The sequence below is a fragment of the Nosocomiicoccus sp. HMSC09A07 genome (genome assembly GCF_001808485.1).
In the GTDB taxonomy this organism is placed as follows: Bacteria; Bacillota; Bacilli; order Staphylococcales; family Salinicoccaceae; genus Nosocomiicoccus; species Nosocomiicoccus ampullae_A.
Map to the genome: position 1 here is coordinate 303,385 of NZ_KV793627.1, position 57,671 is coordinate 361,055.

General features: G+C 35.0%; 59 protein-coding genes (1 of these 59 running past the window's edge). 22 read left to right on the forward strand and 37 right to left on the reverse strand.

Annotated features, from left to right (window positions below; translation table 11 throughout):
• Nucleotides 1-165: 165 nt before the first annotated feature.
• Nucleotides 166-855 carry a metal-dependent hydrolase gene (locus HMPREF3177_RS02265; RefSeq protein WP_070456784.1) on the reverse strand — a complete coding sequence of 230 codons (690 nt, stop codon included), beginning with the start codon at nt 853-855 and terminating at the stop codon, nt 166-168.
• Nucleotides 856-944: 89 nt separating this feature from the next.
• Between HMPREF3177_RS02265 and HMPREF3177_RS02270 the strand changes: the two genes are divergently transcribed.
• Nucleotides 945-1,514: a hypothetical protein gene (locus tag HMPREF3177_RS02270; RefSeq protein ID WP_068129291.1), complete on the forward strand. Its 570-nt coding sequence runs from the start codon at nt 945-947 to the stop codon at nt 1,512-1,514.
• Here the strand turns inward: HMPREF3177_RS02270 and ald are convergent.
• Nucleotides 1,506-2,618 carry an alanine dehydrogenase gene (gene ald, locus HMPREF3177_RS02275; protein ID WP_070456787.1) on the reverse strand — a complete coding sequence of 371 codons (1,113 nt, stop codon included), beginning with the start codon at nt 2,616-2,618 and terminating at the stop codon, nt 1,506-1,508. The genes HMPREF3177_RS02270 and ald overlap by 9 nt on opposite strands.
• Nucleotides 2,619-2,817: 199 nt before the next feature.
• Here ald and HMPREF3177_RS02280 point away from each other — a divergent pair, with 199 nt between their 5' ends.
• Entirely contained in the window at nt 2,818-3,318 is a 501-nt protein-coding gene (locus HMPREF3177_RS02280; RefSeq protein WP_068129290.1) for a universal stress protein, read from the forward strand.
• Between the two features lie 51 nt (nt 3,319-3,369).
• Here HMPREF3177_RS02280 and HMPREF3177_RS02285 read toward each other — a convergent pair whose 3' ends face one another.
• From HMPREF3177_RS02285 to HMPREF3177_RS02320, 8 genes are all read right to left on the reverse strand, one after another.
• Entirely contained in the window at nt 3,370-4,785 is a 1,416-nt protein-coding gene (locus HMPREF3177_RS02285; RefSeq protein ID WP_070456790.1) for an aldehyde dehydrogenase family protein, read from the reverse strand.
• A 66-nt stretch (nt 4,786-4,851) separates the two neighbouring features.
• On the reverse strand, nt 4,852-5,736 hold the full coding sequence (locus tag HMPREF3177_RS02290; protein WP_070456793.1) for a class I SAM-dependent methyltransferase: 885 nt from the start codon (nt 5,734-5,736) through the stop codon (nt 4,852-4,854).
• 63 nt (nt 5,737-5,799) lie between these two features.
• On the reverse strand, nt 5,800-6,300 hold the full coding sequence (gene tpx, locus HMPREF3177_RS02295; RefSeq protein WP_070456796.1) for a thiol peroxidase: 501 nt from the start codon (nt 6,298-6,300) through the stop codon (nt 5,800-5,802).
• Between the two features lie 3 nt (nt 6,301-6,303).
• The gene (locus tag HMPREF3177_RS02300; RefSeq protein WP_070456800.1) at nt 6,304-6,813 is read right to left on the reverse strand and encodes an RDD family protein; all 510 of its coding nucleotides are present in this window, start codon (nt 6,811-6,813) and stop codon (nt 6,304-6,306) included.
• 11 nt (nt 6,814-6,824) lie between these two features.
• Nucleotides 6,825-7,826 carry a signal peptide peptidase SppA gene (sppA, locus tag HMPREF3177_RS02305; RefSeq protein ID WP_070456803.1) on the reverse strand — a complete coding sequence of 334 codons (1,002 nt, stop codon included), beginning with the start codon at nt 7,824-7,826 and terminating at the stop codon, nt 6,825-6,827.
• 47 nt (nt 7,827-7,873) lie between these two features.
• The gene (gene thiI, locus HMPREF3177_RS02310) at nt 7,874-9,070 is read right to left on the reverse strand and encodes a tRNA uracil 4-sulfurtransferase ThiI (protein ID WP_070456807.1); all 1,197 of its coding nucleotides are present in this window, start codon (nt 9,068-9,070) and stop codon (nt 7,874-7,876) included.
• The gene (locus HMPREF3177_RS02315; RefSeq protein ID WP_070456809.1) at nt 9,060-10,187 is read right to left on the reverse strand and encodes a cysteine desulfurase family protein; all 1,128 of its coding nucleotides are present in this window, start codon (nt 10,185-10,187) and stop codon (nt 9,060-9,062) included. Before HMPREF3177_RS02315 ends, thiI begins: the two co-directional genes overlap by 11 nt.
• 49 nt (nt 10,188-10,236) lie before the next feature.
• Nucleotides 10,237-11,931 (reverse strand): septation ring formation regulator EzrA, encoded by a 1,695-nt coding sequence (locus tag HMPREF3177_RS02320; RefSeq protein ID WP_070456811.1) that lies wholly within the window; start codon nt 11,929-11,931, stop codon nt 10,237-10,239.
• A 109-nt stretch (nt 11,932-12,040) separates the two neighbouring features.
• Between HMPREF3177_RS02320 and HMPREF3177_RS02325 the strand changes: the two genes are divergently transcribed.
• The 4 genes from HMPREF3177_RS02325 to HMPREF3177_RS02340 all read left to right on the forward strand — a co-directional run bounded on the left by HMPREF3177_RS02325 (nt 12,041) and on the right by HMPREF3177_RS02340 (nt 14,463).
• Nucleotides 12,041-12,511, forward strand: coding sequence for a GAF domain-containing protein (locus tag HMPREF3177_RS02325; RefSeq protein ID WP_070456814.1), 471 nt, complete (start codon nt 12,041-12,043; stop codon nt 12,509-12,511).
• A gap of 225 nt (nt 12,512-12,736) precedes the next feature.
• Complete coding sequence (rpsD, locus tag HMPREF3177_RS02330; RefSeq protein ID WP_068129271.1) at nt 12,737-13,339, forward strand: 30S ribosomal protein S4; 603 nt, start codon at nt 12,737-12,739, stop codon at nt 13,337-13,339.
• Between the two features lie 63 nt (nt 13,340-13,402).
• Nucleotides 13,403-13,960: a DUF5067 domain-containing protein gene (locus HMPREF3177_RS02335; protein WP_070456817.1), complete on the forward strand. Its 558-nt coding sequence runs from the start codon at nt 13,403-13,405 to the stop codon at nt 13,958-13,960.
• Between the two features lie 155 nt (nt 13,961-14,115).
• On the forward strand, nt 14,116-14,463 hold the full coding sequence (locus HMPREF3177_RS02340; protein ID WP_070456820.1) for a zinc ribbon domain-containing protein YjdM: 348 nt from the start codon (nt 14,116-14,118) through the stop codon (nt 14,461-14,463).
• A 46-nt stretch (nt 14,464-14,509) separates the two neighbouring features.
• On the opposite strand, the gene HMPREF3177_RS02345 is transcribed toward HMPREF3177_RS02340, so the two are convergent.
• Nucleotides 14,510-14,875: a DoxX family protein gene (locus HMPREF3177_RS02345; RefSeq protein ID WP_070456823.1), complete on the reverse strand. Its 366-nt coding sequence runs from the start codon at nt 14,873-14,875 to the stop codon at nt 14,510-14,512.
• A gap of 50 nt (nt 14,876-14,925) precedes the next feature.
• Between HMPREF3177_RS02345 and HMPREF3177_RS02350 the strand changes: the two genes are divergently transcribed.
• From HMPREF3177_RS02350 to HMPREF3177_RS08470, 5 genes are all read left to right on the forward strand, one after another.
• A complete protein-coding gene (locus tag HMPREF3177_RS02350) occupies nt 14,926-15,363 on the forward strand; it encodes an SACOL1771 family peroxiredoxin (protein ID WP_070456826.1) in 438 nt (145 codons plus the stop codon).
• 59 nt (nt 15,364-15,422) lie between these two features.
• Entirely contained in the window at nt 15,423-15,962 is a 540-nt protein-coding gene (locus HMPREF3177_RS02355) for a hypothetical protein (protein ID WP_070456829.1), read from the forward strand.
• 695 nt (nt 15,963-16,657) lie between these two features.
• A complete protein-coding gene (locus tag HMPREF3177_RS02365) occupies nt 16,658-17,767 on the forward strand; it encodes an ABC transporter permease (protein WP_371440530.1) in 1,110 nt (369 codons plus the stop codon).
• Entirely contained in the window at nt 17,764-18,426 is a 663-nt protein-coding gene (locus tag HMPREF3177_RS02370; protein ID WP_070456837.1) for an ABC transporter ATP-binding protein, read from the forward strand. Before HMPREF3177_RS02365 ends, HMPREF3177_RS02370 begins: the two co-directional genes overlap by 4 nt.
• 3 nt (nt 18,427-18,429) lie before the next feature.
• Nucleotides 18,430-18,600: a hypothetical protein gene (locus tag HMPREF3177_RS08470; RefSeq protein ID WP_168161300.1), complete on the forward strand. Its 171-nt coding sequence runs from the start codon at nt 18,430-18,432 to the stop codon at nt 18,598-18,600.
• Nucleotides 18,601-18,624: 24 nt separating this feature from the next.
• Here HMPREF3177_RS08470 and HMPREF3177_RS02375 read toward each other — a convergent pair whose 3' ends face one another.
• The 3 genes from HMPREF3177_RS02375 to HMPREF3177_RS02380 are packed head-to-tail and all read right to left on the reverse strand — an operon-like array spanning nt 18,625 to nt 20,688.
• The gene (locus HMPREF3177_RS02375) at nt 18,625-19,248 is read right to left on the reverse strand and encodes a hypothetical protein (RefSeq protein WP_070456839.1); all 624 of its coding nucleotides are present in this window, start codon (nt 19,246-19,248) and stop codon (nt 18,625-18,627) included.
• 11 nt (nt 19,249-19,259) lie between these two features.
• Entirely contained in the window at nt 19,260-19,547 is a 288-nt protein-coding gene (locus HMPREF3177_RS08425; RefSeq protein ID WP_148128590.1) for a hypothetical protein, read from the reverse strand.
• Nucleotide 19,548: 1 nt separating this feature from the next.
• Nucleotides 19,549-20,688 carry an MFS transporter gene (locus HMPREF3177_RS02380; protein WP_070456842.1) on the reverse strand — a complete coding sequence of 380 codons (1,140 nt, stop codon included), beginning with the start codon at nt 20,686-20,688 and terminating at the stop codon, nt 19,549-19,551.
• A 168-nt stretch (nt 20,689-20,856) separates the two neighbouring features.
• Between HMPREF3177_RS02380 and HMPREF3177_RS02385 the strand changes: the two genes are divergently transcribed.
• Nucleotides 20,857-22,197 carry a YjiH family protein gene (locus HMPREF3177_RS02385; protein WP_070456844.1) on the forward strand — a complete coding sequence of 447 codons (1,341 nt, stop codon included), beginning with the start codon at nt 20,857-20,859 and terminating at the stop codon, nt 22,195-22,197.
• A gap of 19 nt (nt 22,198-22,216) precedes the next feature.
• Here HMPREF3177_RS02385 and HMPREF3177_RS02390 read toward each other — a convergent pair whose 3' ends face one another.
• Both HMPREF3177_RS02390 and tyrS read right to left on the reverse strand, forming a co-directional pair.
• Nucleotides 22,217-23,248 carry a hypothetical protein gene (locus HMPREF3177_RS02390; protein WP_070456847.1) on the reverse strand — a complete coding sequence of 344 codons (1,032 nt, stop codon included), beginning with the start codon at nt 23,246-23,248 and terminating at the stop codon, nt 22,217-22,219.
• Nucleotide 23,249: 1 nt separating this feature from the next.
• Nucleotides 23,250-24,518 (reverse strand): tyrosine--tRNA ligase, encoded by a 1,269-nt coding sequence (gene tyrS / locus HMPREF3177_RS02395; RefSeq protein WP_070456986.1) that lies wholly within the window; start codon nt 24,516-24,518, stop codon nt 23,250-23,252.
• Between the two features lie 308 nt (nt 24,519-24,826).
• Here tyrS and HMPREF3177_RS02400 point away from each other — a divergent pair, with 308 nt between their 5' ends.
• Nucleotides 24,827-27,391 carry a transglycosylase domain-containing protein gene (locus HMPREF3177_RS02400; RefSeq protein ID WP_070456850.1) on the forward strand — a complete coding sequence of 855 codons (2,565 nt, stop codon included), beginning with the start codon at nt 24,827-24,829 and terminating at the stop codon, nt 27,389-27,391.
• Nucleotides 27,392-27,473: 82 nt separating this feature from the next.
• Here HMPREF3177_RS02400 and HMPREF3177_RS02405 read toward each other — a convergent pair whose 3' ends face one another.
• Nucleotides 27,474-29,141: a formate--tetrahydrofolate ligase gene (locus HMPREF3177_RS02405; protein WP_070456853.1), complete on the reverse strand. Its 1,668-nt coding sequence runs from the start codon at nt 29,139-29,141 to the stop codon at nt 27,474-27,476.
• A 164-nt stretch (nt 29,142-29,305) separates the two neighbouring features.
• Nucleotides 29,306-31,021 carry an acetate--CoA ligase gene (gene acsA, locus HMPREF3177_RS02410; protein ID WP_070456856.1) on the reverse strand — a complete coding sequence of 572 codons (1,716 nt, stop codon included), beginning with the start codon at nt 31,019-31,021 and terminating at the stop codon, nt 29,306-29,308.
• 181 nt (nt 31,022-31,202) lie between these two features.
• Between acsA and HMPREF3177_RS02415 the strand changes: the two genes are divergently transcribed.
• The 3 genes from HMPREF3177_RS02415 to HMPREF3177_RS02425 are packed head-to-tail and all read left to right on the forward strand — an operon-like array spanning nt 31,203 to nt 33,626.
• Complete coding sequence (locus HMPREF3177_RS02415) at nt 31,203-31,835, forward strand: GNAT family N-acetyltransferase (protein ID WP_070456858.1); 633 nt, start codon at nt 31,203-31,205, stop codon at nt 31,833-31,835.
• An 11-nt stretch (nt 31,836-31,846) separates the two neighbouring features.
• Nucleotides 31,847-32,479, forward strand: a complete 633-nt coding sequence (locus tag HMPREF3177_RS02420; RefSeq protein WP_068130884.1) for a CBS and ACT domain-containing protein — start codon at nt 31,847-31,849, stop codon at nt 32,477-32,479.
• Between the two features lie 4 nt (nt 32,480-32,483).
• Nucleotides 32,484-33,626: an acetoin utilization protein AcuC gene (locus HMPREF3177_RS02425; protein WP_070456861.1), complete on the forward strand. Its 1,143-nt coding sequence runs from the start codon at nt 32,484-32,486 to the stop codon at nt 33,624-33,626.
• On the opposite strand, the gene HMPREF3177_RS08355 is transcribed toward HMPREF3177_RS02425, so the two are convergent.
• From HMPREF3177_RS08355 to HMPREF3177_RS02470, 10 genes are all read right to left on the reverse strand, one after another.
• On the reverse strand, nt 33,548-33,787 hold the full coding sequence (locus HMPREF3177_RS08355; protein ID WP_083286827.1) for an ABC transporter permease family protein: 240 nt from the start codon (nt 33,785-33,787) through the stop codon (nt 33,548-33,550). The two genes, HMPREF3177_RS02425 and HMPREF3177_RS08355, sit on opposite strands and share 79 nt — an antisense overlap.
• 158 nt (nt 33,788-33,945) lie before the next feature.
• Nucleotides 33,946-34,932: a LacI family DNA-binding transcriptional regulator gene (locus tag HMPREF3177_RS02430; RefSeq protein ID WP_070456864.1), complete on the reverse strand. Its 987-nt coding sequence runs from the start codon at nt 34,930-34,932 to the stop codon at nt 33,946-33,948.
• 117 nt (nt 34,933-35,049) lie between these two features.
• On the reverse strand, nt 35,050-35,418 hold the full coding sequence (locus HMPREF3177_RS02435) for a YtxH domain-containing protein (protein WP_068130896.1): 369 nt from the start codon (nt 35,416-35,418) through the stop codon (nt 35,050-35,052).
• A 14-nt stretch (nt 35,419-35,432) separates the two neighbouring features.
• A complete protein-coding gene (locus HMPREF3177_RS02440; protein WP_040928491.1) occupies nt 35,433-35,879 on the reverse strand; it encodes a DUF948 domain-containing protein in 447 nt (148 codons plus the stop codon).
• Nucleotides 35,880-35,951: 72 nt separating this feature from the next.
• The gene (gene murC, locus HMPREF3177_RS02445; RefSeq protein WP_083286828.1) at nt 35,952-37,250 is read right to left on the reverse strand and encodes a UDP-N-acetylmuramate--L-alanine ligase; all 1,299 of its coding nucleotides are present in this window, start codon (nt 37,248-37,250) and stop codon (nt 35,952-35,954) included.
• 2 nt (nt 37,251-37,252) lie between these two features.
• Nucleotides 37,253-38,845 (reverse strand): DNA translocase FtsK, encoded by a 1,593-nt coding sequence (locus HMPREF3177_RS02450; protein ID WP_070456867.1) that lies wholly within the window; start codon nt 38,843-38,845, stop codon nt 37,253-37,255.
• Between the two features lie 15 nt (nt 38,846-38,860).
• Nucleotides 38,861-39,439: a YtpR family tRNA-binding protein gene (ytpR, locus tag HMPREF3177_RS02455; protein ID WP_070456870.1), complete on the reverse strand. Its 579-nt coding sequence runs from the start codon at nt 39,437-39,439 to the stop codon at nt 38,861-38,863.
• A 14-nt stretch (nt 39,440-39,453) separates the two neighbouring features.
• On the reverse strand, nt 39,454-40,263 hold the full coding sequence (locus tag HMPREF3177_RS02460) for a DUF1444 family protein (protein WP_070456873.1): 810 nt from the start codon (nt 40,261-40,263) through the stop codon (nt 39,454-39,456).
• Nucleotides 40,264-40,275: 12 nt separating this feature from the next.
• Nucleotides 40,276-41,268, reverse strand: coding sequence for a PTS sugar transporter subunit IIC (locus HMPREF3177_RS02465; RefSeq protein ID WP_070456876.1), 993 nt, complete (start codon nt 41,266-41,268; stop codon nt 40,276-40,278).
• Nucleotides 41,265-42,341: a M42 family metallopeptidase gene (locus HMPREF3177_RS02470; protein ID WP_068130924.1), complete on the reverse strand. Its 1,077-nt coding sequence runs from the start codon at nt 42,339-42,341 to the stop codon at nt 41,265-41,267. Before HMPREF3177_RS02470 ends, HMPREF3177_RS02465 begins: the two co-directional genes overlap by 4 nt.
• Before the next feature lie 74 nt (nt 42,342-42,415).
• Between HMPREF3177_RS02470 and HMPREF3177_RS02475 the strand changes: the two genes are divergently transcribed.
• Complete coding sequence (locus HMPREF3177_RS02475; RefSeq protein WP_040928499.1) at nt 42,416-42,715, forward strand: hypothetical protein; 300 nt, start codon at nt 42,416-42,418, stop codon at nt 42,713-42,715.
• Nucleotides 42,716-42,794: 79 nt separating this feature from the next.
• Here HMPREF3177_RS02475 and trmB read toward each other — a convergent pair whose 3' ends face one another.
• The 7 genes from trmB to HMPREF3177_RS02510 all read right to left on the reverse strand — a co-directional run bounded on the left by trmB (nt 42,795) and on the right by HMPREF3177_RS02510 (nt 50,338).
• Nucleotides 42,795-43,427: a tRNA (guanosine(46)-N7)-methyltransferase TrmB gene (trmB, locus tag HMPREF3177_RS02480; RefSeq protein ID WP_070456881.1), complete on the reverse strand. Its 633-nt coding sequence runs from the start codon at nt 43,425-43,427 to the stop codon at nt 42,795-42,797.
• An 11-nt stretch (nt 43,428-43,438) separates the two neighbouring features.
• A complete protein-coding gene (locus tag HMPREF3177_RS02485) occupies nt 43,439-44,230 on the reverse strand; it encodes a phosphotransferase family protein (RefSeq protein WP_040928500.1) in 792 nt (263 codons plus the stop codon).
• Nucleotides 44,231-44,540: 310 nt separating this feature from the next.
• The gene (pepV, locus tag HMPREF3177_RS02490) at nt 44,541-45,950 is read right to left on the reverse strand and encodes a dipeptidase PepV (protein WP_070456884.1); all 1,410 of its coding nucleotides are present in this window, start codon (nt 45,948-45,950) and stop codon (nt 44,541-44,543) included.
• Nucleotides 45,951-46,039: 89 nt separating this feature from the next.
• Nucleotides 46,040-46,423, reverse strand: coding sequence for a hypothetical protein (locus HMPREF3177_RS02495; protein ID WP_179853845.1), 384 nt, complete (start codon nt 46,421-46,423; stop codon nt 46,040-46,042).
• 721 nt (nt 46,424-47,144) lie between these two features.
• Nucleotides 47,145-47,930, reverse strand: coding sequence for a hypothetical protein (locus tag HMPREF3177_RS08430; protein WP_070456888.1), 786 nt, complete (start codon nt 47,928-47,930; stop codon nt 47,145-47,147).
• A 78-nt stretch (nt 47,931-48,008) separates the two neighbouring features.
• Entirely contained in the window at nt 48,009-48,704 is a 696-nt protein-coding gene (locus HMPREF3177_RS02505) for a pseudouridine synthase (RefSeq protein WP_068130765.1), read from the reverse strand.
• Nucleotides 48,701-50,338, reverse strand: coding sequence for a putative polysaccharide biosynthesis protein (locus HMPREF3177_RS02510; RefSeq protein ID WP_070456891.1), 1,638 nt, complete (start codon nt 50,336-50,338; stop codon nt 48,701-48,703). Before HMPREF3177_RS02510 ends, HMPREF3177_RS02505 begins: the two co-directional genes overlap by 4 nt.
• Nucleotides 50,339-50,418: 80 nt before the next feature.
• Here HMPREF3177_RS02510 and HMPREF3177_RS02515 point away from each other — a divergent pair, with 80 nt between their 5' ends.
• Both HMPREF3177_RS02515 and HMPREF3177_RS02520 read left to right on the forward strand, forming a co-directional pair.
• A complete protein-coding gene (locus HMPREF3177_RS02515; RefSeq protein ID WP_070456894.1) occupies nt 50,419-51,678 on the forward strand; it encodes a BaiN/RdsA family NAD(P)/FAD-dependent oxidoreductase in 1,260 nt (419 codons plus the stop codon).
• 12 nt (nt 51,679-51,690) lie between these two features.
• On the forward strand, nt 51,691-52,359 hold the full coding sequence (locus HMPREF3177_RS02520) for a hypothetical protein (protein ID WP_070456897.1): 669 nt from the start codon (nt 51,691-51,693) through the stop codon (nt 52,357-52,359).
• Between the two features lie 309 nt (nt 52,360-52,668).
• On the opposite strand, the gene leuS is transcribed toward HMPREF3177_RS02520, so the two are convergent.
• Nucleotides 52,669-55,077 carry a leucine--tRNA ligase gene (leuS, locus tag HMPREF3177_RS02525; RefSeq protein WP_070456900.1) on the reverse strand — a complete coding sequence of 803 codons (2,409 nt, stop codon included), beginning with the start codon at nt 55,075-55,077 and terminating at the stop codon, nt 52,669-52,671.
• Nucleotides 55,078-55,390: 313 nt separating this feature from the next.
• Here leuS and HMPREF3177_RS02530 point away from each other — a divergent pair, with 313 nt between their 5' ends.
• Complete coding sequence (locus tag HMPREF3177_RS02530; protein ID WP_070456903.1) at nt 55,391-55,957, forward strand: tRNA 5-(aminomethyl)-2-thiouridylate-methyltransferase MnmM; 567 nt, start codon at nt 55,391-55,393, stop codon at nt 55,955-55,957.
• Here the strand turns inward: HMPREF3177_RS02530 and HMPREF3177_RS02535 are convergent.
• Nucleotides 55,947-56,747, reverse strand: coding sequence for an alpha/beta hydrolase (locus HMPREF3177_RS02535; RefSeq protein WP_070456906.1), 801 nt, complete (start codon nt 56,745-56,747; stop codon nt 55,947-55,949). The genes HMPREF3177_RS02530 and HMPREF3177_RS02535 overlap by 11 nt on opposite strands.
• A gap of 72 nt (nt 56,748-56,819) precedes the next feature.
• Here HMPREF3177_RS02535 and HMPREF3177_RS02540 point away from each other — a divergent pair, with 72 nt between their 5' ends.
• On the forward strand, nt 56,820-57,323 hold the full coding sequence (locus tag HMPREF3177_RS02540) for a gamma carbonic anhydrase (protein WP_070456908.1): 504 nt from the start codon (nt 56,820-56,822) through the stop codon (nt 57,321-57,323).
• A gap of 43 nt (nt 57,324-57,366) precedes the next feature.
• Nucleotides 57,367-57,671, forward strand: the 5' portion of a protein-coding gene (locus HMPREF3177_RS02545; protein WP_070456911.1) for a proline dehydrogenase family protein. It continues 685 nt past the right edge of the window; only the first 305 of its 990 coding nucleotides appear in the window; the start codon lies at nt 57,367-57,369; the stop codon falls past the right edge of the window.

Consider the following 57,671-nt stretch of genomic DNA (forward strand, 5'->3'; position numbering starts at 1 on the left):
CCCATTTTTGTTAAATATAATTTTTTATCTAACAAATTTCGCCCGCCACAGCCGATTTTTGTTAATTATCCTAATATATTTAACAAATTTTCACCTACATGACTAATTTTTGTTAATTAAGATGAAAAAACACAAAGTCCACCCGACCTTAACCTCACATCGAGATTATTTAAACGTCACCGCTTCACCTGGCTTTAAAATCTGGCACTCTGTTTTGAGCGCTTGTTTAAAGTTTTCCGGATCTTGTTCAATTGGTGGGAATGTATTGTAATGTACAGGCACTACAACACGTGGCTGAATTAATTCGTCTGTTGCGTGAATCGCGTCGCTAATTCCCATTGTAAAGTGGTCACCGATTGGTACGAATGCAACATCGATCTCACCATTTAATGTATTGATGAGTTTTAAATCACTAAAGATTGCTGTATCCCCTACATGATATATCTTTTTATCGCCAAGAGTTAAAATGATTCCTGTAGGCATTCCGCCGTAATGAACGTTTCCGTCATCGTCTGTATAGCTTGATGAATGGAATGCTTGCACGAATTTTACTTTGATACTATCAAACGACTTCTCTCCTCCGATGTTCATGCCTACCGTGTTTAATCCTTGAGTTTCTAAATATCCCGCTAATTCAACTGGCGCAATAACTGTTGCATCGTTGTTTTTAGCAATTTCAACCGTGTCTCCAACGTGGTCATTATGTGCATGCGTGAGTAAAATATAATCTACCTTTACGTCTTCAACTTTTAAATCTGTTAATTCATTTCCAGTGATGAAAGGATCGAAAATCCCTTTTACACCATCGTGTTCAAACTGAACGACTGAATGTCCGTGATACGTTACTTTTGTCATTATATTTCCTCCTTTATATACTGTATTTATAACCGAATTTTTAAAAGATTAACCATATAGATGTGCTATATTATGTTAGAGGTGTTGTTATGACTACTATTTTTAAAGTTAATTCATTGACTGAATCTGAGGACTTCGTATTTTTTACAAATCACCAATTAGAATCTAATCCACTCGTTGCAAAGATGTATAAAATGATGCATCAAAATTCGACTGTTCTAATTTCACTCAACTATTTAAATGAATTAGATCCTTTTATTATTCAAAACATTCATTATGAAACGATAAAAGAAACGGATAGCATCGATGGTTACGTGACGGATCAATGTATCGTCAAGAATGAATTAGACAGTAACTTTTTAAGAGAACTGTCAACGATGGTTAAGGATAAACACCTAATTATCGGCCCGTCGTTTTCCAATATCCCATACTTTTTACAGTCTAAAAATTTAGAGTTAGCCATTCAGCATAACGCAACTGCAGTCATGTATGATGTGAGAAATATAGATTTTAAAAACTATAACGAATTAAAGCCGCTCGCAAAACTAAAGTCATTTGCGAGAAAGCGTATTGAAATTATCCCAGTCGTTGAATCCGTAGAAAAAAGAGATGAGCTACAATCACTCATCCCTTTTCAAACAGTCTGTATATTAGATTAATGAATCAATTTCAACGTATTCTAAATCTTGTGCTTCTGCAACAGCTTTATAAGTCACGTGACCTTTATACACGTTGAAGCCTTCTTTAAGTCCTGCGTTACGTTTTGCCGCTTCTTCAGCACCTAAGTTTGCGATTTGAAGACCGTATTGTAACGTAGCGTTTGTTAATGCGATTGTTGACGTTCTAGGTACTGCACCTGGCATGTTCGCAACTGTGTAGTGAATTACACCGTGTTTCACGTACGTTGGGTCGTCGTGAGTTGTAATGCGGTCAGATGTTTCAAAGTTACCGCCTTGGTCGATTGCGATGTCAACAACGACTGAACCGTCACCCATGTTTTTAATCATTTCTTCAGTCACTAATACAGGAGCTTTTGCACCTGGAATTAACACTGATCCAATGACGACGTCACTCGACTCAACTTCTTTTTTAATGTTCATCGGTGTAGACATTAACGTCTGCACTGAATCACCAAATAACTCATCTAACTCTCTTAAACGATGTGGGTTTAAATCTAAAATTGTAACTCTCGCACCGAGTCCAACCGCAATTTTCGCTGCGTTTGTACCTGCGTTACCTCCACCGATAATCGTAACTTTACCACGGTCTACTCCAGGTACACCTGCAAGTAAAATACCACGTCCACCTTTAATTGCTGATAAATTTTCTACCGCCACTTGAGTTGCCATACGTCCAGCAACTTCACTCATCGGTTGTAATAGTGGTAATCCACCAAATCTGTCGACGATTGTTTCATAAGCAATCGCTGTAACTTTTTTATCAATTAAGGCTTTCGTTAAGTCGACCTCTGGTGCTAAGTGGAAGTACGTAAAGATAATTTGGTCTTCTTTAAAGAAATCGAACTCTTCTTTAAGTGGTTCTTTAACTTTAACGACCATATCAACGTCCCATGCTTCTTTTGCTGATGAAACAATTGTTGCTCCTTTTTCTACATACTCTTCATTACTGAAGAAAGAACCAACACCAGCATCAGATTCAATACGCACTTCGTGTCCTGCTTGGACAAATGCATATGCTGCATCCGGCGTAAGCCCAACACGGTTTTCGTTGTTTTTAATTTCCTTAGGTACACCAATAATCATGAAGTATAACCCCTTTTCTTTTGTTATGAAAACTCTTTCTTTATTTTATATTAACATACTCATTCATAAAAATGTTATCGTTATCATACAAAATTTGGTAAAATAAAATTAACAGTACAAGTTAGCAAATTTTAATTACTATTTGATTATTTTTAGTCGCTAAAGGGTATAGTGTACTGAAAGTTAAGGAGGAAATGACATGTTAGATTACAAAAACATTTTAATCGCAGTCGATGGATCACACGAAGCAGAGTGGGCATTTGAAAAAGCTGTTAACTTAGCTAAGAAAACGGACGCACGTTTAATCGTCGCAAACGTTATTGATACGAGAAGTTACGCATCAGTTGAAGCGTATGATCGTACGATTTCAGCACGTGCTAAAAACTTTGCAGATAAGCTTTTACAAGGCTATAAAGAAAAAGCACTGGCTGACGGTGTATTAGATGTCGTTACACTCGTAGAATACGGTTCACCGAAATCAGTGATTCCTAAAAAAATTGTTAAAGACACAAATGCAGACTTAGTTGTCGTTGGTTCTACAGGTTTAAACGCAGTTGAACGATTCATTATTGGATCGGTCTCTGAAGCTATTGTACGTCATGCACCATGTGATGTATTAGTTGTAAGAACTGAAACTTTACCTGAAGATTTTGAACCGACAGTCGCAACAGATGAGCTCGTTCAAAATGAAGTAAATTAATTCCCATGAAAATAGCCTCTACTTTTTAAAAAGTAGAGGCTTATTTTTATATTACTCCTTAAATAACACTTTTGTTTCTGTATATTCTTCGATACCGATCCAACCGATTTCTTTACCGATACCAGACTGTTTATAACCACCGAATGGTGCGGCTGGATTTCTTGCTGCACCGTTTATAATGATACTACCTGTGCGTAATTTTTTGGCAACGTCATATGCTTCTTCGTCATTTTCACCAAATACTGCACCATATAACCCGTACGTCGTATCATTTGCGATTTCTATCGCTTCATCGACATCGTTATAAGTGATAATCGATAAAACTGGTCCAAATATTTCTTCTTGGGCGATTTTAGTCTTGTTATCGACTTTCGTAAATACCGTCGGTTCAACGTAATATCCTTTGTCTTCACTTTCTACTCTACCGCCACCGATTAGTAACGTCGCTTCTTGTTTACCGCTGTCGATATAGTCATACACGCGGTCTTGAGCTTCTTTAGAGACGACTGGTCCAATCGTATTGTTTTCATCTTCAGGATTTCCAACACGTACGTTTTCTTCGACATATTGTTTAACATATCCTTCAACTTCTTCGAGTCGAGATTCTGGGACGATTAAACGCGTAAGTGCTGAACACGCTTGTCCTGCGTTGTTAATAATCGCGTCCATCGATTGTTTTACTGCTCTTTTAGCATCACCTTTAGGAAGTAAAATGTTCGGTGATTTTCCTCCGAGTTCTAAGTGTATGTTTTTAATATTACTTTTTGCTTGTTCATAAATGCCTCGACCTACTTTAGTAGATCCAGTAAATGAAATCATATCAACTTTTTCATGTCCAGTTAACGCATCTCCAACTTCACTACCAGACCCAGGGACGATATTAAATACACCTTTTGGAAGGCTTGTTTTATCTATCACTTCAGCAAGTAAAAATGCTGAAACTGGAGTTTTCGTACTCGGTTTTAGTACGACTGTGGCACCAGCGAGTAAAAGACATGTAAGTTTTCTTTGAATCTGATTCAGTGGGAAGTTCCATGGTGTTACTGCTGCTACAACACCTACACCTTCACGCACTAAATCAAATCCATCATGATGTTCAGTAAATTTTACTTTATCCGCGTTTTCAAGTGCGAGTGTCATCTCTTTGATTACTTGTTCCACCTGAGCTGATTTCGTGTAGTTATATGAACTTCCTAATTCTTGTCGAATGACTTTCTCAAAATCTTCTTGTCTCTCTTTAATACCGTTTAAAATTTCTTCAACGTATTTTTGACGCTCTTCATAAGACGTTTCATTGAAGCTTTTAAATGCACGTGCTGCTGCTTCGACTGCTTTATCGACGTCTTCACTATTTGCTTTAGCAACCGTTGTAAAAATTTCTTCTGTCGCTGGATTCTCAACTTCAATCACGTCAGACGTTGAAGGTTTGACCCATTCTCCGTCAATATATATTTTGTCGTATTTCATTTCGTACATCCTCCTTAAAGTCTGTATTACTATTCTATCCGTTTAGTCGTTTAAACAAACATCTGATTATTTTTCGTGCCACGCTTCAACAGTTGATAGAAATTGTTTCATACTGTCTTTGTTTTTAAAATCAGGGATATCTCCAATTAAAACATCTTTATTATTTAATGCCTCGTGCCCTTTTTTCAGTACGATTAAAGACTTTTGACTTTTTTCGTCTTTAAAAATAGTCTTCGGTAAGTTTAAGAACATGAGTAACGTCACATCTTCTTTTATATACGTTTTAAACGTTTCTTGATTTTCCGTTAAGATATTAGAAGGTACTGTAAAAATACCGATACCGTCTTCTTTTGCTTTATTCATCCCCGCTTCAATCATTAAAAGATGCGCAAAACTTCTGCCCTCTTTAAACGCTGTCGTATACCCTTCAACTTCTACCGGATAAAAACCGACAGGTAAATCTCCAACGACTAAATCAACTGGATTAATAAAGTTTTGTTCGATGATATTTTGCGGATATATCTTCATATGTGTCTCTAAAAATTCACATAGATTTGCATTTAACTCAGCGAGCGTTGGATCGATTTCGACACCGTTTAACTGTAGTTCTGAATTTAACTCACTTATCGTCATCGATAAATGGCCAGATCCACTCCCGACATCTAAAACCGAACCGCTACTATTATCGTTTAGTACGTTGCCGATATAGCCGATTGTGTATCCGATGACGTCTGGAGTTAGTTGATGGTTCGGTTGAACTTGCTCTTCTTTTAACTGCTTTAAATAAGCAAATTGAAATGCTTTTCGCTTCTCTATTTTTGTACCCGTTACGTTTACTTCTAATAATGCTCGAGACAATGATTCAATTCGTGATAATCCAGTCTCTTCATGAATGTCATCTGTTTTATTTACTAATGCTTCGTATATTTTTTCTAAATTACTCAGTTCCATTAAAAAGTTCACCTCTAAAAAAATAAGGACTATTCTTTCGAATAGCCCTATTATAACAATTGATTAAATATTTTTTAAAGCGTCAATTGCTTTGTCATAATCTGGTTCATTAGTACCTTCAGGTACGTATTCTACGTAAACAACATTATCGTCTTCGTCTAATACGAATACACTTCTCGCTTGTAAACGTAAATGTGGCATTAGCGTACCGAATTGTTTCGCAAATGATAGATCTTTATGATCTGAAAAAGTCACTGCATTTTCGATACCTTCATCTGCACAAAAACGTTTTTGAGCGAATGGTAAGTCGTTTGAAATTGTAATTAACTGTGTGTTTTCAACATCTGCTGCTTTATTATAAAATGTTTTCGTTTGAACTTGGCAAACTCCTGTATCAAGAGATGGTACAACACTAATCAGCTTTTTTGTATCTGCATATTCTTTTAACGGTTCTACATCTTTTAATTCGCTATTCACGACATTAAAACTATCGATATGTTGACCAACTTCAACAGCTTTTCCGTCTAATTTAACTTCATTTCCACCAAAAGTAATTGTCGTCATAAATTAAACCAGCCCTTCTTTTCTATTAGTCTCTACATCCACAGTATATTCAACCTCTTTTGAGTTTACAACTAATGTGTCTCCGATAAAATCATGAAGTCCCATTCGATTTTCGTTAAATAAAATCATTAAGTACGGTAGGTTTAATAATGCTTGCGTAATATATCGACCGATAAGTTCTCGATATAATACTTGAGCAAATGTTAACTCGTACCCTTTACTTGAAACAACACGAATACCGAAAATCATTTTTCCTAACGTTTGGCCAAAGAAATATGTCATTAAAACGAAGTAAAGGAAAAATACGACCGCTACGACAATGCTGCGTATTGGAATTGCATCAAAAATAACATTTTGATTCATGACGCCTAGCATCGTTAAAATCGGAATAATTGCGATTTGGCGTACCGACCATAAGACGATGAGATCAACGATATATGCGAGGAGACGTATTAACGTATCTGCAACAGGGTAACCCATTTCTTTTTGCAAGAACACTGTTTCTCTTTTCATAATCTCACTCCTTACTCATCATATAAGTACATCGGTTTTGGACCTTGGCGTTTATTGATTAAGTTTTCAACGATTAACGCATCTGAATCGTTAAATAATTGTTTCACGATGCTCGGTCCGTTAAAATTGAACATTGAAAAACGACCTGAACCATAACCATACGTATAAACCTGTGGATTGTCTGAACCAATCTCTTCTTTTAAATCAGCGAGCGCGTCATCAAAGTATCCAATCTCATCTACAAGTCCGTTTTTAATGGCATCACTTCCAAGATATACACGTCCATCTGCTAATTTACGTACTTCTTCTTCACTCATGTTACGCCCTTCAGCAACAACTTTTACGAACTCATCAAACATCGTATCTACCATGTGCTGAACGTATTCTTTTTCTTCTTTAGATGGAGTTTTTGCTCCTGATAACATGTCTTTCATATCGCCTGATGTATATGTGTTAAACTTTACGCCGTATTTTTCAGCAAGCTCACTGTAATCGATACTTTGCATAATTACGCCGATAGAACCCGTAATAGTTTCGTTACTTGCGTAAATTTTATTTGCAGGTGCTGAGACATAATATCCACCACTTGCTGCCATGTTACCCATTGAGCTGTAGATAATTTTCCCTTTATCTTTTGCGATTTTTAAGTACTTGTACACTTCAGCACTTTCAAATACTCCACCACCTGGTGAATTTACGTCGAGTAAAATTGCTTTCACTGAATCATCTTCAATAATTTCTTTTAAAGCATCAACTGTTAAACGATGATTATAACCCGCTACTCCAGAAAATAATCCGCTACCTTGCGGTGTATCTTGAATGACGCCGTCTACACTAATGACCGCGATTCTATTTGACGGGTCACCTTCTTCAATAACGCTAACAGGTGAATCATCTGCAAGACTACTAAATAAGTCTTCAAATTGATCTTTTTGGAATACATTAAATACGCTCATTACAACGCCTGAAATCAGTAAGGCAATTGCTGCGACTAATGCAATCGTTCGTTTCATAAGTTCATCTCCTTTAATATCTGTATGAGTTAGTATAACACAGTGGATTACAGTAAATCCTCAAATTCTGTAGATTCTTGTTCGTTTTTTGATGTGTATGTTGTGATTTGATTTAACGCATCTTCGATGAGTGGTTCAAAGTCGACATTAGATTCATATTTTATGACCGTCTCTAGATTGGGTGATGTCTTTGGTTGTTTTGGTTTAAAAATAGTACAACAATCTTCAAACGGTAATATCGAAGTTTCGTACGTACCGTAATTCACTGCTTTTTGTATTATTTCATTCTTTTCATATGTGAGTAATGGTCGTAGTACTGGGAAATTTGTCACTGCATTAATCGTATTCATACTCGTTAATGTTTGCGATGCAACTTGTCCAATATTCTCTCCATTTACGACCGCTTCCGCACCGATTTTACGTGCGAGACGTTCTGCGATGATTAACATAATACGTCGCGTTGTCGTCATCGAATATCCATCAGGTATTTTATCGTAAATAGTCGTTTGAATATTTGTAAATGGTACGATATGCATTTTAATATCGACACCGGTTTTATCTGCCATAATATCTACAAGTGTCTTTACTTTTTCTAACGATTGTTCACTCGTATACGGTGGAGAGAAAAAGTGAATTGCTTCAATTTCAACACCTCTACGCATAATCTCAAATCCAGCGACTGGGCTATCGATTCCACCAGAAAGCATTAAAACAGTTTTACCACCTGTTCCAAGTGGTAATCCACCGACCCCGTCATACACTTCACTGTACATATAAATTCCGTCATAACGAATTTCTATCATAATCGTATGATCTGGATGATTTATATTCACTGGTCGATTTGTTTCTTTTACGACGTGACCACCGATTAACTGCTGAATTTCATGTGTCTTTAAATGGTACGCTTTGTCGATACGTTTTACTTCAACTTTAAATGTATCGCCCTCTTTAAATGTTGACTCTAATAGTAATGCATTTTCTTTCATCGCTTCATCCGTTTTTTCAAGACGAATAATTGGCGACATGCTTAATATTCCGTTCACATGTTTTAATCGATTGATGACTTCATATGCATCTTCATTTTCTAGATCGATGTACATTCTATCTCTATTCGCACGGATAACGATGTCAAGTCCTTCTAAAGCACGTTCGATTTGCGACACTAATTTACCGATAAACATCTTTCTATTTTTCTTTTTTAACGTAAGTTCGCCGTAACGAACAAGTAGTAAATCATATTTCAACGATGACATCTCCTAATTCTTTATATATTTCATCAAATACTTTTATAAACGTATCTATTTCACTTTCAGTCGTATACTGTCCCATCGTAAGACGGATACTTCCTTCAATCACACGTAACGGATTTCCCATCGCGATGAGTGTTTCGTTCGGTGCGTTACGTTGTGACGCACATGCACTCGTTGTAGATACATAAATATCACGTTTACTTAGTGCGTTCACAATGACTTCACCTTTAGCACCTGTAATCGACAGGTTAATATAATGTGGTACATGTTTAGGCTGGATATATACCCCTTCATATTGTCGAAGCGCCTCACGTATTTTATCGTTAAACGAATTCAACTTATTATACGTATCTTCCATCGTTTCAAAAGATAAACGTAGTGCTTTCGCAGTAGACGCGATACCAGGTAAGTTTACCGTACCACTTCTCACGTTATATTCATGTCCGCCACCGTACATCACTGGATTTAACTGCGCAATATTTTTAACAAATAATCCACCTACACCTTTAACGCCATAAAACTTATGCGCTGAAAACGACACAGCATCCACCCCGCGATAATCGATATTTACCTTACCGACAGCTTGGGTTGCATCGACATGTAAAAATGCTCTGTTATATTGCTTGATGACGTCAACAATTTTCTCGATCGGTTGAATACTCCCGATAATATTGTTAACTGCAATAACCGATACAAAGATTACATCATCCGACATCTTTTCTTGTAAATCTTTGATATCAATGATTCCCTCCGGTGTCGTATCAATAAATACTAATTCGATCCCATCAATATGTCTCAGTACTTCGATAACACTCGGATGTTCAAGTTCTGAAACGAGCACCGTTCGACCGAATTGTTTTTTCTTTTTAATGACGCTTTGAATCACGATGTTATTACTTTCTGTGGCTCCAGAAGTAAATAGTAAGTCGTAATCATTTAATTTAAATAGTTGCTTGATCTGTGTTCTAGAAGCTTCAAGAAGCTTTCTCGCTTCTTGTCCACCTTTACTTAAACTTGCTGTATTATAAAAATATTTTCGATTTACCGTGTCATACGTCTGTAAGACGTCGTCTAATGGACATGTCGTTGCTGCGTTGTCAAAATAAATCATTGTTTCCTTCACCTACCATAAAAAAGACTTAGGAATGCTCCTAAGTCTCTCATCTGTTTTCATATGAGTCGATGATACGCTTTACTGCATCTTCATCAACTTCTCGTAATGCATGTTCTGCAATTTGAAGTGCACGTTTATATCTATTTTCATTGAATAAACGCGTCGCTTCTTCAATTTCACCATCTAATGTACTGTTATCTTTACGATAACGGTTTGCGTATTGAATAATTAACTCAGACAGTTCAGAGTCGTGAATGACTTCATACGCTTCTTGCTCGAAGTTGTTTAATAAAATGACTGCTTTATCGACTTTTTCTTTAATATAACGTACATTTAACGGACGACGTTCAAGATATCTATCGATTTCTTTCACTTCGTTATCGAGTTCATGCTTCATAACGATAAACTGCTCTGGAATTCTCACAAGGTTTGACGTCGTTAATCTATGCATGACTTCTTCTTTTTTGTCATCGATTAAGTTCGTATTATCGATTGCTTCCTCTTCATCGTATTTTAACGACTGTAAGTAATCTAGTACATCTTCTTGCTTTTCATTAATATCTTCAATCGTATGATCGATGTGTTCTAAGTTATCGATAATCTGACTATAGCGCGTCGTATTTTTATTAACTTCAGACTCAATATCTGCATACATCGTAACGAGATCTTCGATTTCGTATTCATATTTATGAATTGTTTGAATTTCTCTATCGTTAATATAATATGCATCTTTAATAAAGTTAATTTCAGTACGTAATGACATGTTTGTGTCTTTCGCTTTAAACAGCATATCACTCACTTTGTCACGTAAATCATCGAACTTAATTTTCGCTTCGACTTCGTGTTCAATTAAGTCATACATATCATCGAGTTCGCTGTGAATACGTTCTAAATCTTCTTCTGCTTCTTCTAATTCTAATTTTGCAATTTTAGGCTCGATTAAATTTAATTCTGTACGTAAGCGTGATAGCGTCGTATCGACTTTGATATGCTCTAAATCATATCCGTCTAATCTTAACTCTCTACAACCATAACGGACTTCTTGAAATTGTGTTGGTAAGTCTTTTTGAACTTCTTTAATAAGCGCAGGGATTTTCTCCATACTCTCTTTTAAATTCGTAAGTTCTTCGTGAATTTCTACGATATGATCGTGTGCGTTATTGTAATTCCCCTCATCGATGAGTGTGTTGTACTTCTCTAGTTCTGGTTCATATGAGTTGATTAACGATTCTAATGGTTTTCTCGAGTCACCGAATTTATGGCCATCTGCTAAAACGTCACGGTTTGCTTCTCTTTGAAGCGTAACCGACTCTTCATATAACTCTTTGCTCTCAGCATTTTGTTTCATAAAGTCGTTAATTTCAACTGTTAACGCATCATATGTAGTCTCGATATTACCGATATGTTGAACGGCATTATCTTCGTTCTTTTTACTATCACTAAATTTAAATTTCTTTAAATTTTCATTTGCAGCTTTAAAATTGCTTTCTGCATGCGTCTTATTGTTGGATAACGCATCTTTCCATCTCTCATCCAAGTGTTCGTATAATTCTTTTGCCTCTCCATGTAGATTGTATGTTTTTAATTTTTCTAAATCTAAATGAAATGGTAATTGAATTACATCTTGTAATCGTGCTTCTTTTTTCTGTACTTCTTCAAGTTTTGATTTTCTTAAAAACAACAGTAATCCGATTACTATAATAACAAGGATAATCAGTCCAATTAAAATGTAAACCCACATACAATTACCCTCCTCAACTTATTATCAATTATAGACTAATTCTTTGAAAGAAAAAACAATAAACAGTATAATTTTTAAAAATGTAACAGTTACTTTAGGAGGATATATAATGTTTGATGATATTCAGCTTAAAAACTATTCAGAACTACACGGAGCACTCGATGCATTACTTGAGGAAAACTTAAACATAACTGCTAATTTGGCAAATGCTTCTGCACTACTTAACCACTTTCTAAAAGATATTAACTGGGTCGGGTTTTATTTATACGATGAAGAACTAGAAAAACTCGTCCTTGGTCCGTTCCAAGGAAAACCTGCATGTACGACTATTGAAGTTGGTAAAGGTGTTTGTGGAACTGCTTATAGAGGTAACGACGTATTTATCGTTGATAACGTCGAAGAATTCCCAGGCCATATCGCGTGTGACGCAACTAGTAAATCAGAAATCGTATTACCGATCTATAAAGACGATAAAGGAATCGGAGTGTTAGATATCGATGCACCGATTTATGAACGATTCGATGAAGAAGACCGCGTTGGTTTAATCGAAGTCGTAGAGATAATTAAAAAGTATTTATAATCGATAAACTGTTGACAAAACGTAGAGATTCAAGTAATATAATAAATTGTGTAAATGAACAATATAAGTAGCAGGTATTTATTCTATGACCTTATGTGATTAGCGGTTGCGATGTGTTGTGTAACCAATGCTATGAGGCGAAGACACTTTGAATCACATATCCATAGAAGTAACTACCCCTTATGATGTTATTTGCATAAATATATCATTAAGGAGGAGTCAATAATGGCTCGTTATACAGGATCGACTTGGAAGAAGTCACGTCGCCTAGGTATTTCATTATCAGGCACAGGTAAAGAATTAGAAAAGCGTCCATACGCTCCAGGTCAACATGGACCAAACCAAAGAGTTAAACTCTCAGAATACGGTTTACAATTAAAAGAGAAGCAAAAGCTTCGTTACATGCATGGAATTAACGAACGTCAATTCCGTACATTATTCGATCGTGCAGGTAAAATGCCTGGAATTCACGGTGAAAACTTCATGATCTTACTTGCTTCACGTTTAGACAACGTAGTATTACGTTTAGGTTTAGCTAAAACACAACGTCAAGCACGTCAATTAGTAAACCACGGACACATCACTGTTAACGGTAAAGTATTAGACATCCCGTCTTACCAACTTTCACCAGGTGAAACAGTTGCTGTACGTGAAAAATCACAAAAATTAAACATCATCGAAGAAGCTATCGAATTCAACAACTTTGTTCCTGAATATCTAAACTTTGACGCTGATAAATTAGAAGGTACATTCGTACGTCAACCAGAACGTAGCGAATTATCAGCTGAAATCAACGAACAATTAATCGTTGAGTACTATTCAAGATAATAATTACCAGCCTCCAAAACGTCTGTTTTTGGAGGCTTTTTTACAACTTTATTAGGAGAAACTATGAAGAAAGTATATTTTACAATTGCGTTGCCTGTTCTATTTTTACTTACGGGTTGTTCAAATGAACCAGTAGAACATTCTCAGAATTCCGATGTTAGTGAAATGAGATCTTCTGTTGCCAGAGAGGAAGTCACAGATGGAAAACAATATTTGGAGAATAAGACTGCATATTTAAGAGATGTTAATGTAACAATTCTTGAATCCGAAGTAATTCCAATGGGCACATATGAATATCAAGAAAATGCTCAACTTGTTATTACATACGAAGTAAAAAATAAAACAAATGAAGATATTAATCCTCTATATGGATATATGATCGCTTTTGATGCTTTTCAAGAAGAGGAAAATGCATTAAAGCGCTTATATGTCGGCCCTACTCCATATATGAATAAATATGACTGGGCACTAGAAACTCAGTTAGACATTATTAAAAAAGATGGTTCTTTAAAAAACATAATTGCGTATGACTTAAGAGACACAGAGACACCGGTTACTTTAATTGCTTCTGACGATGTTTCAGGAGATTATCTCGGTGAAATAATCATACATGTAAAATAAAATTTTAGGTTCTAAACTATATCTCTATCTAATGAGATCAATGTGCATTTCTTGTCATCCTACTCGTCACAACTATGTAAAATAAATAAATATTAAGTATAATAAAAAGGAATAGATATTATATTTAGAGAAAATATTATTTAGGAGGCTTTTTAATGAGTACAACATTACCTGCTTGTCCAAGTTGTAATCAGGAGTATACATATGAGGATGGTCAATTGTATATTTGTCCAATGTGTGGTCATGAATGGACGAAGGATTCTCAACTTGAGTTTGAGGAATCTCAACTCGTTCGTGATGCTCATGGCACGATTTTAAACGATGGTGATTCAATCACTGTGATTAAAGATCTAAAAGTTAAAGGTTCTTCTGATTCGATTAAAAAAGGAACTAATATTAAGAGTATTAGACTAATAGAACCTGAGGACGGACATGATATTGAATGTAAGATTCCTGGTTTTGGCCAGATGAAGTTAAAATCAGAATTTGTAAAGAAGATATAGTATAAAAGCCACCAAGATAGTCAATACTATCTTAGTGGTCTTATTCTTATCTTCTACCTAATTTTAATGCTCCGATGATTAGTGGGATTTGAAGTGGAAGGCGTCCGTATAATACGTATGGATTTGCTTCAGTGCCTGGTTTAAATGGAATTTTCTTTAAAGCCATGTATACATTCGCTGGAAATACTGCAATCATAAATAATGCGATAAGCTTTCCGTATATGTTATTTTTACTTTTAACCCATAATAAAACCGAAAATAGTATTTCTAATACACCAGTAAATTTTACGATAAACGTCTTACAAGGTAATACTGATGGGACGATTCTTCTAAATCCTTCTAAATTAATAAAGTGTAATACTCCTGCACCCATTAATAAAATTGAGTATAATATTCTAAACGTTACTTTCATATAAAAACTTCCTTTCACTAATATAATAAAATAAATTTAAAGGTGATTCTATGATTATGCATGATTTTACAGTTCAAACACTTTGGAATAATGGAAGAAATTCTACAGGAGAATTTAAAGCGGATCATTTAAATGGAAATATTTCAATACCAAGTTCACTTGGTGGGCCCGGTAATGCTTCAAATCCAGATGAGTTGTTAGTTGCGGCCGCTTCAAGTTGCTATATTATTAGTCTGTCTGCAGCGTTAGAGCGTGCGAGATTTACTGACGTTACGATTGAACTAACATCTATCGGCACCGCTTCTTTAAGTGATGATGAACAATTTAAAATGGAAAAAATTACGCATCGCCCTACTATTTCAGTGAATGAAACTGATAAACTTCATAAACGCATCGATCGTTTAATTGAAATCGCAGATCGAAATTGTATGGTGTCTAAAGCAATACGAGGTAATGTTGAAATTATTATTGAACCAATCATTAATTAACGTTGCGGTTTCTAAATACTTCAACTAAAATTTAACTAATACTCTTTTTAGGTGATGTTATGAACACGTACTTAATATTATCGATTATATTTGCTTTAATCACGCTGTACTTTTTTACGGTAACTGTAAAAAAATCACTCCACGAACGTACTGCGATGTGGGCAGGATTTACAGTAGTTAGTTTAGTCATTACAACAATCATTATCGGGTTATATCAACAAGATCGGTTATATTATAACCCAAAAGAAATTCCAGATAATGTGATGAGTCAACAAATACAAGACGTTGTACATGCGTATAATTTACAAGATGACTATTATGAAGCGGATATTCCGAAGTTTAAAAAAGGAGAATATCGTCCAAATACACCTTTGAAGTTCTCTAACTACAAAGTGACGAACATTGTGAAAAAACCAAGAGGACAATATATTACGATTGAAAAGGACAATAATTCCGTCGTTATTTATGACCCAGTAGGAAAAAGAAACATTAAACTCGAACAACAATACACTTTTATTGGATCACCAAGTTTGTCGTATCCATTCGTAGTAAAACTACATTACAATAAAGAAGAAAATTCAAAGTTTAAACTTTTTTAACACTCTCAAAATGCTATGAGAGTGTTTTTTTATAATTTATTTATATTTTATTAGCTTTTCTAAAGGAAACTAATTATAATCTAATTAATATATATAAGTTATATTGTATATATTAATTAGAAAGGAGGAATTTATCAAATGAATTTGAGCCTATTTCGTAAAAATGAAATGATTTATTTTTTTATAATGTATCTAATATGTTACATCATAAATATTTCTCTTTTAAAAATTGATTATATATTAATTGATGAAAATGAAATATTTCGTGGTTTCGCTGATCTATTTATAATATTAAGAATACCAATATCAATAATTTTTTCTTTCGTGATAGTGCTATTACATTATCAATTTTTTGTAAAAAAGAAAGTGGAAATAGTCTCAAGATTTATAGTCGGTGACACGATGCAAAATATAAGGAAAAGATTTTTATACTGCCACTCAATATTGTTACTGACAAGTACAGTAATATCTTTTACGATTAGCTTAGTGATTGGTATCAACATCTTAGAATCGTTATTTTTATTCTTACTATTTAGTATATACATATTAATCTCTTTACAAGGGGTGAAGTTTAAGTGAAAAGGTTTATTTTCTTTGTGGATGAAATATTTATCAAGCGTCCCCTACTATTTTCGGTAATCTTTATGTTGTTCCTACTTTTGAATTCGTTTACATACTTTAGTATCAGTACTTTGATGCATGCGGAACGCGGTTCAGAAGTTTTAAATAGACTTTCGAACAACGATGTATACATAAGTAATATGAAAGTTAAAGATTTCCATAATATGGCTCCTATTTCTGAAGAAAGCGCGCAAGATTTTTATAAATATCTTATAGAAAATTATAAATTCGGAGTTAAACATGAAGGCTCCTCTGTCCTAGGTATCAAGAATGATCATAATCTTCATAATGTTCATGTGATGTATTACGATGAAAATTACTATAACACTTATCAATTTAAAATACAAAAAGGTGACGATTTATATTTTGACTTTAAACCAAATGTAGATCCTATTCCTATATTAATTGGAGAAGGATTATCTAAAACATATAATATTGGGGATATTATAGAGATACCGGAGACATACGGTGGGAATGATTTCAATGAATATGTAGTAACTGGTATTTTAGAGCGCGACAGTAGAATTTCCAATATGTATTTACCAATCACTCGTCAATATCTTAACTACTCAATTATCATGCCATTAAATGAAGATATATTGACGAGTGCAAATAGAGAGATAACGATGAACGGTATTCATGATTTACTTATATTTACGGATTCTGAAGAAGATATAAAAGCTGTTCAAGAAAAAATGAAAAATAGATTTGGAGTCCCCTTTAATTTTTATACACCTGAAGAAAACATTGATGAAGTTAATCAATATTTAAAAATCGGATTCACAATACAATTAGTTATATTCGCAATATTATTCATATTACTCACAGTATTAATATACTGGAACGCATCTATCGCAAGTCGCTTACTGAAAAAGATATTCGCTGTTAACTTTATCGTTGGACTAAGTTATAAAGAACTGAGAATCATTTTAAATACGTTCTTTATTGTGTTACTTAGTCTGAATACTATCGCATTAATTGTCGCATTAAAGCTAGTAAGCTATGAGTCATATGTCATGAAAATAGATAGCAGTATGGTTTTTGGATATTTTGGTATCTTGCCTGAGAGTTGGTTAATCATTGGTGGGATATTTATATCGAACATACTTATATCATTTGTGTTAACAGAAATTATGGTTTATAAATTCAAAAAAATTCCATTTACTTTGGGGGTGTTCGAATGAGTCAAGTGATTGATTTAAGTTTAAAAAGAAAGATGTTTAAAAACAAAAAGACATCTATACTAAATGACTTTTCTCTTACAGTGAATGAAGGCGAAAAGGTCGCAATTATGGGTAAATCTGGTGTCGGTAAAACTTCCCTCTTAAATATTTTAGGGCTAGTAGATAACGAGTATGAAGGTTCTTTAAAACTGTTCAATGAAACAGTCGATAGTTTTTCAGAATCTAAAAAAGCAGCGTTGAGAAATGAAAATATCGGCTTTGTACTCCAAGAGTCATCGTTAATCGAATCGTTAAAAGTTGAAAAAAATATTAAACTCCCCCTACTATATGCGTCTAAAGAGAGACGTGTTAAAGCGGAACAATATTTCGACAAGATTTCTGATGAAATTGGTATTACGAGTGTACTCGATCACCTACCTTCTGAGTGTTCAGGTGGACAAAAAGCACGTGTCGCATTTTTACGTGGAATTATTATGAAGCCTGATATTATTTTATCCGATGAACCGACTGCATTTTTAGATGAAAAAAATAAAAATATTATATTAGATGTATTATTTGATTTAAATAAGCAGTATAACACGACACTGATCACAGTTACACACGATGAAGAAGTCGCTCTTCGTCACGACAGAGTGATATATATAGAAAATGAGGTGTAGATTATGTTTCTACCTATGGTTTTTGCTTTCCTATTTGGTATATTTTTAATCGTGTATGGCTTAGCAATGTTACGAAAAAACAAACTCGGATTCGTCATTTTGTTTATAGGATTAGTACTATTCATATGTGCACTGTATCTTTTCTGGCCAAAGCCAGTCGATGTTATAATGTAAAATGAGAGTCACTCAACGTGACTCTCATTTTTTGTAATACGTAATATATTCGTCTTCAAATTTTACACCGATATAATCTTTACCATATAGTAACATCCAATCGATATCGTCGTATTTTATTTTAATTGGTTCACCATGATATGTTAGTTCCTTTTCTAAATCTAGAAAAAGGATATGTCTTCGTTTATTACCATATTTGATTTTCGTATTCACGATTTTTAACCCTAAATTTAACGTGTTTTTTAAACTCGCTATGTTCTTTGGCATCACTGTACCGATTAAATATTTAAACCGTTTATCTTCTCTTAACTGCTCTAACAAAACGCGTCCCATTTTTAGCTGTAAATTATAACCTCGTAACGATTCATCGATGAATGTTATTTCTGAATATATCGTATCTTCTTGACTAACACCAGCGTCGTCAGCTAAATGATCCGCTTCACCTACTTTAGGTATGTAAAATGCACGGAGTGCTTTTAGTTCATCATTTATAAATACTCCAACGCTGTAATCATTGCTTAGAATTTCTAACATTAAATCTCGTGGTATCGTTTCAAGCATTTCTTTATCTTCTAAATTATCGTACACTTCTTGCTGAAGTTTTAAGACGTCATCGATATGATGCTCTGTTACTTTAACTATTTCCATATGATTCACCTTCAGTTATTAAATAAATAGTTGTTTAAAAATTCGAGTGATTCGATTGGTTGACCTGTAATATATACGTAAATGTAATACAAAATGAATCCGCAGATGATCAATATAAAGAGTACTGCAAAGGTTTTTATAAATCTAAATATAATTTTATAGATAACCATTAGAATCACTAAAAATATAAATATATAAATGAGGTTTGTAATTGTAAAATCAATATGATATATGTCTGTCGCATTGAGTACGAAAGTCAGTAATAACGACAATATGATGAGTACAAATATACGCTTCAAATTATTCACTTCTTTCAACTAATGTCAGCTGTGATGCAATGAATATGCCGACAACTAAAAATATTGCACTTATATATGGTAAATGTAACGGAGCGATTCGGTCAATAAATATCCCACCGATGACCGCACCAAGTCCTATTCCTAAGTTTAAACTCGACATATTCCAACTAAAGACTTTGGCTGCACTTCCTTTTACACTACTTACTAGTCCAGATTGAATCATTGGAGATGTACTCCATTCAAATACGTTAAATAAGTAAAACACGATATAAAATAAAACAGGAATATTAAAAGTAAATGGAATCGCAATTGTCATCATTAAAAATAATACGATCATCGCCATCATCGCATATTTAATTGGAAATTTATCGACTAACATTCCTCCGAGATATGTCCCAGACATACCGCCTAACCCTGCTATAAATAAGGCTAGTGATACTTGATTCAGCGTGAATCCGTTACTCGTTAATAACGGAGAAATATATCCAATAATAATAAAGTTCGCAGTGAGTATAAGTAGCGTAATCGTAATGTATAATACGACGTTCTTTTTATGCGTGATGATGTTTTTATCTTCTGTCGTAGTCGTATACGTAATATTCGGTGTTTTCGTTAATACGAGAATTGCTGTAATAATCGTGAGTACAATGATGATGAAAAACACTTCTCGCCAACCAAATATATTTCCTATTAAAGTACTTATTGGAATTCCAAATACATTTGCTGCGCTAAACCCCATATATACAAATGCGATCGTCTTTCCTCTTTTATGTGCTTCAGATAATAATGACGTTAAGTCTAAGATCTTAACGATTAAAACCGATGCCCCCATCGCCGTCACTACACGTCCGATTGCGAGCATCGTAAACGAATAACTGAGCATAAATATCACATTTCCGAATAGGAATATTAAAAATGCATAAATAAGCGTCTTCTTCTGACTGAATTTGTCTGTCAGTTGTATTAATACGGGTCCAAAAATCGCAAAAGATACAGCATACACTGTAATCAACTGTCCAGTTAAACCATAACTTATATGTAGCTCGGTACTAATCATTTCAGTAAGTCCTGAAATAATGAGTTCCATTATTCCGAGTAAAAATATCGTAAACATAAATATAGCGATGAGTAATCTATTCATTAAATCACCATTTCTAAAAATCTTATATCAATATAACACGAATTACTATTCTATATAAGCGAAGAATCGTATATAATAATGTAAGCGATTTAAAAATAAAAATATATGATATGAACTTTATTTTTAGTTAATATTGTGTATAATTATGAGAGTAAAGAGGTGTTTTATATGTATTCAGTTAAGAACAATTTAAAATTCATTCTCCCATCTTTAATTGGTATTTTTATATTCATCTTTCCAATTAAAAATGAGGCTGGGGAAATTACCGTACCCGTTGCATATATTGCAAACAAAATTTTAGAATTCATCGGATTATTCGGTGAGAATGCGATCAGTTATATCGTCGCATCGATTATGGTAATATCCGCCCTACTTTCTTTATTATTTACATACGTCGTTAAATCTGACAATGCATTGTTAAACCAATTGTTTAAGCAATCAATTGGTTGGATCATCGTCCGTGTATTAGGTGCTGTATTTGGTGTATTCGTACTTTTTAACATTGGACCGATTCAAATCACGTCTGAAGATACAGGTGGAACTGTATTTTATGACTTATTACCGACATTATTTGCGGTATTTTTAATCGCTGGATTTTTACTTCCGTTACTTTTAAACTACGGTTTACTAGAGTTTGTCGGAACATTATTTAGAAAGTTTATGCGCCCTGTATTCACTTTACCTGGACGCTCTACAGTTGATAACCTAGCATCTTGGGTTGGAGACGGTACAATCGGGGTTTTATTAACGAGTAAACAATATGAAGCAGGATTTTATACGAAACGTGAAGCAACAGTCATTGCGACGATGTTCTCTGTCGTATCGATTACGTTTACGATCGTTATATTAGATTATCTAAACATGCTGAACTATTTCGTTCCGTTTTATGCGACTGTAATATTCTCAGGAATCGTATGTGCGGTTGTATTACCACGTATCCCGCCTCTATCTAAAATTGATGATACGTATTATGTAGAAAACAATGAGTATAGTGAACATATACCTGAAGGTGAAACGAGTTTTTCTTGGGGATATAAACAAGCATTAGAAAAAGCAGAAGGTGCAGATGGAGCATTAGGCGTCGTAAAAGATGGCTATAAAACAGTTCTCGATATGTGGATCGCTGTATTACCTGTAGTGATGGCGGTCGGTACACTCGGTACAGTACTTGCGGAATTTACACCTATATTTAGTATTATCGGTGCACCGTTCGTACCGATTTTAGAAACGATTGGTATTCCAGATGCAAAAGCTGTATCTGAAACGCTATTTATCGGATTTACAGATATGTTTTTACCAACATTAGTAATCGGTAGTGAAGTTTCAGAAATGGCAAGATTTATTGTCGGTGCGTTAAGTATTACGCAGCTTCTATACTTATCAGAAGTTGGTGGAGTTATTTTAGGATCTAAAATTCCACTTGGCGTTGGAAAAATGTTTGTCATTTTCTTAATGCGTACTGCAATTTCACTTCCAATCATCATCGCAGTTGCATTACTTTTATTCTAAACATAAAGAGACTTCCAAACTATGGAAGTCTCTTTTCTATATCTAAAATTGTAAGTTCATTAAAACTAAACGTTCTCGACCATTTATATTCTTTAATTGTATAGTCCTTCAAAACGTCTAACTGTTTATAAAGTCTTTCTAAACCGAGCGTCACAATTACTACACCAAGACAATAATGAATCCCGTGACCAAATGTCAGACCATAACGATTCATATCTGTATTTATGTTTTGAATCATCAGTAATACGTGCTGGTCTTCTTTTATTATGACATCGTGATACTTCGTATCGTTTACACACACTCTACGAATGTACGGAAACGGTGGATATTCTCTTAATACGTCTTTTACTTTAAAGGTCATGTCTTTATTATTTAACGTATGATATATAAGTGCATTCACACTACTTAAAAACGGTCGATGTCCGTCGATAATCATATTTAATAATATATCTATGACTTCCATTGTTTGTCCCGCTTCTTCAAGCAATTTCCATACAAAACCATTTGGATCGAGTTTCTTTTTATTTATAAGATCGATTAAGTAGTTACGTGTTTTATGAATCGATTTTACAATCTCGTCCCCATCTTGATTATCCAACATAATATAATCGATTAACGGAACGCCTATATCGAGTAGATTTTTATAATCCATTTTTGATATGCCGTAAAACCTTGGTAAATAACTATATAAAAATGGAACGGATATATCAATAACTACATTAATCTGTTCTTTTGTTAAAGATAAATGACTCGCGTCGACACTTGATTTTGATAGTAGAGCGATCGACTGATTTAACGCACGTTGTACCGAACGCTTCATATTTGTGTGATCGATACCTTCTTTTTGATACATCAGCCAGTGATTATAAAATTCTTTCATAACATCTTTATTATATTGTGATGTATGAATCGATTCTATTTGCTTACTTTTTCTAAACGCAGTAAATGACGGATTTTTTAAAATATCTTTGGCAATTACTGCATCGTTTATAATCCATGCGTTTAACTCATGATCAAAATATATGTCTTCTTTTCGATGATTATGTTTCATATTACTCAAAGTATACGACTGTATACTTTTTCTTACCGCGTCTAAATACGATTAAATCCCCTTCTAAAAAGTCTTTAGAAGTCACTGTGTAATCCACGTCTTGTTCACGCTCACCATTTATATAAATTGCACCGTTTTTAATATCCTCACGTGCCTGACGACGGCTCGGTGAAATTTTAGCGTCGACGAGTAAATTCACAAGTGGATGTTCCGTGTTTTCTACTGTCGCTTGCGGTGCGTTTTTCATCGCGTCTTTTAGTTCTTTACCAGATAACTCTTTAATGTTTCCACTAAATAACGCTTCAGTGATACGTAACGCTTCTTCTAATGCTGCTTCATCGTGAATAATTTTGATCATCTCTTCAGCGAGTGCACGCTGTGCTTTACGTAAATGAGGTTCAGTTTTAACACTCTCTTCAAGCGCTTCGATTTCTTCTTTTGATAAGAATGTAAATACTTTTAAGAAATGAATGACATCTTCATCATTTTGGTTAAACCAGAACTGATAAAATTCATAAGGTGACGTTTTTTCAGCATCTAGCCAGATGTTTCCACCTTCAGATTTACCGAACTTAGAACCATCAGATTTTGTCACTAATGGGATCGTTAAACCTTCAGCATCCGTAATGCCTTCAATACGACGCATTAAGTCAATACCTGAAACGATATTCCCCCACTGGTCAGAGCCACCGACTTGGATTTTAACGTTATACGTTTGTCTTAAATGTAAAAAGTCGATTGCTTGAATTATGTTGTACGTAAACTCCGTAAAAGAAATTCCCGTTTCTAAACGTGACTGAATCGCATCTTTAGCGAGTAAGTAGTTGACACCAACGTGCTTACCGTAATCTCTTAAGAAAGAAATTAAACTAATATCCTTTAACCAGTCGTAGTTGTTTACTAAAATTGCATCTGTTTCTTTACCACTATCAAAATTAAAAATACGACGCAGTTGCGCTTCAATACCTGCGATGTTTTTGTTTAAATCATCTTCAGAAATTAAATCACGTTCTGATGCTTTAAAAGATGGGTCTCCAACGCGACCTGTTCCTCCACCGACGAGTACGACTGGGCGATGTCCATATTGCTGAAATCTTTTTAATACTAAAAATGGTACTAAATGCCCAATGTGTAAACTATCTGCTGTTGGATCCGTTCCACAGTATAATGAAACTGTTTCGTTTTCTACTAACTTTTCAATGTTTTCTTCATTTGTCACTTGGTATAATAACCCACGCCATTTTAAATCTTGAATTAATTCACTCATTATATTCTCTCCTTTGTATATAAAAAACACCCATACATCACTGTATGGGTGCTGAACACGGTACCACCATAAATTTTACTCTAATAGATGAAGCTCTCGCTTTGAAATATTTACGTAAGTGTATTCGTTTTAAGTCACTGATGTGTTCTCACCACCCACACATTCTCTGAACAGTTAGCTTAAAATTACTTCTCTTACATTTCAATATATTAAGTTTTGTTACTAAATATTATAATATCAATGATTAAATAATACAATCCTTGTTAAGTATATGTCAAATTATGATATAATTCTGTCAACAGGAGGTCGTAATGAAAAAGAATAATTTTGTTAATCGCTTTAAGCAATTATTTACACGTCAAGATAAAACACACAATAAAATACAAGGTGATTCATTTAAATCACGTATTAAAAATATATCACGTCGCTTTAAAGAAACTAAACATCCGCTTAGTTTCTTGTTTAATACGACATACGATACAGTGTGGAATGTTTTACTATTTACGATACTCTCATTATCACTACTTGGAATCTTGTTATTTAGTGTAGGGCTTGGATATTTTGCAGCTCTTGTAAATAATGGTGATGATTATACGAATGAAGAAATCGAAGTTAAACTAAAAGACGTTACTGAAAGTACAAATGTATCATTTGCATCTGGTGAAAACCTCGGTACGTTAAAATCCGATTTAATTAGAGAGTCGATTAAATTTGAAGACATTCCTGAAAATGTCATCGATGCGTTAATCGTAACAGAAGACGAGAACTTCTATGAGCATAACGGTGTCGTACCGAAAGCCTTCATTCGTGCTTCTTTACAAGAAGTTATTTCGAGTGGTGAAGGTACAGGTGGTAGTACACTCACTCAGCAGCTCGTTAAAAACCAATTACTGACTAATGATCCGACGTTTAAACGTAAAGCATCTGAGTTACTGCTCGCATTTAAAGTTGAAGATTTACTCACTAAAGATGAGATCTTAACTTCATATTTAAATGCCGTTTCATTTGGCCGTAACGCAAATGGTCAAAACATCGCTGGTTTAAAAAGTGCAGCAGAAGGGATTTTTGGTAAACATCCTGAAGATTTAAACTTAGCTGAAGCTGCTTTTATTGCTGGTTTACCACAAAACCCTTATGCATACACACCGTTTAATGTGGACGGTTCGTTAAAACCAGAAGATGAACGTGAACTTGGTAAAAATCGTCAAGAGCATGTTTTAAATCGTATGTTTACTGAAGGAAAAATAACTGAAGAAGAATATAACGAAGCAATTGAATATGACTTATATGAAAATATGACAAGTTCAGTTGAAATTCCAAACCAAAAATATCCATTCTTAACTGAAGAGATTGAGCGCCGTGCAGTCGGTGTATTAAAATACATCCTAGCAGAAGCGGATGGTATTTCAAAAGAAGACTTAAATATCACACCACTCTTAAATCAAGAGTATACGCAAAAAGCAAACGATGCGTTAAGAAATAACGGATATCACATCGAAACGACAATCGACAAAAAAATATACGACACGATGCAAGATGTTAAAAACAATCAATTCTACTACTACGGTGACCGTAGTTCGTTAGATGCTATCGATATTAGTAACAACGATAAAGAAAAGATATTAAAACATGAAGTCGGTGCGATGCTTAAAAATAATAAAACTGGTGCAATTTTAGGTTTTATCGGTGGACGTGATTTTAAATCATCTGAAAACAACCACGCGACACAAACATCACGTATGTCAGGGTCTACGATGAAACCACTCGCAGTATATGGCCCAGGGGTCGATAAAGGACTTATTGCACCGGATACAGTCATTCTCGATAAATCGTTCTCGATTTATAACCCTGAAGCAGGCACAAGCTATTCTCCACAAAACTATGACCAAAAAGACTTTGGTTTACTATCAGTGAAAAATGCACTTGCGAACTCGTACAACTTATCAACATTACGTCTATGGGCGGAAGTTCGTAAACATAACCCGAGAGAATATCTTGAAAAAATGGGATTAAATATGCCAGACTCACTATTTGATGCCAATAACATCGGTATCCCTTCTCTACCTCTTGGAGTGAACAACATGACTGTAGAAGATGGAGTAAATGCATTTTCTAGTTTTGGTAATAACGGAGTGATGACGGATAGTTATATGATCGAAAAAATTACAGATCCAACTGGAAAAGTGATTTACGAACATGAAACAGTCAGTCACGACGTATGGAAAGAGTCTACTGCGTACTTAGTCACAGACATGTTAAAAGAAGTATTTAGAACAGGTTCTGCGTATCATATTAGTAGTTATTATAATCAGATTTCATCGACATATGATTGGGCAACAAAAACAGGAACATCTGAGCAATTTATCGATACGTGGATGATTGCTTACAATCCAGAAGTTACACTCGGTATATGGATGGGTTACGACAGTAATATCCCACAAGTTTACAGTACAGCAGATGATGGACACCTACCAGTTTATAATTGGCAAATGTTATCAAGTGCTCTACAAAATGTAGACAGTGAAAAAATGGGTGCTGGGAAAAAATTCAGTCGACCAAGTTCTGTTTATGAAGACACGTTTTGTGGAATGCTTATGCAAAAAGGAAACTGCGGTGAGGATAAACAAGTCACAGGGCTCGTTGCTGATCATACACAGTTTTCTACGAAATCTGGCTTAAATGATCAAAGTGTTTTAAACCGTAACGGTGCAGACTTCGATTACCAATTATCAGCTAGCGATTTACGCGGCACAGTAAGAGGAACAAACGACAATTATTACCGTATTGGCTCTGCGCCTAAAAGAATTAAAGAGGCACTTAAAAAAGGAAAAGACGATAAAGAAGACGACGAAGATGATGACAACGATGATGAATAAATAACTTATCCTCCAAGAATAATCTTGGAGGATTTTTTTGATTCAAAAAAAGACGTGTACATTAGTACACGTCTTAGATTTATTAGAATAATCCTGTTGAGTTACCTTCTGCATCAACATCCATATGGTTAGCTGATGGTACTTTTGGTAATCCTGGCATTGTCATAACGTTACCTGTTAACGCAACGACAAATCCTGCACCAGTTTTAGCAATTAACTCACGTACTGTAATTGTAAACCCTGTTGGACGACCGAGTTTTTTCTCATCGTCTGATAATGAGTACTGAGTTTTCGCCATACATACTGGGAAGTTACCCCAGCCATTTTCTTCGATTTCTTTGATTTGACGTTTTGCTTTATCTGTAAAGTTAACGCCGTCTCCACCGTATACTTCTGTAACGATTTTTTCAATCTTTTCAGGGATTGAAAGTTCAAGATCATATAGGTAGTCAAAGTTGTTTGGTGTTTCGAGTGCTTCTTTTACTTGTTTCGCTAACTCAATACCACCTTCTCCACCTTTTTCCCAAACTTGTGTAAGTGCAACTTTAACGTCACGATCTTTACACCAGTTAAGTACGAATTCACGTTCAGCATCTGTATCTGTAACGAAGTCGTTTAATGCAACGATTGGTTCAACACCGAATTTACGTGCGTTTTCAATGTGTTTCTCTAAGTTTACGATACCTGATTTTAATGCTCCAAGATTTTCTGCACCTAAATCAGTTTTCGCAACGCCACCGTTCATCTTAAGTGCGCGAATTGTTGCAACTAAAACAATTGCATCTGGTTTAAAGTTACCAAAGCGTGCTTTAATATCCATAAACTTCTCAGCACCTAAGTCAGAACCGAATCCTGCTTCTGTTACTACGATGTCTGATAATTTTCTTGCAGTGTTTGTAGCGATTAATGAGTTACAACCGTGTGCAATGTTCGCAAATGGACCACCGTGAATTAACGCAGGTGTACCTTCCATCGTTTGAACAAGGTTTGGTTTAATCGCTTCTTTAAGTAGTAGTGTTAATGCACCCTCTACTTTTAAGTCTTTAACTGTAACTGGTTTTTTATCTTTCGTATAGCCAAATACGATACGGCCAAGTCTTTCTTTAAGATCCATTAAATCTGTCGCTAAGCAAAGTACTGCCATAATTTCACTTGCTACAGTAATATCAAATCCATCTTCACGTGGAACACCTGAAGTTGGTCCTCCTAAACCGATAACGACGTTACGAAGTTCACGGTCGTTAATGTCTACGACACGTTTCCACGTAATTCTTCTTTGGTCGATATTTAACTCGTTACCTTGGTGAATGTGGTTGTCGATTAACGCTGAAAGCGTATTGTTTGCTGACGTAATCGCGTGTAAGTCACCGTTAAAGTGAAGGTTGATTTCTTCCATCGGTAACACTTGAGCGTGTCCACCACCAGTAGCTCCACCTTTAATACCCATTACTGGCCCAAGTGATGGTTCACGTAATGCAACCATAACCTTTTCACCTAGTTTATTGAATGCATCTGCTAGCCCAACAGTAACAGTTGATTTACCTTCACCAGCTGGTGTAGGGTTCATAGCTGTTACGAGTACTAGTTTTGAATCCTCTTCATTTCCAACGAGATTTTTGATGTCTACTTTTGCTTTATACTTACCATGAAGTTCTATTGCATCTTCAGGAATACCTGCTTTTTGAGCAATTTCTTCAATTGGTTGTAATGTTGCTTTAGCAGCAATCTCTTGGTCTGTTAAATGTGCCATTCTTTTACATCTCCCAACAAGAATATTTTTTTTAAGATTTAACTCAATCTTTCTAATGATTATTATTACATAAAATTCACTTATGTGCCATCACTAACATTTCTCTAAAAATCATTAGCGGAATCCACATAACAAAAGCAGCAGAATTTGCTGCTGCTTTAATGTTAATCATCATCCATACTTGATAAGTCACCAGCATCTAAGTTTAACTCCCAAGCTTTTAATACACGTCTCATAATTTTACCACTACGTGTTTTTGGTAATTTATCTTTAAATTCAATTTCACGTGGTGCTGCATGTGCTGCGAGACCAAGTTTTACGAAGTTACGAATTTCCTCTTTTAACTCGTCCGTCGGTTCATAACCTTCACGTAATGCGATAAATGCTTTAACGATTTCACCACGTACTGGATCTGGTTTACCGATAACTCCAGCCTCTTCTACCGCTTCATGCTCAACAAGCTTAGATTCAATTTCAAACGGTCCAACTCTTTCCCCAGCTGTCATAATGACGTCGTCTACACGTCCTTGGAAGAAGAAGTACCCGTCCTCATCTATAAATGCTGAGTCACCTGAAACGTACCAATCACCAATAAAGTACGATTTATACTTCTCGTGGTTGTTCCATATATCGCGCATCATAGATGGCCAAGGTGCTTTCATTGCTAAGTTACCCATACGGTTTGGCGGTAAGACTTCACCGTTGTCGTCAATGATTGCCGCTTCTACACCTGGTAATGGTTTACCCATAGATCCAGCTTTTATATCCATTGAGGGGAAGTTAACGATCATATGTGCTCCTGTTTCAGTCATCCACCACGTATCGTGAATTCTTAAGTTGAATACTTTATCTCCCCATTTAATGACTTCTGGATTCAGTGGTTCACCAACAGATAGTAAATGTCTTAAATGGCTAAGGTCGTAATTTTTTATAACTTCGTCTCCAGCTCCCATTAACATACGGAATGCTGTCGGTGCTGAATACCAAATTGTCACTTTTAACTCTTCAAGTGCTGAATACCATGCATCTGGTGAGAAACGTCCTCCGACGATAACGTTTGTCGCGCGGTTTAACCACGGTCCAAAAATACCATAACTCGTTCCAGTTACCCATCCTGGGTCAGCTGTACACCAGTATACATCGTCTTCTTTAATATCCGTCACATATTTCGCTGAAATATATTGTTGAACCATCACATTATGAACGTGGTATACACCTTTTGGTGAGCCAGTTGAACCACTCGTATAATGTAAAATCAATCCGTCCTCTAAATCTACCCATTCGATGTCACATTCATCTGATGCTTCGTCAAATAACTGTTTAAAATCTAAGAGTTTTTCATCTTCACTAACGTCTTCTCCGACGACAAATACGTGTTTTAGTGTATCGATCTCTTTATAAGGTACTCGCTCTAATAAATCAGAAGTCGTAATTAAATAATTCGCTTCTGAGTCTTCTAATCGGTCAACGACAGCCTTCTCCATAAATGCTTCAAATAATGGTCCAACAATCGCACCAAGTTTCACTGCACCGAGTAATACAAAATATAATTCAGGCGATCTTGGCATAAAGATAAATACACGGTCTCCTTTTTGAACACCTTTACTCTTAAGCATATTTGCAGCTTTATTAGATTTTTCTTTCATCTCTTTAAAAGTAAATGATGAAACGCCAGAATCGTCTTTATAGTGTAATGCTACTTTGTCACCATATCCTTCGTTAACGTGACGATCAATTGCTTCATATGCGATGTTTACTTTGTTAGTTTCATACCATGTAAAATGTTTTTTTACTTCTTCCCACGAAAAGTTTTTAACTGTTTCTTCGTAAGGTCCCATATTCGAACTTTTATCTACAGATTTATAGATTTCGTAATTCATTACATTCACTCCTAAAATTTAAGTAAAACGCTTTCTTTTGACGTTACTTATAATCTTATCTGTTATTTTTAGGAATTTCAACGGTTTCGTTCGAATTTTCAATCGCATTTAGACATAAATATAAAAATTATTCATGTATAATATAAATAACTAGACATATATTGTGATTTGAGGTGATATGTTGGAGCATATAAAAAATTATTTTAAAATGGAATACGAAAAAAATAGCCAAACGATTATAATCGAAGGTCCTGTGAGTGAAGAAGCGCTAAATACGTATACTTTTGACGAACATTTAAATGCATTTAGAAGACCAAACGATCAATTTGAAGCAATAAAAGAAATCGCAAGTTTAGAAGAAGGTCGTATCATCGTTGCGCGTGTAGATAATAATATTATCGGTTACGTTACGTTTCATAGACCTGATGAGTTTGAAAGATGGAGTGAAGGTAACCACCCTTTTATATTAGAACTCGGTGCAGTTGAAGTGTCTGATTCATACCGAAATTTAAGAATTGGCCAAAACATGCTGAAATTGTCGATGATGGATGAGTATATGGAAAATTATATCGTTTTAACGACTGAGTATTATTGGCACTGGGATTTAAAAGGAACAGGATTAGACGTTTACGACTATAAACAATTAATGATTAATTTAATGGCCGTTGCAGGATTTGAAGTATATATGACAAACGACCCTGAAATTACAAGTCATCCTGCGAATACTTTAATGGCAAGAGTTGGAAAACATATTACGACCGAGCAACAACTTATATTTGATGAGATTCGATTTAAACACCGATACTTTTTTTAAGGAGGATATGTATGTTAGTTAGCCGAATTATGACGAGAGATGTGAAAACGCTCTCTCCGAAGGATACGATCAATGATGCTTTAAATTTAATAAACGAACACCACATTCGACATATTCCAATCGTTGAAAATGAAGAAGTCGTCGGATTAGTGACGGATAAAGATATCAATCTCGCACTACCTTCGATTTTAAATACTCATAGTGAAACGACTATCCACCATCCACTAGAAGATATTATGAAAACACGTGTCATGTTTACGAGTCCAAGAGATTTCGTAGAAGAACTCGCAGTCGACTTTTTAGAATTCGACGTCGGTGCGATTTGTGTGATCCAATCAAAAAAACTCGTTGGAATTATTACACAAACAGATATTATGGAAGCATTTATCGAAATCACTGGTATGAAAATACCTGGCTCAATTATCGAAATTGATGTACTCGACCGTCCAGGAATCGTCTATGATATCGGTAAAATACTATATGATTTAAATATTGTTGCTGTATCCATCACAATATTTGATAATACTGAAAAAGAAGGCCATAAATTTGTCGTCATAAAAATTAACGCTATGAATCCGATGTTTGTTATAAACAAACTCGAAGAAATGGGATATGACGTCGTCGACCCATTAAATAGAGGTTAAAAAGATGCGTGCACTTTATGTGTATGATGATGAGTTACTTAAATATCGCTTTAATGATACACACCCATTTAATCAGATGCGATTAAAGATGACGACAGATTTATTAAAAGCGGCTCACTTTTTAAGCGATGAAGAAATTGTAACTCCGCGCGTCGCTACTGAAGAAGAAATTTTACTCGTTCACACAAAAGACTATGTCGACGCTGTTAAACGTGCAGGCCATAATAACATTACAAAAAGAGAACTTGCAAACTATGGTTTAAATACAGAAGACACCCCTCAATTTGAAAATATGCATGAGAAATGTAGCATGCTCGTCGGTGCGAGTTTGACTGGCGCAGATTTGATTATGCAAGGTAAAGCGGATAAAGTTGCTTCTCTCGGAGGAGGACTTCACCACGGATTTACTGGTAAAGCGAGTGGATTTTGTGTCTATAATGATGCAGCGATTGTATGCCAATATTTAAAAGAAAAATATAATGAGCGTGTCCTTTATATAGATACCGATGCGCATCATGGAGACGGTGTACAATTCACGTTTTATGACTCAAATGAGATTATGACATACTCTATTCATGAAACGGGACGTTATTTATTCCCTGGTACTGGTTTAGTAACTGAACGCGGTACAGGACAAGGCTTCGGGTTTAGCGTGAATTTACCTGTTGATGCCTTTACCGAAGACGATTCATTTTTAGACGTTTTTAAACAGAGTATCGAAATTGCCGCTAGATCATTTAAACCGACGATTATCGTACATGTGAACGGTGTAGATGCGCATTATCGAGACCCGATGACACATTTATCTTTAACGTCTAAATCTTACGAAGAGATTCCTAAAATCGTTAATGAAATTGCTGATAAATATGCAAATGGTAAACTACTCGCTCTAGGAGGCGGTGGTTATAACATTTGGCAAGTCGTCCCTAGAATGTGGGCGTATGTTTGGCTTGCTATTAAAAATATCACCCCACCAAAAGGTAGACTTCCGGAAGATTTTATTGAACAGTATAAACCACTCGCTCAATTAGAATTTCCTGAAGAATGGGAAGATGATTTAAAGGATTATCAAGAAATTCCAAGACGCGCGGAAATTACTGAAAGAAATTCAATGGTACTCGATAGAATTAAAATGTACTTAGAATAACAAAATTGCCCTGCACCTGCGTAGTTTAAACCACTCATTAATGTTGTAGACAGTAAATCAATGAGTGGTTTTGCTGTAATACCAAAAGCCATCGCAACTGGTAAATATCCAAAACCAATTGCTATACCGTCAGAAAAAGAGCGCTTATATACTTCACTCAAAAACCACCACTCCTTTTAAAAACAATTAGTAACATTGTATCATAAATTTTCTGAAAATTGTGAAATATACTTGTGTTTATTCTACAAATAAAAGTTATAATTAAACATAAAAAAACTTGAGTTTAATATAAAACTCAAGTTTAAAAATATAAATCGCTTTATACACGCGTTGTTTTTGCGTAGTTAATTTTCAATGGTAACATCGTTACTTTTTCATCGACTTCTTCGTTGTTCATAATTTTTGTAAGTAATCTCATTCCAACTGCACCAATATCATATAGAGGTACTGCGATCGTTGATAATTTCGGACGCATCATATATGCAATGCGCGTATTAGAACAACTTATAATTTCTAATTCTTCAGGTACTTTTACGTTCATATCTAACGTTCCATGAAGGATTCCACCTGCAACCTCATCTGATATTGCAATGACAGCATCTGCTTTAATTTCATGAATTTTATTAAATAGCTCAATACCCTCTTCATAAGTGTTTGCTGAAAACTCAAACATATTATCTTTACTTATGTTGTGCTCTTCTAATACTTCACAAATTTTATCTGCGAGTAAAGTCTCCAACACACTATGGTAACCGCTTTGTACATATGCAATTTTTTTGTTGCCGCGCTCAAAAAACCCTTCTACAATACGAGCAATTGCATCACGATAATTTGCATTTACTCTGTTTATTGACATTTCTTTAGAATATCCACAGACTACGACTGGCGTATTTGAACGCTGAATATTATCGATTATTTTTTGGTCATCCGTTCCACCTAAAAAGATGATACCGTCCACTTGATTACTTAATAACGTTTCAAACGCATTCTTTTCTTTTTTAGCATCATTATCAGTATTTGTAATAATGATTTGATATTGATACATTTCAGCAATGTCTTCTAACCCTCTTAACACTGCTGAATAATATAAATCTGAAATGTCAGGAATAATTACCCCAACCGTCTTTGTTTTTTTACTAGCGAGACCTCTAGCCACCGCGTTCGGTTTGTAGTTTAATCGTTCTATGACGTCTTTTACTTTACGACGTGTTTCTGGCTTAACGTTTGGGTTACCATTAAGTACGCGTGAAACAGTAGCCATTGACACATTCGCTTCTCTTGCAACATCATAAATCGTAATTGCCATGATTTATTTTCCTCCTATGAAAACGTTTTTGTTTATTGATAATCATAACAGAAAATGAATGAGAATGTAAATAATTTAACAATAAACATCAAAAAAGTTCAGCATAAAAGCTGAACTTTATAAATTAGATAAATCAACACTGTCTTTGTTTACATATCCATCTTTAACATCTTCTCGAATTGCTCGTTTTTGAGCGGCCATTAAGTCCTGATCCGAGTCCTTAATACGTTTAACTTCTTCGAGTTCTGCTTTTTTCACTTTGACTTTGTCGACAATTTTATCTTTTTGATCTTCAAATACACCTTTTGGATCTTTTAAATCTTCACGAAGTGATTGTCCAGATTTTGGTGCTAAGAATAGACCTAAAATAGATCCGACAATCATACCGAAAATTAGTCCGAGTGGTAATCCTTTTTTACTCTTTTGTTTTGGTGGACTATACGGTTTAATTCCATGTGTATGTCGATCTCTATCATATTTTTCCATATAACATCCCTCGCTTAGTAGCGACCTTTTATCGCATTGTTACGACGCTGACGTTGCTGCCATTTATCAGCAAGTTCCATTGCAACGTTTGACCATTGTACAACTTGTGCAATTTGCTCTTCGTTCTCTGAGATGTTTGTCGTAATTGAATTTGTCACTCTATCGACTGATGTGTTAAGGTTTTGAACTGAATATCCAACACCTTGAACTGCATCAACGACTGAGTTTAATTTTTCAACTTTACCTTGTACGTCTTCAACTAGACGATTACTTTTGTGTAATAAGTCGGTTGACTCACGTGTAATTCCTTGAATTTGTCCATCTAATCCATCGAGTGTTTCTGCAACGTAATCTAAGTTCTTCTTAACACTAAGTAAAACGACAGCTACTGCAATACATGCTACTAAAAATCCAACTGCAGCAACTACGAGTGCAATCCACCCTAAAATACTCCAATCCATAAATAACGCCTCCGTAAATGTTCTTATGTGTATAACTTATTAATAGCCGAATTCAATTCATTGTAAACATGTTTAAGAGATAAGTTCTGTAAATCTTTTTTCGTACTTTTGAATATCTCCTGCACCCATAAAGATAATGACACTATCTTCATATTGATCGAGCTCTTTAATTTTTGCTTCTGTTAACAGTTTTGAACCCGGTATTAAATTCACCAAATCTTCACTCGATAAATTACCACTTTGTTCTCTCGCAGAACCAAAAATATCTACGATATAAACTTTGTCTGCCTCTTTTAAACTGTCTGCAAATTCATTTAAAAACTTTTCTGTTCTAGAGAAAGTATGTGGTTGGAATACCGCAACGACCTGGTGATTCTTATATTTTTTTCGTGCTGTTTCAAGCGTTGCCTCAATTTCTTTCGGGTGGTGCGCATAGTCATCCACGACGATATAACTTTTATATTTCGTCTCTGAAAAACGTCGTTTAACGCCACCATATGTTAAAAAAGCACTTTTAATATTATCGAAATCAAAACCTTCTAAATAACAAATTGTAATGACAGCAAGTGAATTTAAAATTAAATGATCACCATATAACGGAATAATAAAATTATCTTTATATTCGCCTTCAATGTATAAATCAAATGAAGTGCCGTTATCTACCACTTCTACATTTCTAGCTTCGACTGTATAATCCCCATCGATACCATACGTATACATCGGAACATCGACTTTTATTTCATTGATATATGGATCATTTCCATACGCAACTACTGCTTTTGTCACGTGGTTTGCCATCGACTGAAACGCACTGACGACGTCTTCAACATCTTTAAAATAATCTGGGTGGTCAAAATCGATATTCGTTATAATTGCATAGTCCGGATGATACGCTAAAAAGTGACGACGATATTCGCACGATTCAAATGCAAAGTAATCCGCTTCTTTTTTACCAACACCTGTACCGTCTCCAATTAAATACGTCGTTTCTTTATCGCCATTCATAACGTGACTGAGTAAACCGGTTGTCGAGGTTTTTCCATGAGATCCTGTGACCCCAATTGACGTATAGTCTTTCATAAATTCAGATAAGAATTTATGATAGCGGATGACCGGATATCCACTTTCAAGTGCTTTTTTAATCTCTACATGGTCATCGTTAAACGCATTACCTGCAATATACGTAAAATCTTCGACTATATTATCTTCAGAAAATGGTAATATTTTAATTCCTTTTTTCTTTAATTGATACTCCGTGAAAACTTCACTTGTTATGTCTGAACCTTGTACTTCATGACCTAAATCAAAAAGAACTTGTGCAAGTGCACTCATCCCTGCACCTTTAATTCCAATGAAGTGATATTTCTTCACAATTACACCTTACTTTCATCGCTTCTATCTGATAAGTAGTTGATGATGTTGCTTAAAACTTCCGCTTTTACTGTACTCATATTCAGGCGTACTGGTCGGTTTGAAGTACTAATTGTGACGAGACAATCATTGCCCTCAAATAACTTATCCGCACCATCAATAACACTACTTTTCTCATCGTAATAAGAAATTTTAGTTTGCATTAAACTCAGAAGTTGGTATCTAATTCCAACGTCAGTTTTCGTGTGATTCATGACTAAATGTATGCCTAATGCTTTACCTTGCTTTAGAATTTGCAAAATATGACGAATCACTTCGGGATTATTTCGCTCGAGTATTCTATCAAAGTCGTCAATATATATAACTATCGTACTCTTTCTCGATTCTTGCTTCACACGTGTGTTAAAACTTTGAATGTTACGTACGTGTGCCCTTCTAAACTGAATGTTTCTGCTGTTTAACTCATCTATTATATCATTAAATGCATCAGTATCGTATACTGATTTTCTTTCACTAAACGAATGAGGGAGCGAATTGAAAGTATCGAATTCTTTCGAATCAGAAATTACTTTAAATTGAAATGAATCACTACTATGATTCATTAATAACGAGACGAGCATACTGTCAATAATTTCCGTTCTTTTTTCTTCATTACCATATATTAATGTATGGCCTGCTTTTCTTAACTCATACGTAAAAATACGATTATCCACTGTTTTGCCAAGTGCAAATCTATAGTCATTTTTTCTTAATTTTAAACTACTATTTAAAAATAGAGATTTAAAATAAATTTCACTTGGTTTTTCCAGTGGAAATTCAATTTGAATGTTATTATTTCCGAGCACTTCAGTAATGATACGCACCTTTTTATTTAAGGCACCCTCTAACTGCGCTTTCACATCTTCAATTTTGGACAATTTAAAATGTCTATCGAGTTGAATCGAATAAGAACCGACGATACCGTTTGAAAAGTATTCAACTACTTTTCCTTCTATACCCACCTGTTTAATAATTGCATTTATAGACTCAAGGTTTTCGTCATCATGCTTAACGAAGTTTTGATCTTGTTCTATTCCTAATATACTTATCGGTGGTAACGTCTTACTTGGCCCGAGTTTACGTTCAGCTTGAACAGGTAATGCTTTTTCTTTGTTTGTTGTTTCAGGTTGCTTCATTTCGATTGGACGCTTCTTCTCTTCAACTTTACGTTCTTGTTTTAATCGTTCTTTACGCAGACGTTCTTTCTCTTCTTTTTCTTTACGCTTTTTAACGATATCTCGAATAATTGGAGATTGATGATGTTCAAATTTTCGTCTATATTCTGCAGTTTCATCATATTCACGGCGATACGGGTTCTTCGTTCCATGAATTGCTGAAGGTACGACGCGTGCTTTCGTAATCGTTTGACTCGAAGGACGCTTTACCGTACGTCTTTCAGTATAACGAGACTCTTGTTTCTTCTCTTGTTTCGGAATGTCTTGTTCTTCTTCAGATAACTCAAATGGAAAAGGAAAACGTTTATTAAGTTTCATATCATCGATCGTCTGATTGCTAAATGTTCGATCTTGAAATCTATTCCTTGATCTTCTACGCATCCTAATCCCCTCCTATTATTTAAAAAACGATTGACCAACTTCGTAATTATCATCTAATACGTAAATACCTCTTACTCCGTCATCTTCTAGGTTTAACTCTTTTTTAGAGCAAATCATCCCATTAGATTTCACACCTCGAAGTTCAGATGGTTTAATATATAATCCATTCGGCATAAAAGCACCGACTTTAGCCACGACAACTTTTTGTCCTTTGTCGACGTTTGGTGCACCACAGACGATTTGTAGTTCTTCATCTCCTACGTCTACAGTCGTTACGTTTAATCGATCTGCATCTTCATGTGGTTTACATTCTTTTACAAATCCAACAACGAATTTTGGTGATAAATCTGGATTGATTTCACCAAGATCATCTTTGATAATTTCATTAATTTTTTCTACGATTGACTCTTCGTTTAACTCTGTAAGTTCTTCTTCAGTAAATGTTTCACTTGCATTAAATATGTTTAAGCCGAGTAACTCATCGTTATCGACAATCGTTGTATACCCGTCGAAATCTTTCGTTTCGAAATTATCGCTTCCCTTTAATGATACGAGAAGGACATCTCCAATGTTTTTGTTGTATGTTAACTTCATTTAAATTCACCTTGTTACTTTTTGTTTTTATTATAATTCTTTGCTTTACCGAGAATAAATACCGGTTCTAATTTTTTATGACGATAGCTAAAGCTTAAGCTCGTAATTGGCGTTAAACCTTCTGCAAAATACTGCATCATCATTTGAGCCATAATATCATAGCCGACTTCATTTTTAACGTCGACGATAATTAACACGTCTTGATGTGGTAAACCAATCATCATTTCGCCTTCTAGTTTGCTATGAAAATCGTTTAAAAATTCTTCGTTTAAAATTCTCGATGCATCATAACCGTCTCTATGGCTTATGAAATAAAAGTCATTTTCTTGAACTGTTTCTTTCTTATACTTAATGTCAAGTGTCTTTAAATTATTAAATGCTTTTTCTTTTAGCGCTTCTTTTTTAAGACCTAATGTTTCAAGTAATGATTCATCGATTAACTCGTATGAACGTCCATGGTCGAGTGCGTAAAAAATAACAGTTTCTGCAGTATGCTCATCGAATATGAATTTCTTACCATCTTTTGCTTCTTTTGGAAAGCTTGTACTACGTACAACTGGATAAATCATTCCTTCATTTGTCACTTCTTTCGTATCTGCCATACGCGTTAAAGTTTCAGATACGTAGTAGACAATTTCATCGATGATTTCTTCAGATTTCGTTGCTTTTTGGAGTAATTTGTTTAGTTGAACGTCCACTCCTTTATGGTTATCTTGGCGTTCAATTCTTAAAATTTCTTCTTTTCGATTGAAACGACTATCGTATTGTAGATCCGTTTCATCGAGTTTTTTTAATACTTTATCTTTTAATTCAGTAACATTCATGAAATGCCTCCGTTATTGATTCCCTAAATTAAGTACTTGATCTCCAGGTTTAATAAGTTTCATACTCATGAGTAACTTATAAAATGCATACGTTACTGCTCCTGGAAGTAGGATGTGGAATATGATTATCATTATATATGTTGTCATACTTGGCCCCATTGTTTCAATTGCCATTATTTGACCAACGAGTCCACTCGTCCCCATACCTGCACCTGCACTATTGTTTTGCATCGGGAAAAACACTGTCATAATCGGTGCGATAATCACACTTGCGATTGACGGTGGTAATATAATCCACGGATTTTTAATGATATTCGCTACTTGTAACATTGAAGTTCCAAGCCCAATCGATAACACCCCTGATGATCCATTATCTTTATAACTCATCAGTGCTAAACCGACCATATGACAACAACATCCAACTGCTGCTGCAGCTGCTGCAAGCCCGTTAATATCGATCATTACCGCTAATGCTGCACTAGAAATTGGTGCTGTTAATGTAATTCCGAATACTAATGCGACGAGCATCCCCATAATAAATGGGTTTTGTTCAACCGCAAAGTTCACAAACGAACCGAGCGATAACATTAATTTTGATATAAATGGACCAACAAATTTACCGACTAAAAATCCGATAACAATCGTGAAAATTGGAGAAATTAATATATCTAATTTCGTACGACCGGCATATAGTCTTGATAGTTCAGTTGCGACTAAAACAGCAATAAAACTTCCAGCTACGCCTCCGAATTCATAAGCACTATAACCGACTGTCACTGCTGAAAATACGACGAGTGGATGTGCTTTTAACCCGTATGCAATACTCGCACCAATTGCTGCACCAGTTAAACTCATCGCAAGTTCTCCAACAGGAATTAAACCACTGAATGCTGGGATATACGTCCCAATCGTCTTAATAATAAGACCAATAAGTAAAGAAGAAAATAGACCGAGCGCCATAAAGCTCATCCCGTCGATGAACCAGCGCTTTAATAACCCCTTCACCCTCTTAACTCCTTAACTTTTTCGCTATTAATACCTTTAACAAGTTCGATTAAAAACTTTTTCGCTTCTAAGTAGTCATTTTTATGAATAATCGAATGGTTCGTATGAATATATCTTGAGCAAATTCCAACGACCGCGCTTGGCACTCCGTCATTAGACACGTGAATGCTTCCAGCGTCTGTTCCACCTGGAGATAAATAATATTGATATTTCACATCGTGCTTATCTGCAGTTTGAAGTAAATAATCTCTCATTGGTTTGCCAAGGATCATCGTACCGTCTTTAATTCTAAGTAATGTACCTTCTCCAAGTTTACCGAGATCATCTTTTTTACCGAGCATATCGTTTGCTGGTGAACAGTCAACGACAAATGCAACGTCTGGTTGAATTAAATTTGCGCTCGCTTTAGCTCCTCTTAAGCCTACTTCTTCTTGAACGTTCGCACCGATATATAAGTTACAATCAAGTTCAACATCTTTTAAAGCTTCAAGCACTTCTAAAGCGATTAAACAACCGTATCGGTTATCCCATGCTTTTGCTAACAATTTGTTTTCAGTAAGTTGTTCAAATTGAACATTTGGCACGATTGAATCCCCGATATTTACACCCATCTCAAGTGCTTCTTCTTTAGAGTCTGCACCAATATCTAATAACATGTCTTTAATTTTTGTACCTGAGTCTTTCGATTCACCACGTCTAAAGTGAATTGGCACACTACCAATTACACCTGTTAACTCTTTATTATCATTCGTTCTCACTGACATCTTTTGGCTGAGTAATACGTCTTCTGACCACCCACCGAGTGGTGTGAACTTTAAAAATCCATTGTCTGTAATTTCAGTAACCATAAATCCTACTTCATCCATATGACCAGCAACTAAAACGTTAGGAGCGTTTTCATTTTTTGATTTTTTAACAGCAAAAATGCCACCTAAACCGTCATTAATATATTCGACGCCAAACGCTTCAAAATTCTCACGCAAATAATTGCGCACTAAATCTTCAAAGCCAGGAGCGCCGTGAAGTTCCGTTAACTCTTTCATTCGTTGTAGTGTTTTTTGACTGATTTCCATCTGAAAAAAACTTCCCTTCTAAATTTATATTTATTGTTGATTATGGTAGACTAACAGAAAGGGAGGCTACCATAATGTCAAAACGAACTTTTTGGACAATTGTCTTAAGCGTTGTAACAATTGTACCTGTTGTACTATATGTCATCGCTAGACGTACGATCAATGTTGACAAGGTCTTAGATAATCTTTACTTACAATTTGACGGCATTTCTTTTGTATCTGTTGACTATAACAATTCTAACAATGAAAGCTTTGGTCAAGATAAGAAAGTACTAAATGGTGTCGTTCACGTTGAACAAGGCGACAAACTTCAAAAGTACAACTTCACAGCGAATAAGTACACTGGTGAAATCATGGAGATTACTGTTCAGTAATCTTCATGTTTTATTATTATCCATTTTATCAAACAATTGTAATTACCGGAACTATCAAAAAAGCACCTTTTTAAAGGTGCTAAAATTTTACAACTATTTTATATATATTAAATCCTTTTTGACTGAATTTCTCTTCATACTCAGTTCGAATGTTATCTTCATCTTCATCTGCATGTAAATCTAAGTTCACTTCTAAAAATTCCGTTTTAAAATTATTTAATGAAACTAAACTATATTCAAATAAACCTCTATTATCCGTTTTAAATTGCAATACTCCATCATCTTTTAATATAGATTTATATTGTTTTAAAAATGATTTATACGTGAGACGTCTCTTTTCGTGACGGTTTTTAGGCCACGGATCAGAGAAGTTTAAATATATTTTAGACACTTCATCTTTATTAAAATACTCGTCTAATAGATTCGCATCATATAAAAGCAGACGAACGTTTGTCAGCCCCTCTTCTAACACTTTCTCTAAAACACGAATGAGTACGTTTTTCTCAATTTCAATTCCGACATAGTTAATATGTGGATTTTGTTTTGCAAGAGTCGTTATAAACTGACCCATTCCAGTACCAACTTCGATATGAATGTCGTTATCATTACCAAAGTACTCTTTAATTTTTGTTTTATATGTACCATCTACGTCGACAATATGACTATTTTCAGTTAAATAGTCCATTGCCCATGGCTTGTTTCGCATTCTCAATGTACTTACCTCTATACCATCATATCTTTCTCTAAAATATCATTTAAAAAAATAATCCAATGGTTCATTTCTTTATATCTTTTACGGTCTTCGTACCACTGAATCATCGTTAAACATTGAATGAGTGTATACCACTTCATACGCTGTCTAAAATCATGATCGAGTGATTTTCCGTATTTAGATAACCAATTTTTCCAATCTTTAAAATCGACATACGTATATAGAATCATTCCGATATCGATTGCAGGGTCGGCGATCATCGCACCTTCCCAGTCTACTAAAAATAGTTCGTCTTCATCAGATAACAACCAGTTTTGATTATTGACATCTCCGTGACATACTCTACAAAATTCAGAATCGATATGTGGAATTTTATTATTTAAATATTTGATCGCTTTTCTTACTGTTTTATGCGCGTTAATTTTTGGTGAAAGTGAGGATTCGATTCTGTTTAATAATAATTCTGGTAACATCGGTTGCATCCCGAGACGCTCTAGCGTGTTAAGTAATTTATCCGATGAATGAATTTTACGCATAAGTGAAGCGACACGGTCAGAGTTCATTTCTTCATCGGTTAAACATCTACCGTTTTTCCAATGTTGAGCGGTAACAACTTCGCCTGTTTCGATACGTTTTGTCCAAACGAGTTTAGGTACGATTCCTTCTACTGATAGCATCGTAATAAACGGGCTTGTATTACGTTTTAAAAAGAATTTGTCGCCATTAATCTCTGCCTTATACGCATCGCTAGACGAGCCACCAATAGGGTCTAACGTCCACCCTAGCTGATAAAAATGCTCCACCGTGTTCACCTCACTTTCTCTTCATAAACGTTTCATTAAAAAAAGCGCTAAGTAAATTTTTTAATTAGCGCACGATTAGTTGTATTTAAAATACTATCCACTTTTATAACTAAATTCAAGGTAAAAATGACGCTATATTTTGCCAACTGCTGTTATATCTTAATTAATAAGTGCTTAAGCGACCAATGTTATAAATGTTATTTTTTTGTTAATTAAAGTTAAGTTTTGTTAAACGAATGTACGTTCTGATTTAACACATTTTAAAAAATTAATAAAAATAGACAGACCGATCGTCTGTCTATCATAAATATTATTTTTCTAATTTACCGTTTACAAGAATTTCATATAGTGCTTCTAAATAGATCGTTGTCGCTAATAAAAGTTCTTCTACTTTCATTTGCTCATTCGCTTGGTGCATTGTATCTTTTGTATCTTTAAACATCGCACCGTACGCTACACCATTTTTTAGTACACGCGCATACGTTCCACCACCGATTGTGAATGGTTCAGTGTCATCATCGACATGTTTACGATATGTTTCAGTTAATACTTTAACGAGCGGAGAATCTTTTTCGACATAATGCGGCACTTGATCATTTACGTTTTCGATTGAAACACCGTATACTTCTACATCGTTTTTAAGTGCATTTAGTGACGCTTTAAAGTCCATTCCCATTGGATAACGTAAGTTCACACCGAAATAACTTTTATCGTTTAAATCATAACGAATGATTCCTGTATTGACTGACGTTTCACCCATTTCGTCATGGTTAAAGTCCATATCAAATAATTTACCGTCATAATTGTCTTCAATATATCTGTCGTAAAATGACACGAACTTATGTGCACGTGCATCGATTGGAATAACTTTTAAGAATCGTAGTAATTCAATTCCTGCATTTTTACCTTCAAGAGGTGTTGAACCGTGTGCACTTTTTCCGAACACAGTAATACTTACTGTATTACCATCTTCAGAGAATTCACCTTTTAGACGCATTTCATCTAAAAACGATTCAAATGACTGTTTTAATTTTTCAACATCTTTTACAGTTAAATTCGCCGTCGCTGATTCAGGTACCATATTGTATCGATCACCTGACGTGAATGTATTTAGTACAATATCCCCATACGCATCTTCATCGCTTTTAAACACGATGTCAAACGTCGTAATACCCTTTTCACCATGAATGACTGGAAACTCAGCATCTGGTGCAAATCCTGAATCTGGCATTTCTTCATTTTTAAAATATGCATCTGTACATAACCAATCAGACTCTTCGTCCGTACCTATGATTAAACGCACACGCTGATTTAATGGTACTTCAAGATCTTTTAAAATCTTCATTGCGTAATAAGCTGCGATAGTTGGTCCTTTATCGTCTTGGACACCGCGCGCATAAATAATATCATCTTTAATCACCGGTTCAAACGGATTAGAGTCCCAACCTGTTCCAGCGGGAACGACGTCAACATGTCCGAGAATACCGAATAGCTTTTCACCGCTACCGAGTTCAATATGGCCTGCTAAATTATCGACAACTTTCGTATCCATTCCGTCACGGTCACCTAAAGAGAGCATATACATTAATGCTTCTTTCGGTCCTTCACCGACAGGTGCATCTGGCTTAGCTTCTGTACGAACACTTTCAATCGAAAGAAGACCGTTTAAATCCTCCAGTATTTTATCTTTATACTGATTTACAATTTCATTGAAATTCATACAACTACTCCTTTCTATTTGTCATTATTATACTAAATAAAAGTTCTCACACAATAAAAAATCCTTTAGCACATGCTAAAGGATAAGAATTATTCTTTATTCATTAACGTTAAAACAAAAAATAGTATATAGCTAATCAATAAAACTGATCCACCGATAATATAAATAATGAGTGATACAGTATCCGGGAAACTAAATGGATTCACAAACTGGAACCACATGCCGAGTGTTAACAAAACAGTCCCAATAATTGCCGTCCATACATGTAACTTCGCAAGGAAACTTTCTTTTTGATGAAATACTCTATAATACATCGCGAAAGAAAATAAACTTAGCCAACCGACGACTAAAATATGTGCGTGGATCGGTCGAAGTTCATAACCACCAGAGCCCGCCATATGTGCACCCATAAATGCACCCATCAGTCCAAAAGCTGCAGAAAATCTTAATAACGTTTTACTATAACTCTTCATAATTGCCTCCAAATGTTGTTTTACCTTTAATTCAAACTATACATAGTGAATATGAACACAATATGAATTGGATTTTTGTAAATTCGATGAGGTGCGTGTTAGATTGGCGTTGGATCGTTGAGTTATAACCTTTAAAGTGTATTAGTTCATCTTCTTATGGATATAATTAACAAAAAAATTTGGATTTTGTTAGATATATCGATTTATCTAACAAATTTAGGTCCTGCGCCTCAATTTTTGTTAATTATAATTTTTTATCTAACATATTTCGCGCATGTGATTCGATTTTTGTTAAATATCCTAATATATTTAACACTTTTTCATTTTCAAAGTCTATTTTTGTAAATAAGGATGAAGAGCCAGCTATTTAGTTATTATTACGGTTATCATTAAAAGCAATTTTACTCTTAAACAGATATAAAATACTTTCTCCAAAATATAATTAACAAAAATATCGTGATTCTGTTAATTATCCGGATTTATCTAACAAATTTAGATCCTGTGCCTCAATTTTTGTTAATTATAATTTTTTATCTAACATATTTCGGGTCTTCGATCCGATTTTTGTTAAATATCCTATTATATCTAACAGATTTCAACCATAGTCATTCATTTTTGTAAAATACAACATCATTCTAGCTCAATTTATCGACTTTCCTCATAACACAATGCATTTTAAGATAAAAAACACCCTAAAACATTTGTTTTAGGGTGTGTCTGATTACTTATCTTCTTTTACGATGTGCACGTTGTGGTTGCTATCGAATTTACCTTCTTCATCCACAACTTCATAGTCCTTTTTGTTGCCTTGCTTCTTGTCGTATTTATCAAATTGTTTTTCAGTATTCTTTACTGAGTTTTCATTTTTGGCTTTTTGTTGCTCTTTCTTAACTTCATTTGCAGCTAATCCGCCTTCGTCTGCAAGAACTGCTTTAGAACCTTTCGTGCTCTTTTCAGCTGTAGAATCCGGAGTTGTGTACACTTCGTCCTTTTTATCTTCTACTTTTTCTTTAACTTCCTTTTTTTTTGATTCGACGTCTTCTTTCACGTCTTCTGCTTTATCTTTAGCTTCATCGACTTTATCTTCAGCTTTAGATTTCACTTCTTCAGCTTTATCTTGAGCTTTGTCTTTCGCGTCTTCAGCTTTAACTTTCACATCTTCAACTTTTTCGTTGACTTGTGATTTTACGTCTTCTACTTTATCTGCCACTTGATTTTTAACATCTTTCGCGTTGTCTTTTAACTCATTTAAGTCTTTTGAAGCTTTGTTTTGGAAGTCTACTGTTTCATTTTTAACTTTGTCGACAGTGCCTTTTGCCTTTTCAGCAAGTTCATCGACTTTGCCACTCGCCGAATCTTGAACGTTTTTAGCATATCCTTTTGGATCTTCTTTTGCTTTTTCTATTTCACGTTTTACCGCTTCTTCGTTATCTGCTAATTTTTTAACTGCGTAACCTACACCAACAACTGCTGCTAACTGTAACACTCTCTTTAATAATTTCTTCATAATAAAAAACACCTCTTCGTTGTAATTAGTTTCTCAACTATCTATTACATACCCGATGGTGTTTTTTATAAACGTTTTTTAAATTAATTTTTTTAAATCTGTTAATTCATCTTCTGTTAAGCGTCGATATTCGCCCGCTTCAAGTGTCTCATCTAATACTAGATTTCCAAACTTGACTCGTTTTAACTCGAGTACTTCGTTATTTAAATATTTAAACATTCGCTTCACTTGGTGAAATTTACCTTCTGAAATTGATAAAAGAACTTCATCCTCTTCGATGACTTCAACTTTGGCAGGTTTTGTCGTGAAGTCTTTTAACGGTATACCTGTTTCTAAAAAAGTAATATCTGACTTCGATACATCATGTTTAAGTTTACAATAGTATGTCTTAAATACTTCTTTTTTCGGACTCAGCAATTGATGACTTAACTTACCATCGTTTGTGATGATGAGTAGTCCTGTCGTATCGATATCGAGACGACCAACTGGAAATAATTCACGATACTGAGAATGATCGATTAAATCAATAACAGTCTCATGCTCAAAGCTTTCAGTCGCTGAAATCACATTTTGTGGCTTGTTTAACATAAAGTACATATATTCTTCTAATACAACTGTAAAGCCATCGACTCTAACTTCATCTTCGACTTTTACTTTTAATTTTCTGTCTTTAACGGTTTTTCCCCTTACAGTTACACGACCACTTTTGATCAATTCTCCGACTTCTTTTCTAGAACCAAAATTTGCATGCGCTAAATACTTATCGAGTCTCATAAGAATCTCACCTTACTTCGAATCTTATTTGCACGTTCACCAAGTACTCTGTCCGCTAGACCGGATTTAAATATGACCACTAAATAAATGAACGATCCGACAATGACACACGTCGCGAGAGTTATAATCGCATTTCTTCTTATTGTAATATCTAATGATAAAACAAATAATCCATAAACGATTTCTACAGCTAGAAGCATAATTAAACTGTATAGAACGATTTCTAACATCGGTGTTAATATTTTTCTAAAACTAAATTTTCCATACTTTTTAATGATAAAGAAATTGAACATCACTCCACAAAATAGCGCAATGAGTGTTGAAATAACTGCACCAACAGTGTGGAAGTACATAATTAATGGGAAGTTTAGCGCTGCTTTAATGACTAAGACGAGTAACACTACAAGCACATTAAACTTTTGCTTCTCTATTCCCTGGACGATAGATGCTGTCATACTAAATACAGAAATCACAATACAAACTGGCGCATAAATCGTTAAAATTTTAATACCCATTTCACTAAAACTATAAAATGATGTATATAACGGCACTGCCATAATCATCATACCGACTGCTGCGGGTACGACTAATGTCAGTTGAAGTAACAACATCGTACTTACTTGATGCTCGAGTTCGTTAAACTTCTTTTGTTGAAAACTTTTCGTTATAAACGGCAAGATCGTAATTGAAAACGACACAGCTAAACTGACTGGAATCATAACGAGTTTTTGAGTCGTAATATTTAACATTCCAAACCATGCATCTTGCACGTTTGACGGTACCCCTACAATTGCCAGTGCGTTATTATGTGTCAATTGGTCAATAAACATCATCATTGGAAATGTAATACCGATAACTACAAATGGAATACCAGATAAAATAATCTCTTTATACATTTCTTTATAAGATAATGTAATACCAGTCTTATCTTCTTTAAGAGAAGCTTCAATCAATTTTTTACGTTTAAACCAAAATACTGCTAGTGTAATTATCGCACCTATTGCTGCGACAAAAGCTGCAAATACAGCGATTTGGTTCCCCTGTTGAATCGTTCCACCCATCATACGAATCACAACGTATGATCCGACTAAAACGATTGTGATACGTACAACTTGTTCTACAACTGATGAAACACTTGTTGGACCAAATGATTCAAACCCTTGGAAGACACCGCGCCACGTCGCCATAAATGGAACGACGATTACTGCAAATGCGACGACACGAATAATATTTGTAATTTCATCGTGTCCCCATACGTGCTCACCATCTGAAGATGCCGCGAGCTGAATATCAGCAATGACAGGTGCGAGTAAATACAGTACCATAAAGCAAATCAACCCGGATACTAACATAACAACAAGACTCGAACGATAGAGTTTTTGCGTCGTTTGAAATGCACCGAGAGAATTATACTTTGCAACGAATTTTGAAACAGCACCTGGCACACCTGCGGATGCGATTGAAAGCATGATAGTATAAGGTGTATAAGCATATCCGTATAGTGCTAGATTTTCTTCTCCACCCATGATGCTATAAAATGGAATGATATAAATCATTCCTAAAAATTGTGTAATTAGACTCGCTGAAGACAAGAACAGCGTACTTCTAAACATTTTTTGATTTGAATTTGACATTTAAAAACCTTCTTACATAATCATTAAGCTATATTATAATAGATTCATTCGTTTTTTTAAATCAATTGAGGTGAAACACGATGTACGATACGATAATTATCGGTGGCGGAGTATCCGGTATAATGGCCGCTGTCGCTGCAAGTCAGAACAATCAAAAAGTCTTACTCATCGAAAAAAATAAGCAGCTCGGTAAAAAACTTCTGATTTCTGGTGGCGGTAGATGCAACGTGACGAATAACCTACCGTACGAAGAGATCATTCAAAACATACCAGGTAACGGTAAGTTTTTATACGGGCCGTTTTCTATATTTGATAACCAATCAATCATACAATTTATAGAGTCGCACGGCGTCAAATTAAAAGAAGAAGACTATGGTAGAATGTTTCCTGTTTCAAATAAAGCTAAAGATGTCTTACAAGTGTTTTTAAATTGTTTAGACAATCAACACGTCGAAATATTATTAAATACCGAAGTGAAGGAGATTCTTCATGATAATGCTTCAATCACAGGTGTTAAATTAACAGACGGCAAGACAATTAAAAGTCATAATATTATCATTACAACTGGCGGTAAAAGTGTACCGCACACTGGATCTACCGGAGATGGATTTAAATTCGCTAAAAATCTTGGGCACTCAGTGACAAACCTATTTCCAACAGAAGTGCCAATTTTAAGTAACGAACCTTTTATAAAATCTGGAGACTTAAAAGGTTTAAGTTTAAAAAACGTTAAACTATCAGTTTTAAAGAAAAACGGGAAACCAAGAATTTCTCATCAAATGGATATGTTATTTGCTCATTTTGGAATTACTGGACCTGCAGCGTTACGTTGTAGTCAGTTTGTAATTAAAGAACTTGAAAAACAGAAGACAGAAACTGTTATGATGGAACTAGATTATTTTCCAGAGTTTTCGAGTCATGACTTACGACAAAAAATTGAAATTGATGTCAAAGCAAATAAAGATAAAGCCGTTCATAACGTATTAAAACAATTTATCGAAAATAGATATGTCGATTTTATGTTTAATCATTTAAAGTTAGATAAAACGATGACTGGACATAATTTTGATAACGAATCTAAAAACAAAATTTTAAATTTTTTAAAATCATTTCAATTTAAAGTTACCGGTACACAACCGATAGAAAAGTCGTTTGTCACAGGTGGCGGTGTCCACTTAAAAGAGATTGACCCAAAAACAATGGAAAGTAAAATAATAAAAGGTTTACACTTTGCTGGCGAAGTATTAGATATCCATGGATATACTGGAGGGTATAACATCACAAGTGCATTAGTTACTGGATACGTCGCAGGACAGCACGCTGGGCAAAACACAAATTAAGGAAGGTATACAATGAAAGAATTAAAAAAATCACCAAATTATTCATCTCTTGAATATAGAGAACAACATATATTACCACTCATGAAAGAAACGATGGGACGTTTAAAGTTTCTGGAATCTTCAATCGTTAAAAATAAAACGATTCAACCAGAGCATTTAAATAAACTCATTCAAAACCATGTGGAACATATGCTTCTTGCAATGAGTTACGAACAAGTCGTTTCATATCGCATCAATGAAGATAATGAAGAGATACCGTTAGATGACTATTACGCAATGCATGCTTTATTCAGATCAACACCAGATAAATTTGGCACATATAACTACACAGAAGCACAAAAAGATACCCACGAAAAAGTACTACGCTCATTAGATGAGTATGTTGAAAGAGAAACACATATCATTAAAGCATTACCTTTTGATCATAATGAGTATTACGATGGTCTAGTGAAAGTGCTTGATCATCTCATAAAAAGCAACATTTTAATTTTATCTAAAGTGTTAAATAAACAATTCCGTACCGAAGCACTAAATCATTTAACAACGAGCGTCATCGAACAGCTTTTTGTGTATACAGAACTCGAAAATCCATTCATTACAAGTTATGCTCAATACAGTCTCGCTTTTTATGACCAATCATTAAAACAACAAATGCTTGATGCTGAAATCAAAGAAGATTAACTTTAGGAAAACCTCATCATATTGTATGAGGTTTTTTAGCTTACACTAAATAATTATTTTATTTTACTTAACAATACAGTATAATGAAAGTGATTACATAATTATTAGGAGTGATACTATGTTAACAACACTACTGCCCTTTCTCATGATGACTGCATTGTTTATCGGTATCGTATATTTTAAAAGGTTTTTAGTTAGAAAAATTTAGCCCTGCCTTCATAATTATTTTGGAGAATAAAATTTAAAAAGAAAAAAACTGCGTCACGATAAAAATCGTAGACGCAGTTTATATTTTAATAACGAACTATTTTAATTCGCCACTATATTTACAAGTTTTCCAGGTACGACGATCACTTTTCGAACCGTTTTACCTTCAATTGCTTCTTTTACCTTTTCATCGTTTAATGCAATCTCTTCTACTTGTTCTTTACTTAATGTTGGATCCATCATAATACGTGCTTTTGGTTTTCCGAGTACTTGTACGAGTACTTCGACTTCATCTTCGACAAGCTTTGACTCGTCAAATGTTGGCCACTCTGCGTACGTAATTGTATCTGTTTCACCAAGTTTTTCCCATAACTCTTCAGAGATGTGTGGTGCGATTGGTGATAATAGTTTTACGAGACCTTTCATATAATCTAGTGACACTTCATCGACTTTATACGCTTCATTTACGAATACCATCATTTGAGATATTGCCGTATTAAAATGCATATTATCATAGTCTTCTGTCACTTTTTTAACTGTTTCGTTGTACACTTTATCGAGTTTAGGCGTTTCTTTATCGACAACCGTTTCTTTTACATTGTTGTCCTCGTCAATTAATAATCTCCATACGCGGTCTAAAAATCGTCTCGCGCCGTCTACACCTGTCGTTGTCCATTCTACTGAGGCGTCTAACGGCCCCATAAACATTTCATATAGACGTAAAGTGTCTGCTCCGTGGCTTCTTGTAATGTCATCTGGGTTTACGACGTTACCTTTTGATTTAGACATTTTTTCGTTACCTTCACCGAGGATCATTCCTTGGTTAAATAATTGTTGGAATGGTTCTTTTGTTGGAACAACACCAATGTCATATAAAAACTTATGCCAGAATCTTGCATATAGTAAGTGAAGCACAGCGTGTTCAGCTCCACCAACGTATAAGTCAACAGAGAGCCAATGTTTTAATTTTTCTGGATCTGCAATTAACTCATCGTTCGTTGGATCAATGTAACGAATGTAATACCAGCAAGACCCTGCCCACTGTGGCATCGTGTTCGTTTCACGACGACCTTTAACACCATCTTCACGAACTACAGTTAGCCACTCTTCATTGTTAGCAAGTGGTGATTCACCTGTACCTGAAGGCTTGATTTCGTCCATTTTTGGAAGCTCTAATGGTAATTCACTTTCTGGTACTGCAGTTGAAGTTCCATCTTCCCAGTGGATAATAGGAATTGGCTCTCCCCAGTAACGTTGTCTAGAGAATAGCCAGTCACGTAATTTGTACGTTACTTTTGCTTCCCCTACTTTTAATTCTTCTAACTGTTCGATTGCTTTTTGAATCGCGTCTTCATTATTTAATCCGTCTAAAAATTGAGAGTTTACGTGTTTTCCGTCACCAGTAAACGGGAGTTCTTCGTCACTATCTACAACACGTTTAATATCTAAGTCAAACTTTTTAGCAAATTCATAGTCTCTTTCGTCATGTCCAGGAACCGCCATAATCGCACCTGTTCCGTACGACGCAAGTACATAATCTGCTATGAAAATTGGCATCGATTCGCCACTAAATGGATTCACAGCATAGCTTCCAGTAAATACACCTGTTTTATCTTTTTGAAGTTCTGTACGTTCTAGATCTGATTTATGAGATGCTTTTTCAACATACTCTTCGACAACAGATTTTTGATCATCTGTCGTAATTTTTTGAACTAAATCATGCTCTGGTGCAAGCACTGCATACGTCGAACCAAATAACGTATCTGGACGTGTCGTAAATACTGTAAATGTTTCTTCAGTGTCTTTAACATTAAACGTCACGTGTGCACCTTCAGAACGGCCAATCCAGTTTCGTTGCATATCTTTTAATGATTCAGGCCAATCTAAATCGTCTAAATCTTCGAGTAAGCGATCTGCATACTCTGTAATTTTTAATACCCATTGACGCATCGGTTTACGAATGACTGGGTGTCCACCACGTTCGGATAATCCGTCGATGACTTCTTCGTTCGCAAGTACTGTACCAAGTGCTGGACACCAGTTTACAGGCACTTCATCGACATACGCGAGTCCTTTTTCGTAAAGTTTGATGAAAATCCACTGTGTCCATTTGTAATAATGCGGATCTGTCGTGTTTACTTCACGGTCCCAGTCATATGAGAAACCGAGCTCTTGAATTTGACGACGGAAGTTATCGATATTCTTATTGTTAAACTCATGAATATCGTTTCCTGTATCAATTGCGTACTGTTCAGCTGGTAAACCGAACGCATCCCACCCCATCGGATGAAGAACGTTATATCCATTCATACGCTTATAGCGCGCTAAAATATCAGTCGCTGTATACCCTTTTGGGTGACCGACGTGAAGCCCAGAACCTGAAGGGTACGGGAACATATCTAGCACATAATATTTCTCTTTACTAAAATCGCTCGTGTCCGTTTTAAACGTTTTGTTTTCTAGCCAATAATCTTGCCACTTTTTTTCAATTTTACGATGATTAAATGACATTTTCTTCCTCCTATATAAAAATCCCAATGTCAAAAGACATTGGGACGATCTATTAGACCGCGGTACCACCCGCATTCACATCATTGTGCAGCTTCATTTAGAATTTTAATTGTAATTAATGGACGAGTTCGTAAATTTTTGACGTTAGTTTCCACCAACCACTAACTCTCTAAAAGTCATACGTTTACTACTATTTCCTAAAATTATTATAATTCGTTTAATTATTTTTTGCAAACTTCTTTTCTAAATAAAACGACATCTTAAAATTTATATATTAGGCTATAATATATTAAGTAATATTTTGGAGGCCGTTATGCTAAATAGAGTTTTAGATCAAAGTAAACAGTTCGCTTATGATATACTTCACCCTCACTCGATCGCGGTAGATGCGACATGTGGCAATGGAAATGACACTTCATTTTTACTAGACCATATTTCAAAAGGTAAAGTATACGCATTCGATATACAAAGTGAAGCGATTAAATCGACGAAAGAAAAAATCGCCCATCATAAAAATCTAGAACAGCTCACTCTCATTCATGATAGCCATGAGAATGTTTTACAGTATGTCGACAAACATATCGACGTCGCCATGTTTAACTTAGGTTTTTTACCGAAAGCTAACAAAACAATTACGACACTTTCTCATTCAACAATCACTGCTATCGAAGCAATACTATCTCAGTTATCCGTCGGCGGTCGTATTATTATTACGATTTACCATGGCCATGAAAATGGAAAAGATGAAAAACGCGCAGTCTTATCATATGCAGAAAAACTCGACCAACACTTTTTTAACGTTTTAATGTATCGTTTCACCAATCAAATAAATGATGCACCTTTTATTTTAGTCATTGAAAGAAGACGATCTAGCCCATGAATCCGATGCGATGTTGAATATCATCTAAAAATCGTTCGAGATGATAAAACGGCACGCTTATATTTTCTCTTTGGAAAATACCGTATTCTATATTATTCAGTCGGACGATTTTTAAATAATCATTGTCCACTTTTTTTATGATATGTACATTTCGGTCCACATCAATGATGTCATTCTCATTTGAATGGATACATAGTACATCTACATGAATTAAATCCATATCATTTTCTATATTATTCATACGTTCGTTGATTAAGCTATACCAATGATAACTCACTTCTTCAGTAAGTAGTTCGTCTTTAGAATAACGCTCTAACCATTTGTTATCTGATGTAAAACTCGACAAATCGACACCAAGTTTAAATTTCGATTCGTCTCTCGATAAGCGAATTGAGGATTTTAGTAGATTTTTACGGTTTATAAACGATTGTTTAAACGTAAATAATGGGTTTAAAAATATAGCACCGTCAATTTGAAGCGTCTCTTCTTTTAATGCTTCAGCTAATATGAGTCCACCTAAACCTTGTCCGACAACGATTACTGGTAGTTCATATCGATTGGCTACATCTACCCATTCTGTGAGACGTTCGATATATTGCTTAAAATCTTCAACATGCCCTTTATTCATACGTGTCGTTTGTCCTTGGCCTGGTAAATCACCCATTAAAACATGGTAACCAATACTATTAAATTTTGAAATTAAGTCGATGTAATACTCATGGTGTTCAATCATGTCGTGTAATATTACAATAGTACCTTTTGCTTTATTTTCAATTTCCCATTTCCACATAATTTTCCTCCTTACATATTGTAAAATATTTGATATTATATAATTATAACAAAGTTAAAGGACGCGTTTATAATGATATTAAACTATAAAGAACACGTTCCAAAAATTCATGATAGCACTTTTATTGCTCAGAATGCTACAATAATCGGTGATGTTCAAATTGGTGCACACTGTTCTGTTTGGTTTGGTGCGGTTATACGAGGTGACGTTGCGCCGGTTAGAATTGGTGATTATACAAATATCCAAGATCAATCGGTCCTTCATCAGTCTCCTAATATGCCACTCACTTTAGAAGACCATGTCACAATTGGGCATAGAGTGACGTTACACAGTTGTACGGTGAGAAGTGGTGCGTTAGTCGGAATGGACTCAACGATATTAGACGGTGCAGTAATTGGTGAGAACGCATTTGTTGGCGCAGGTTCACTCGTTACCTCAAATACTGAAATACCACCGAATAGCTTAGCATTCGGCCGACCAGCAAAAGTGATTCGACAATTAACAGATGAAGACATACAAGAAATGATACGAATTAACGAAACGTATGTCAATCATATTCCACATTACAAAGGGTAGTTCTTATTATTTTTATATTTTATACATTTTGGAGGAATTTTTAATGGCAGTTTTACGCGACTTTTTTATTGGTTTATCTCAAATTAAACCAGTAAACGATGCAACGAAGAAAATGGGATTACGTTTTGGTGCTCAACACGTTGTCGGAGGAACAAAAACAGACGACACTGTTGAAAAAATCCGTCAACTCAACCAAAAGGGCTTATCTATTACAGTTGATAACCTTGGTGAATTTATTGAAGACCGTGCTCAAGCAGAAGTAGAAAAAAATCTAATTCTCGATATGATTGATGCGATTCATAAAAATCACTTAGATGCACATTTTTCAGTTAAATTAACACAACTTGG

What these genes read in the sequence shown, in the direction of transcription:
- HMPREF3177_RS02475 (WP_040928499.1), top strand. Translation starts at nt 42,416, where the DNA reads ATGTCAAAACGAACTTTTTGGACAATTGTCTTAAGCGTTGTAACAATT.
- ytpR (WP_070456870.1), bottom strand. Translation starts at nt 39,439, where the DNA reads ATGAAGTTAACATACAACAAAAACATTGGAGATGTCCTTCTCGTATCA.
- HMPREF3177_RS02400 (WP_070456850.1), top strand. Translation starts at nt 24,827, where the DNA reads ATGAAAAAGAATAATTTTGTTAATCGCTTTAAGCAATTATTTACACGT.
- HMPREF3177_RS02430 (WP_070456864.1), bottom strand. Translation starts at nt 34,932, where the DNA reads ATGGCAATTACGATTTATGATGTTGCAAGAGAAGCGAATGTGTCAATG.
- rpsD (WP_068129271.1), top strand. Translation starts at nt 12,737, where the DNA reads ATGGCTCGTTATACAGGATCGACTTGGAAGAAGTCACGTCGCCTAGGT.
- HMPREF3177_RS02450 (WP_070456867.1), bottom strand. Translation starts at nt 38,845, where the DNA reads ATGCGTAGAAGATCAAGGAATAGATTTCAAGATCGAACATTTAGCAAT.
- HMPREF3177_RS02435 (WP_068130896.1), bottom strand. Translation starts at nt 35,418, where the DNA reads ATGGAAAAATATGATAGAGATCGACATACACATGGAATTAAACCGTAT.
- HMPREF3177_RS02375 (WP_070456839.1), bottom strand. Translation starts at nt 19,248, where the DNA reads ATGGAAATAGTTAAAGTAACAGAGCATCATATCGATGACGTCTTAAAA.
- HMPREF3177_RS08430 (WP_070456888.1), bottom strand. Translation starts at nt 47,930, where the DNA reads ATGAAGAAATTATTAAAGAGAGTGTTACAGTTAGCAGCAGTTGTTGGT.
- HMPREF3177_RS02315 (WP_070456809.1), bottom strand. Translation starts at nt 10,187, where the DNA reads ATGATTTATTTTGACAACGCAGCAACGACATGTCCATTAGACGACGTC.
- HMPREF3177_RS02520 (WP_070456897.1), top strand. Translation starts at nt 51,691, where the DNA reads ATGAAAGAATTAAAAAAATCACCAAATTATTCATCTCTTGAATATAGA.
- HMPREF3177_RS02350 (WP_070456826.1), top strand. Translation starts at nt 14,926, where the DNA reads ATGATTATGCATGATTTTACAGTTCAAACACTTTGGAATAATGGAAGA.
- HMPREF3177_RS02495 (WP_179853845.1), bottom strand. Translation starts at nt 46,423, where the DNA reads ATGAAGAGTTATAGTAAAACGTTATTAAGATTTTCTGCAGCTTTTGGA.
- acsA (WP_070456856.1), bottom strand. Translation starts at nt 31,021, where the DNA reads ATGAATTACGAAATCTATAAATCTGTAGATAAAAGTTCGAATATGGGA.
- HMPREF3177_RS02340 (WP_070456820.1), top strand. Translation starts at nt 14,116, where the DNA reads ATGAGTACAACATTACCTGCTTGTCCAAGTTGTAATCAGGAGTATACA.
- HMPREF3177_RS02390 (WP_070456847.1), bottom strand. Translation starts at nt 23,248, where the DNA reads ATGAAACATAATCATCGAAAAGAAGACATATATTTTGATCATGAGTTA.
- HMPREF3177_RS02285 (WP_070456790.1), bottom strand. Translation starts at nt 4,785, where the DNA reads ATGAAATACGACAAAATATATATTGACGGAGAATGGGTCAAACCTTCA.
- HMPREF3177_RS02405 (WP_070456853.1), bottom strand. Translation starts at nt 29,141, where the DNA reads ATGGCACATTTAACAGACCAAGAGATTGCTGCTAAAGCAACATTACAA.
- pepV (WP_070456884.1), bottom strand. Translation starts at nt 45,950, where the DNA reads ATGAATTTCAATGAAATTGTAAATCAGTATAAAGATAAAATACTGGAG.
- sppA (WP_070456803.1), bottom strand. Translation starts at nt 7,826, where the DNA reads ATGAAACGAACGATTGCATTAGTCGCAGCAATTGCCTTACTGATTTCA.
- HMPREF3177_RS02470 (WP_068130924.1), bottom strand. Translation starts at nt 42,341, where the DNA reads ATGGAAATCAGTCAAAAAACACTACAACGAATGAAAGAGTTAACGGAA.
- HMPREF3177_RS02300 (WP_070456800.1), bottom strand. Translation starts at nt 6,813, where the DNA reads ATGAAAAGAGAAACAGTGTTCTTGCAAAAAGAAATGGGTTACCCTGTT.
- HMPREF3177_RS08470 (WP_168161300.1), top strand. Translation starts at nt 18,430, where the DNA reads ATGTTTCTACCTATGGTTTTTGCTTTCCTATTTGGTATATTTTTAATC.
- HMPREF3177_RS02355 (WP_070456829.1), top strand. Translation starts at nt 15,423, where the DNA reads ATGAACACGTACTTAATATTATCGATTATATTTGCTTTAATCACGCTG.
- HMPREF3177_RS02460 (WP_070456873.1), bottom strand. Translation starts at nt 40,263, where the DNA reads ATGAATGTTACTGAATTAAAAGATAAAGTATTAAAAAAACTCGATGAA.
- HMPREF3177_RS02320 (WP_070456811.1), bottom strand. Translation starts at nt 11,931, where the DNA reads ATGTGGGTTTACATTTTAATTGGACTGATTATCCTTGTTATTATAGTA.
- HMPREF3177_RS02540 (WP_070456908.1), top strand. Translation starts at nt 56,820, where the DNA reads ATGATATTAAACTATAAAGAACACGTTCCAAAAATTCATGATAGCACT.
- HMPREF3177_RS02325 (WP_070456814.1), top strand. Translation starts at nt 12,041, where the DNA reads ATGTTTGATGATATTCAGCTTAAAAACTATTCAGAACTACACGGAGCA.
- HMPREF3177_RS02440 (WP_040928491.1), bottom strand. Translation starts at nt 35,879, where the DNA reads ATGGATTGGAGTATTTTAGGGTGGATTGCACTCGTAGTTGCTGCAGTT.
- HMPREF3177_RS02370 (WP_070456837.1), top strand. Translation starts at nt 17,764, where the DNA reads ATGAGTCAAGTGATTGATTTAAGTTTAAAAAGAAAGATGTTTAAAAAC.
- HMPREF3177_RS02335 (WP_070456817.1), top strand. Translation starts at nt 13,403, where the DNA reads ATGAAGAAAGTATATTTTACAATTGCGTTGCCTGTTCTATTTTTACTT.
- tpx (WP_070456796.1), bottom strand. Translation starts at nt 6,300, where the DNA reads ATGACGACAATTACTTTTGGTGGAAATGAAGTTAAATTAGACGGAAAA.
- HMPREF3177_RS02280 (WP_068129290.1), top strand. Translation starts at nt 2,818, where the DNA reads ATGTTAGATTACAAAAACATTTTAATCGCAGTCGATGGATCACACGAA.
- HMPREF3177_RS02380 (WP_070456842.1), bottom strand. Translation starts at nt 20,688, where the DNA reads ATGAATAGATTACTCATCGCTATATTTATGTTTACGATATTTTTACTC.
- ald (WP_070456787.1), bottom strand. Translation starts at nt 2,618, where the DNA reads ATGATTATTGGTGTACCTAAGGAAATTAAAAACAACGAAAACCGTGTT.
- HMPREF3177_RS02530 (WP_070456903.1), top strand. Translation starts at nt 55,391, where the DNA reads ATGCTAAATAGAGTTTTAGATCAAAGTAAACAGTTCGCTTATGATATA.
- leuS (WP_070456900.1), bottom strand. Translation starts at nt 55,077, where the DNA reads ATGTCATTTAATCATCGTAAAATTGAAAAAAAGTGGCAAGATTATTGG.
- HMPREF3177_RS02345 (WP_070456823.1), bottom strand. Translation starts at nt 14,875, where the DNA reads ATGAAAGTAACGTTTAGAATATTATACTCAATTTTATTAATGGGTGCA.
- HMPREF3177_RS02425 (WP_070456861.1), top strand. Translation starts at nt 32,484, where the DNA reads ATGCGTGCACTTTATGTGTATGATGATGAGTTACTTAAATATCGCTTT.
- HMPREF3177_RS02265 (WP_070456784.1), bottom strand. Translation starts at nt 855, where the DNA reads ATGACAAAAGTAACGTATCACGGACATTCAGTCGTTCAGTTTGAACAC.
- HMPREF3177_RS02365 (WP_371440530.1), top strand. Translation starts at nt 16,658, where the DNA reads ATGCATGCGGAACGCGGTTCAGAAGTTTTAAATAGACTTTCGAACAAC.
- HMPREF3177_RS02510 (WP_070456891.1), bottom strand. Translation starts at nt 50,338, where the DNA reads ATGTCAAATTCAAATCAAAAAATGTTTAGAAGTACGCTGTTCTTGTCT.
- HMPREF3177_RS02505 (WP_068130765.1), bottom strand. Translation starts at nt 48,704, where the DNA reads ATGAGACTCGATAAGTATTTAGCGCATGCAAATTTTGGTTCTAGAAAA.
- HMPREF3177_RS02290 (WP_070456793.1), bottom strand. Translation starts at nt 5,736, where the DNA reads ATGGAACTGAGTAATTTAGAAAAAATATACGAAGCATTAGTAAATAAA.
- HMPREF3177_RS02535 (WP_070456906.1), bottom strand. Translation starts at nt 56,747, where the DNA reads ATGTGGAAATGGGAAATTGAAAATAAAGCAAAAGGTACTATTGTAATA.
- HMPREF3177_RS02385 (WP_070456844.1), top strand. Translation starts at nt 20,857, where the DNA reads ATGTATTCAGTTAAGAACAATTTAAAATTCATTCTCCCATCTTTAATT.
- HMPREF3177_RS02515 (WP_070456894.1), top strand. Translation starts at nt 50,419, where the DNA reads ATGTACGATACGATAATTATCGGTGGCGGAGTATCCGGTATAATGGCC.
- HMPREF3177_RS02420 (WP_068130884.1), top strand. Translation starts at nt 31,847, where the DNA reads ATGTTAGTTAGCCGAATTATGACGAGAGATGTGAAAACGCTCTCTCCG.
- HMPREF3177_RS02270 (WP_068129291.1), top strand. Translation starts at nt 945, where the DNA reads ATGACTACTATTTTTAAAGTTAATTCATTGACTGAATCTGAGGACTTC.